At 72.6% G+C, this 57671-nt stretch carries 47 protein-coding genes and 2 tRNA genes (1 of these 49 running past the window's edge); 15 read left to right on the forward strand and 34 right to left on the reverse strand.

The genetic code is table 11. The features are described 5' to 3' along the window. Together ACIGZJ_RS34850 and ACIGZJ_RS34855 are read right to left on the reverse strand one after the other, a co-directional pair. Positions 1-641: hypothetical protein (locus ACIGZJ_RS34850; protein ID WP_396461048.1), on the reverse strand; the 641-nt coding region annotated here is incomplete at its 3' end. A 273-nt stretch (positions 642-914) separates the two neighbouring features. Next, positions 915-3554 carry a valine--tRNA ligase gene (locus ACIGZJ_RS34855; RefSeq protein ID WP_396461049.1) on the reverse strand — a complete coding sequence of 880 codons (2640 nt, stop codon included), beginning with the start codon at positions 3552-3554 and terminating at the stop codon, positions 915-917. 190 nt (positions 3555-3744) lie between these two features. Here ACIGZJ_RS34855 and ACIGZJ_RS34860 point away from each other — a divergent pair, with 190 nt between their 5' ends. Beyond that, positions 3745-4629 (forward strand): hypothetical protein, encoded by an 885-nt coding sequence (locus ACIGZJ_RS34860; protein ID WP_392926960.1) that lies wholly within the window; start codon positions 3745-3747, stop codon positions 4627-4629. Between the two features lie 84 nt (positions 4630-4713). Then, entirely contained in the window at positions 4714-5526 is an 813-nt protein-coding gene (locus tag ACIGZJ_RS34865; RefSeq protein ID WP_396461050.1) for a hypothetical protein, read from the forward strand. 105 nt (positions 5527-5631) lie between these two features. Here ACIGZJ_RS34865 and clpX read toward each other — a convergent pair whose 3' ends face one another. From clpX to ACIGZJ_RS34895, 6 genes are all read right to left on the reverse strand, one after another. Continuing rightward, on the reverse strand, positions 5632-6921 hold the full coding sequence (clpX, locus tag ACIGZJ_RS34870; protein ID WP_063347569.1) for an ATP-dependent Clp protease ATP-binding subunit ClpX: 1290 nt from the start codon (positions 6919-6921) through the stop codon (positions 5632-5634). A gap of 252 nt (positions 6922-7173) precedes the next feature. Further along, positions 7174-7836 carry an ATP-dependent Clp protease proteolytic subunit gene (locus ACIGZJ_RS34875; RefSeq protein ID WP_396461051.1) on the reverse strand — a complete coding sequence of 221 codons (663 nt, stop codon included), beginning with the start codon at positions 7834-7836 and terminating at the stop codon, positions 7174-7176. Positions 7837-7893: 57 nt separating this feature from the next. Next, complete coding sequence (locus ACIGZJ_RS34880; RefSeq protein ID WP_329931219.1) at positions 7894-8508, reverse strand: ATP-dependent Clp protease proteolytic subunit; 615 nt, start codon at positions 8506-8508, stop codon at positions 7894-7896. A gap of 268 nt (positions 8509-8776) precedes the next feature. After that, positions 8777-10177 (reverse strand): trigger factor, encoded by a 1401-nt coding sequence (tig, locus tag ACIGZJ_RS34885; protein ID WP_392926958.1) that lies wholly within the window; start codon positions 10175-10177, stop codon positions 8777-8779. Positions 10178-10428: 251 nt separating this feature from the next. Further along, on the reverse strand, positions 10429-11898 hold the full coding sequence (locus tag ACIGZJ_RS34890; RefSeq protein WP_396461052.1) for an MDR family MFS transporter: 1470 nt from the start codon (positions 11896-11898) through the stop codon (positions 10429-10431). A 120-nt stretch (positions 11899-12018) separates the two neighbouring features. Continuing rightward, positions 12019-12092 (reverse strand) — tRNA-Pro (locus ACIGZJ_RS34895). 146 nt (positions 12093-12238) lie between these two features. On the opposite strand from ACIGZJ_RS34895, the gene ACIGZJ_RS34900 reads away from it, so the two are divergent. Then, positions 12239-12309: transfer RNA gene (locus ACIGZJ_RS34900), tRNA-Gly, on the forward strand. A 97-nt stretch (positions 12310-12406) separates the two neighbouring features. On the opposite strand, the gene ACIGZJ_RS34905 is transcribed toward ACIGZJ_RS34900, so the two are convergent. Next, positions 12407-12961: a hypothetical protein gene (locus ACIGZJ_RS34905; RefSeq protein WP_396461053.1), complete on the reverse strand. Its 555-nt coding sequence runs from the start codon at positions 12959-12961 to the stop codon at positions 12407-12409. 199 nt (positions 12962-13160) lie between these two features. Between ACIGZJ_RS34905 and ACIGZJ_RS34910 the strand changes: the two genes are divergently transcribed. Continuing rightward, positions 13161-13946, forward strand: a complete 786-nt coding sequence (locus ACIGZJ_RS34910) for a DUF6348 family protein (protein WP_396461054.1) — start codon at positions 13161-13163, stop codon at positions 13944-13946. Positions 13947-14006: 60 nt separating this feature from the next. Here ACIGZJ_RS34910 and ACIGZJ_RS34915 read toward each other — a convergent pair whose 3' ends face one another. The 4 genes from ACIGZJ_RS34915 to ACIGZJ_RS34930 all read right to left on the reverse strand — a co-directional run bounded on the left by ACIGZJ_RS34915 (position 14007) and on the right by ACIGZJ_RS34930 (position 17388). Further along, positions 14007-14201 (reverse strand): hypothetical protein, encoded by a 195-nt coding sequence (locus ACIGZJ_RS34915; RefSeq protein WP_329487645.1) that lies wholly within the window; start codon positions 14199-14201, stop codon positions 14007-14009. 468 nt (positions 14202-14669) lie between these two features. Beyond that, on the reverse strand, positions 14670-15899 hold the full coding sequence (locus tag ACIGZJ_RS34920) for a PP2C family protein-serine/threonine phosphatase (RefSeq protein WP_396461055.1): 1230 nt from the start codon (positions 15897-15899) through the stop codon (positions 14670-14672). 343 nt (positions 15900-16242) lie between these two features. Continuing rightward, positions 16243-16728 (reverse strand): ribose-5-phosphate isomerase, encoded by a 486-nt coding sequence (locus ACIGZJ_RS34925; protein ID WP_392926953.1) that lies wholly within the window; start codon positions 16726-16728, stop codon positions 16243-16245. Positions 16729-16782: 54 nt separating this feature from the next. Next, positions 16783-17388, reverse strand: coding sequence for a biotin transporter BioY (locus ACIGZJ_RS34930; protein WP_396461056.1), 606 nt, complete (start codon positions 17386-17388; stop codon positions 16783-16785). 299 nt (positions 17389-17687) lie between these two features. Here ACIGZJ_RS34930 and ACIGZJ_RS34935 point away from each other — a divergent pair, with 299 nt between their 5' ends. Beyond that, positions 17688-19103, forward strand: coding sequence for an amino acid permease (locus tag ACIGZJ_RS34935; RefSeq protein WP_396461057.1), 1416 nt, complete (start codon positions 17688-17690; stop codon positions 19101-19103). A gap of 115 nt (positions 19104-19218) precedes the next feature. On the opposite strand, the gene ACIGZJ_RS34940 is transcribed toward ACIGZJ_RS34935, so the two are convergent. Next, positions 19219-19851, reverse strand: a complete 633-nt coding sequence (locus tag ACIGZJ_RS34940) for a DsbA family protein (RefSeq protein ID WP_387939656.1) — start codon at positions 19849-19851, stop codon at positions 19219-19221. Positions 19852-20090: 239 nt separating this feature from the next. Between ACIGZJ_RS34940 and pepN the strand changes: the two genes are divergently transcribed. Beyond that, positions 20091-22655 (forward strand): aminopeptidase N, encoded by a 2565-nt coding sequence (gene pepN / locus ACIGZJ_RS34945; RefSeq protein ID WP_396461058.1) that lies wholly within the window; start codon positions 20091-20093, stop codon positions 22653-22655. Positions 22656-22743: 88 nt separating this feature from the next. Here the strand turns inward: pepN and ACIGZJ_RS34950 are convergent, their stop codons facing one another. Next, entirely contained in the window at positions 22744-24051 is a 1308-nt protein-coding gene (locus ACIGZJ_RS34950) for a glycoside hydrolase family 18 protein (RefSeq protein WP_396461059.1), read from the reverse strand. A gap of 165 nt (positions 24052-24216) precedes the next feature. Then, on the reverse strand, positions 24217-26862 hold the full coding sequence (gene acnA, locus ACIGZJ_RS34955) for an aconitate hydratase AcnA (protein WP_396461060.1): 2646 nt from the start codon (positions 26860-26862) through the stop codon (positions 24217-24219). Between the two features lie 370 nt (positions 26863-27232). On the opposite strand from acnA, the gene ACIGZJ_RS34960 reads away from it, so the two are divergent. Both ACIGZJ_RS34960 and ACIGZJ_RS34965 read left to right on the forward strand, forming a co-directional pair. Further along, positions 27233-27640, forward strand: coding sequence for a type II toxin-antitoxin system VapC family toxin (locus tag ACIGZJ_RS34960; RefSeq protein ID WP_396461061.1), 408 nt, complete (start codon positions 27233-27235; stop codon positions 27638-27640). A gap of 121 nt (positions 27641-27761) precedes the next feature. Next, positions 27762-28295 carry a superoxide dismutase family protein gene (locus ACIGZJ_RS34965; RefSeq protein WP_396461062.1) on the forward strand — a complete coding sequence of 178 codons (534 nt, stop codon included), beginning with the start codon at positions 27762-27764 and terminating at the stop codon, positions 28293-28295. A 63-nt stretch (positions 28296-28358) separates the two neighbouring features. On the opposite strand, the gene argF is transcribed toward ACIGZJ_RS34965, so the two are convergent. The 3 genes from argF to ACIGZJ_RS34980 all read right to left on the reverse strand — a co-directional run bounded on the left by argF (position 28359) and on the right by ACIGZJ_RS34980 (position 33954). Further along, a complete protein-coding gene (gene argF, locus ACIGZJ_RS34970) occupies positions 28359-29360 on the reverse strand; it encodes an ornithine carbamoyltransferase (protein WP_396461063.1) in 1002 nt (333 codons plus the stop codon). A gap of 182 nt (positions 29361-29542) precedes the next feature. Next, the gene (locus ACIGZJ_RS34975; protein ID WP_396461064.1) at positions 29543-32278 is read right to left on the reverse strand and encodes a polynucleotide kinase-phosphatase; all 2736 of its coding nucleotides are present in this window, start codon (positions 32276-32278) and stop codon (positions 29543-29545) included. Beyond that, positions 32275-33954: a 3' terminal RNA ribose 2'-O-methyltransferase Hen1 gene (locus tag ACIGZJ_RS34980; protein WP_396461065.1), complete on the reverse strand. Its 1680-nt coding sequence runs from the start codon at positions 33952-33954 to the stop codon at positions 32275-32277. The genes ACIGZJ_RS34975 and ACIGZJ_RS34980 overlap by 4 nt, the downstream gene beginning before the upstream one ends. A gap of 186 nt (positions 33955-34140) precedes the next feature. Here ACIGZJ_RS34980 and dapD point away from each other — a divergent pair, with 186 nt between their 5' ends. Next, positions 34141-35130, forward strand: coding sequence for a 2,3,4,5-tetrahydropyridine-2,6-dicarboxylate N-succinyltransferase (gene dapD, locus ACIGZJ_RS34985; protein ID WP_396461066.1), 990 nt, complete (start codon positions 34141-34143; stop codon positions 35128-35130). A gap of 649 nt (positions 35131-35779) precedes the next feature. Here dapD and ACIGZJ_RS34990 read toward each other — a convergent pair. From ACIGZJ_RS34990 to ACIGZJ_RS35015, 6 genes are all read right to left on the reverse strand, one after another. Then, positions 35780-36583 carry a DUF6099 family protein gene (locus tag ACIGZJ_RS34990; RefSeq protein ID WP_396461067.1) on the reverse strand — a complete coding sequence of 268 codons (804 nt, stop codon included), beginning with the start codon at positions 36581-36583 and terminating at the stop codon, positions 35780-35782. Between the two features lie 165 nt (positions 36584-36748). Then, positions 36749-37207, reverse strand: a complete 459-nt coding sequence (locus tag ACIGZJ_RS34995; protein WP_396461068.1) for a nucleotide pyrophosphohydrolase — start codon at positions 37205-37207, stop codon at positions 36749-36751. Then, positions 37204-38523, reverse strand: coding sequence for an AAA family ATPase (locus ACIGZJ_RS35000; protein ID WP_396461069.1), 1320 nt, complete (start codon positions 38521-38523; stop codon positions 37204-37206). The genes ACIGZJ_RS34995 and ACIGZJ_RS35000 overlap by 4 nt, the downstream gene beginning before the upstream one ends. A gap of 332 nt (positions 38524-38855) precedes the next feature. Then, positions 38856-39686 (reverse strand): putative RNA methyltransferase, encoded by an 831-nt coding sequence (locus tag ACIGZJ_RS35005; protein WP_396461070.1) that lies wholly within the window; start codon positions 39684-39686, stop codon positions 38856-38858. Between the two features lie 52 nt (positions 39687-39738). After that, positions 39739-40623, reverse strand: coding sequence for a RimK family alpha-L-glutamate ligase (locus ACIGZJ_RS35010; protein ID WP_396461071.1), 885 nt, complete (start codon positions 40621-40623; stop codon positions 39739-39741). Next, positions 40620-41630, reverse strand: coding sequence for a RimK family alpha-L-glutamate ligase (locus tag ACIGZJ_RS35015; protein WP_396461072.1), 1011 nt, complete (start codon positions 41628-41630; stop codon positions 40620-40622). The genes ACIGZJ_RS35010 and ACIGZJ_RS35015 overlap by 4 nt, the downstream gene beginning before the upstream one ends. Positions 41631-41892: 262 nt before the next feature. On the opposite strand from ACIGZJ_RS35015, the gene ACIGZJ_RS35020 reads away from it, so the two are divergent. Further along, the gene (locus ACIGZJ_RS35020; protein ID WP_396461073.1) at positions 41893-42747 is read left to right on the forward strand and encodes a GNAT family N-acetyltransferase; all 855 of its coding nucleotides are present in this window, start codon (positions 41893-41895) and stop codon (positions 42745-42747) included. Between the two features lie 77 nt (positions 42748-42824). Here ACIGZJ_RS35020 and ACIGZJ_RS35025 read toward each other — a convergent pair whose 3' ends face one another. Then, entirely contained in the window at positions 42825-43247 is a 423-nt protein-coding gene (locus ACIGZJ_RS35025) for a fic family toxin-antitoxin system, toxin component (RefSeq protein ID WP_392926934.1), read from the reverse strand. Beyond that, positions 43244-43480: a toxin-antitoxin system HicB family antitoxin gene (locus tag ACIGZJ_RS35030; protein ID WP_387939622.1), complete on the reverse strand. Its 237-nt coding sequence runs from the start codon at positions 43478-43480 to the stop codon at positions 43244-43246. The genes ACIGZJ_RS35025 and ACIGZJ_RS35030 overlap by 4 nt, the downstream gene beginning before the upstream one ends. 386 nt (positions 43481-43866) lie before the next feature. Here ACIGZJ_RS35030 and ACIGZJ_RS35035 point away from each other — a divergent pair, with 386 nt between their 5' ends. Beyond that, on the forward strand, positions 43867-44061 hold the full coding sequence (locus ACIGZJ_RS35035; protein WP_396461074.1) for a hypothetical protein: 195 nt from the start codon (positions 43867-43869) through the stop codon (positions 44059-44061). Positions 44062-44196: 135 nt separating this feature from the next. On the opposite strand, the gene ACIGZJ_RS35040 is transcribed toward ACIGZJ_RS35035, so the two are convergent. Continuing rightward, on the reverse strand, positions 44197-45552 hold the full coding sequence (locus ACIGZJ_RS35040) for a class I SAM-dependent RNA methyltransferase (RefSeq protein WP_396461081.1): 1356 nt from the start codon (positions 45550-45552) through the stop codon (positions 44197-44199). Between the two features lie 311 nt (positions 45553-45863). Continuing rightward, a complete protein-coding gene (locus ACIGZJ_RS35045) occupies positions 45864-47933 on the reverse strand; it encodes an APC family permease (RefSeq protein ID WP_396461075.1) in 2070 nt (689 codons plus the stop codon). A gap of 229 nt (positions 47934-48162) precedes the next feature. Here ACIGZJ_RS35045 and ACIGZJ_RS35050 point away from each other — a divergent pair, with 229 nt between their 5' ends. After that, a complete protein-coding gene (locus ACIGZJ_RS35050; RefSeq protein WP_392926931.1) occupies positions 48163-48831 on the forward strand; it encodes a potassium channel family protein in 669 nt (222 codons plus the stop codon). After that, positions 48831-49502, forward strand: a complete 672-nt coding sequence (locus tag ACIGZJ_RS35055) for a potassium channel family protein (protein ID WP_387939614.1) — start codon at positions 48831-48833, stop codon at positions 49500-49502. Before ACIGZJ_RS35050 ends, ACIGZJ_RS35055 begins: the two co-directional genes overlap by 1 nt. A gap of 84 nt (positions 49503-49586) precedes the next feature. On the opposite strand, the gene ACIGZJ_RS35060 is transcribed toward ACIGZJ_RS35055, so the two are convergent. From ACIGZJ_RS35060 to ACIGZJ_RS35075, 4 genes are all read right to left on the reverse strand, one after another. Then, the gene (locus ACIGZJ_RS35060) at positions 49587-50336 is read right to left on the reverse strand and encodes a DUF3159 domain-containing protein (protein WP_392926930.1); all 750 of its coding nucleotides are present in this window, start codon (positions 50334-50336) and stop codon (positions 49587-49589) included. 2 nt (positions 50337-50338) lie between these two features. Then, the gene (locus tag ACIGZJ_RS35065; RefSeq protein WP_387939610.1) at positions 50339-50746 is read right to left on the reverse strand and encodes an OB-fold nucleic acid binding domain-containing protein; all 408 of its coding nucleotides are present in this window, start codon (positions 50744-50746) and stop codon (positions 50339-50341) included. Between the two features lie 92 nt (positions 50747-50838). Then, positions 50839-51519 carry a response regulator gene (locus ACIGZJ_RS35070; RefSeq protein ID WP_387939608.1) on the reverse strand — a complete coding sequence of 227 codons (681 nt, stop codon included), beginning with the start codon at positions 51517-51519 and terminating at the stop codon, positions 50839-50841. A 14-nt stretch (positions 51520-51533) separates the two neighbouring features. Continuing rightward, positions 51534-54152: an ATP-binding protein gene (locus ACIGZJ_RS35075; RefSeq protein ID WP_396461076.1), complete on the reverse strand. Its 2619-nt coding sequence runs from the start codon at positions 54150-54152 to the stop codon at positions 51534-51536. Positions 54153-54371: 219 nt separating this feature from the next. On the opposite strand from ACIGZJ_RS35075, the gene ACIGZJ_RS35080 reads away from it, so the two are divergent. After that, positions 54372-55577 (forward strand): ROK family transcriptional regulator, encoded by a 1206-nt coding sequence (locus ACIGZJ_RS35080; RefSeq protein WP_396461077.1) that lies wholly within the window; start codon positions 54372-54374, stop codon positions 55575-55577. A gap of 145 nt (positions 55578-55722) precedes the next feature. Next, positions 55723-57048 carry an LLM class flavin-dependent oxidoreductase gene (locus ACIGZJ_RS35085; protein ID WP_396461078.1) on the forward strand — a complete coding sequence of 442 codons (1326 nt, stop codon included), beginning with the start codon at positions 55723-55725 and terminating at the stop codon, positions 57046-57048. A gap of 89 nt (positions 57049-57137) precedes the next feature. Here ACIGZJ_RS35085 and ACIGZJ_RS35090 read toward each other — a convergent pair whose 3' ends face one another. Then, on the reverse strand, positions 57138-57671 hold the 3' portion of the coding sequence (locus tag ACIGZJ_RS35090) for an ABC transporter permease (RefSeq protein WP_396461079.1). Its footprint extends 414 nt past the window's final position; only the last 534 of its 948 coding nucleotides appear in the window; its start codon lies beyond the right edge, outside the window — the gene reads right to left on this strand; the stop codon is at positions 57138-57140.

The following is a 57671-nucleotide window of genomic DNA, read 5'->3' on the forward strand; positions in this document are numbered from 1 at the left end:
GGGGAGGCCGGGGCGCCCACCCCTCGCGCCCCCGGCGCGGGCCGGGCCCGCGCGCCCGGGCGGCCCGCCCCGGCCCGCCCGGCGGGGGGGGCCGGGGGGCCCCGGGCGGGGGCCCCCCCCCCGCCCCGGGCCTCCGGGATCTCCGGGCACGGGCCGCAGTGCCGGCGGCGCAGCTCGGCGACGATCTCGGCCACCTCGCCCTCCGGCAGCAGCGGCAGCATCATGGCGACGCCCTGCAGCAGGCCGCCGAGCAGGAAGGTGGTGTCGGCGGTGGCCGCGACCAGGCCGCGCACCTCGCCGACCCGGCCGGCCGCGACGGCCTCGATCAGCCGGGCCGCGTCCGCGGTCTCCTCGTCCACGTCGACCGCGCCGGTGTCGGCCGGCGCGCGCCGGGCCATCGACCGCAGCACCCGGTCGCCGACCTCGGGCGCGTACGCCTTGCGCACCGCCTCGGCCGCGATCCAGGTGAGCAGGGTGGCCACCTCGCGTTCCGCCTGCTCCTCGAAAAGGCGGTCCAGCGTGTCGTCGAACGCCAGCTGGTTTCCGTGCCGGAACGCGAGCAGCAGGGTCGCCGCCCTGGCTTTGGCCTCCTCGACCGCCTCAGCAGGCAGTTCGTCGGCCAACTCCTTGGTCACCACCACGCCATGCCCTCCCGTCGGTCGCCGGCTCAGCGAAACTCCTGCACACCGTACACATCCGACCTGCGAACGTACGCGAACCCGCGCGGGCAAGACCGGAATGAATTCGGGCGGAATAGGACCTCACCCGGTCCAGGATGAATATTCGCCGGAACAGAGCAATGCCTCTGCGCTATTCGGGGGTGGAAAACCTCCGAGGTGGAACGCCGTCGGAAAATGCGGCGGGGCCGCACCCCGCGCGTGCGGGATGCGGCCCCTGGGGAGCCACAGGCTTCGTCAGGCCTGCGGCAGCGACGCCAGCTGGGCGGTGATCCGGGCGATGTCGGCCTCCGCGGCCTCCTGGCGGGCGCGGATCTTGGCGACCACGTCGTCCGGCGCCTTGGCGAGGAACGCCTCGTTGCCGAGCTTCCCGGTGGTCTGGGCCTTCTCCTTCTCGGCGGCCGCGAGGTCCTTGGCGAGGCGCTTGCGCTCCGCCGCGACGTCGATGGTGCCGGAGAGGTCCAGTGCCACGGTGGCACCGGCGACCGGGAGCGAGGCGGTGGCGGCGAAGCCGTCGTCGGGCCGGGTCAGGCGCAGCAGCGCGCGGATCGCGTCCTCGTGGTCGGCCAGCACGGTACCGGCCAGGTCCAGTCGGGCCGGGACGCGCTGACCCGGCTTCAGGCCCTGGTCCGAGCGGAAGCGCCGGACCTCGGTGACGACCTGCTGCAGCGTGGCGATCTCGGCCTCGGCCTCGGCGTCGCGGTAGCCGCTGTCCGTCGGCCAGTCGGCGATGACCACCGACTCGGCGCCGGTGAGCGTCGTCCACAGGGTCTCGGTGACGAACGGGACGGCCGGGTGGAGCAGCCGCAGGGTGACGTCCAGGACCTCGCCGAGCACCCGGCGGACGGCGTCGGCCTGCGGGCCGCCCGCGGCCAGGGTGGTCTTGGAGAGCTCGACGTACCAGTCGAAGACCTCGTCCCAGGCGAAGTGGTAGAGGGCCTCGGACAGCTTCGAGAACTGGTAATCCTCGTAGAAGGCGTCCACCTCGGCGACCGTGGAGTTGAGCCGCGAGAGGATCCAGCGGTCGGTCGCGGTCAGCTCCTGCGGCGCGGGCAGCGGGCCCTCGACGGTGGCGCCGTTCATCAGCGCGAAGCGGGTGGCGTTCCAGATCTTGTTGGCGAAGTTGCGGGCCGCCTGGACCCAGTCCTCGCCGATCGGGACGTCGACGCCCGGGTTGGCACCGCGCGCCAGCGTGAACCGGAGCGCGTCGGAGCCGTACTTGTCCATCCAGTCCAGCGGGTTGACGACGTTGCCGAAGGACTTCGACATCTTCTTGCCGTTCTGGTCACGGACCATGCCGTGCAGGGCGATGGTGTGGAACGGCGGGGTGCCGTCCATCGCGTACAGGCCGAACATCATCATCCGGGCGACCCAGAAGAAGAGGATGTCGTAGCCGGTCACCAGGACGGAGTTCGGGTAGAACTTCGCCAGGCTGTCGGTCTGCTCGGGCCAGCCCAGCGTGGAGAACGGCCACAGGCCGGAGGAGAACCAGGTGTCCAGGACGTCGGTGTCCTGGGTCCAGCCCTCGCCGGTGGGCGGCTGCTCGTCCGGTCCGACGCAGACGACCTCGCCGTTCGGGCCGTACCAGACCGGGATCCGGTGGCCCCACCAGAGCTGGCGGGAGATGCACCAGTCGTGCAGGTTGTCGACCCAGTCGAAGTAGCGCTTCTCCATCTCCTGCGGGTGGATCTTGACCCGGCCGTCGCGGACCGCGTCGCCGGCGGCCTGCGCGAGCGGGCCGACCTTGACCCACCACTGCATGGACAGCCGCGGCTCGATCGTGGTCTTGCAGCGCGAGCAGTGGCCGACCGAGTGGACGTAGGGCCGCTTCTCCGCGACGATCCGGCCCTCGGCGCGCAGCGCGCCGACGATCGCCGAACGGGCCTCCAGCCGGTCCAGGCCCTGGAAGGGGCCGTGCACGGTGATGACCGCGTGCTCGTCCATGACCGCGATGGAGGGCAGGCCGTGGCGCTGGCCGATCTCGAAGTCGTTCGGGTCGTGGGCCGGCGTCACCTTGACGGCGCCGGTGCCGAACTCGGGGTCGACGTGCTCGTCGGCGACGACCGGGATCCGACGGCCGGTCAGCGGCAGCTCGATCTCGGTGCCGACGAGGTGGCGGTAGCGCTCGTCCTCCGGGTGGACGGCGACGGCGGTGTCACCGAGCATCGTCTCGGCCCGGGTGGTGGCGACGACGATCGAGGCGTCGCCCTCGCCGTAGCGGATGGAGACCAGCTCGCCGTCGTCGTCCTGGTACTCGACCTCGATGTCCGAGATCGCGGTGAGGCAGCGCGGGCACCAGTTGATGATGCGCTCGGCGCGGTAGATCAGCTCGTCGTCGAAGAGCTTCTTGAAGATGGTCTGGACGGCCTGGGAGAGGCCCTCGTCCATGGTGAAGCGCTCGCGCGACCAGTCCACGCCGTCGCCGAGGCGGCGCATCTGGCCGGAGATCTGGCCGCCGGACTCGGCCTTCCACTGCCAGACCCGGTCGACGAACGCCTCGCGGCCCAGGTCGTGGCGGGACTTGCCCTCCTTGGCGAGCTCGCGCTCGACGACGTTCTGGGTGGCGATGCCGGCGTGGTCCATACCGGGCTGCCAGAGCGCCTCGTAGCCCTGCATCCGCTTGCGGCGCACGAGGGCGTCGATCAGCGTGTGCTCGAAGGCGTGGCCCAGGTGGAGGCTGCCCGTGACGTTCGGCGGCGGGATGACGATGGTGTACGGGGGCTTGTCGCTCTTGGCGTCGGCGGTGAAGTAACCGCGCTCCACCCAGCGCTCGTACAGCTCGCCCTCTACGTCCGCCGGAGCGTAGGTCGTCGGGAGGGTGGCTGCGTCGTCCCCGGCAGGCGTGCTCGCGGGGCGCTGGTTCGTGGTGTCGGTCACGACGCACAGTTTACGTAACCGGGGGGGCTGGTTACGAACCGCTTTCGGTCCGGGGGCTCCCTGCGCCCGCCCGGGTCGGCCGTCGGCCCCGTGCGGTACCGTGCCCGGACACTCGTCCGGTTTCCGGTTCGGGCACGGACAACTCCACACGACGACAGGCCGCGGGTGCGGCGGGGGAGCACAGAGGCAGATGTACGGCCAGGGTCAGCAGTATCCGCAGGGTCAGCCGCAGCCATACGGGGGACAGCCGCAGCCGCAACCGCCGTACGGCGCCCCGCAGCCGCAGCCGCCGTACGGGGGCCAGCCTCCGCAGTACGGTGCGCCGCAGCCCCAGTACGGCTACCCGCAGCAGGGTGCGCCGGCCCCGCAGTACGGCGCCCCCCAACCGCAGTACGGCGCCCCGCAGCAGCCGTACGGCGTGCCCCCGCAGGCCCCCTACGGCGCCCCCGGCTACCCGATGGCGCCGCCGCCGAAGAAGGGCAAGGCCGGGCTGGTGATCGGCCTGGTGATCGGCGCCCTGGTGCTGGGCGGCGGCGGGTTCGGCCTGTACAAGCTGCTCGGCGGCGACCAGGGCGGGACGTACAAGGTCACCGCCCCGCAGTCGCTGCCGGACGGCTACACGCAGAAGTCGGCCAAGGAGCAGGCGGCCGACCCCTCCAAGAGCGAGACGTCCAAGCTCGGCAAGGACCTGCACGTGCTGGTCGCCAGCTACGCCAAGGGCGCGGACGTGCTGGACAGCATCAGCGTGATCGCCGTCTACGGCACGCTCAACGACCCGGACAAGATCATCGAGGACTCCAAGAAGTCCGACGGCGCCGCCACCTGGACCACCCCGATGACCGACTTCCCCGCCCAGGACAGCCGCAACTCCTCGGGAAAGCTCTCCTGCGGTGTGTTCAGCGTCGTCGCTGGGAAGAGTCAGTCCGCCGTCTGTGTCTGGGCGGACAAGTCGACCACCGCCCGGGTCTCGTTCCAGAAGTCCAGCCTCACCGGCGCATCCCCGGCGCCGCTCACGCCGAGCGAGGCCGCCGCGAAGACCCGGGCGATCCGCGACGCGATGGTCTCCGCCAAGTAGCCGTTCCCACCGTGGTGGCAGCGCGTCACACCGGCCTCCCGGGCCGGGCGTCAGCGTGCCCCGTCCGTCCAAGAAAGGGCCACCGTGACCGACCAGAACCCCTACGGCACTCCGCAGCCGCCGGCCGGCCAGCCGTACGGCGCACCGCCGCCCCCGCAGCCGGGCTACGGCGCGGTGCCCCCGCAGCCGGGCGGCCCGGCCTACGGCGCCGTCCCGCCGCAGGCCCCGCCGCCCGGGTACCCCGCGCCGGGCGGGGGCCAGCCCGGCTACCCGGGGTACGGCGCGTACGCCCCGGCGCCGCCGCCGCGCAAGTCCCGCAAGACGCTCTGGATCCTGATCGGCGTCCTGGTCGGCGTGCTGGCCCTGATCGGCGGCCTGCTGGCGTACTTCGTCTTCGACGTGACCTCCAACGCCGGCACCCAGAAGATCGTGCTCCCGGCCCAGTTCAAGGACCTCAGCAGGGACGAGAACAGCGAGATCGCCAAGAAGCTGGAAGAGGACATCACCAGCGAGTTCGGCAAGGGCGACGGCGCCTGGAACCCGACCGGGGTCAGCGCGGTCTACCAGGACCGCGACAGCGAGCCGCAGTTGATCGTGGTCGGCGGCTACGGCAAGGTGCTGCTCCCCAAGCAGGAGATGGACGCCATGTTCAAGGGCGTCTCCAGCAGCGGGCCGAGCATCACCGACCGGCACTCGGTCGACGCCGGTTCCAAGGGCGGCACGATGGAGTGCGCCAAGGCCACCGAGGACGGCTCCGAGATCGGCCTGTGCGCCTGGGCGGACAACAGCAGCCTGGTCATGCTGATGCGGGCGCCCCAGGAGGGCAAGTCCCCCGACCTCGCCGCGCTCGCCGCCGAGGCGCGCGACCTGCGGGCGGTCTCCGAGGTCCCCAAGTAACCACCCGCACAACCCGTCCGCACCCCCTCCGGCCCCGGCCGGAACACGAAAGCGGCCCCGCACCGGAGAGGATCCGGTGCGGGGCCGCCGCCGTAGGGCTGCGGGTCAGGCGCTCTTCTCGCGCCGCTCGCGCTTGATCATGTCGCGCGGGACCAGGGTCGGGATGGCGTGCTTGGAGACGACGTCCCCGGTGACCACCACGCGGGCGACGTCCTGGCGCGAGGGCACCTCGTACATCACGGACATCAGCACCTCCTCCATGATGGCCCGCAGGCCGCGCGCCCCGGTGCCGCGCAGGATCGCCTGGTCGGCGATGGCCTCCAGCGCGTCACGGGAGAACTCAAGCTCCACGCCGTCCAGTTCGAAGAGCTTGCGGTACTGCTTGACCAGCGCGTTCTTCGGCTCGGTGAGGATCTGCAGCAGCGCCTCGCGGTCCAGGTTGTGCACGCTGGTGATCACCGGCAGGCGGCCGATGAACTCCGGGATCATGCCGAACTTGACCAGGTCCTCCGGCATCACCTGACGGAAGTGGTCGCTGGCGTCCGACTCCCGCTTGGAGCGGATGTTGGCGCCGAAGCCGATGCCCTTGGCACCCGCGCGGCCCTCGATGATCCGCTCCAGGCCGGCGAACGCGCCACCCACGATGAACAGCACGTTGGTGGTGTCGATCTGGATGAACTCCTGGTGCGGGTGCTTGCGCCCGCCCTGCGGCGGCACCGAGGCGGTGGTGCCCTCCAGGATCTTCAGCAGCGCCTGCTGGACGCCCTCACCGGAGACATCGCGGGTGATCGACGGGTTCTCGCTCTTGCGGGCGACCTTGTCGATCTCGTCGATGTAGATGATCCCGGTCTCGGCCTTCTTGACGTCGTAGTCGGCCGCCTGGATCAGCTTGAGCAGGATGTTCTCGACGTCCTCGCCGACGTACCCGGCCTCGGTCAGCGCGGTGGCGTCGGCGATCGCGAACGGCACGTTCAGCATCCGGGCCAGGGTCTGCGCCAGCAGCGTCTTGCCGGAGCCGGTCGGCCCGAGCAGCAGGATGTTGGACTTCGCCAGCTCGATGGCGTCCTCACGGCCGTTGCCACCGCTACGTCCGGCCTCGCCCGCCTGCACGCGCTTGTAGTGGTTGTAGACGGCCACCGACAGCGCCTTCTTGGCGAGGTCCTGGCCGACCACGTACTGGTCCAGGAACTCGTAGATCTCGCGGGGCTTCGGGAGCTCCTCGAAGCGCACCTCGGAGGTCTCGGCGAGCTCCTCCTCGATGATCTCGTTGCACAGGTCGATGCACTCGTCGCAGATGTACACGCCTGGGCCGGCGATCAGCTTCTTCACCTGCTTCTGCGACTTGCCGCAGAACGAGCACTTGAGCAGGTCGCCACCGTCTCCGATGCGTGCCACGAGGTGCTTCCCCTTCGCCAGGGGCCCCGCGGGGGTTCCGGGGCCTGGTGCTGTGGACCGTCCGCGCCGTCGGCGCTCGGTCTCGCTATCCGACGGTACTCTGCCGGGCCCGGGATTCCGTCCTCTTCGCCAGGTCTGCCCTACGCCCTGGGCGAATTGATACCGAACAGATGCCGGAGCCGCCGCCGTCGGCGGGCCGGGGGCCGCGCGCGCACAACCGCTGCGCGCGCCGGCCCCCGGCGGGTGCCGGCCTCAGGAGGTCAGCGAGGACTTGCGGGTGGAGATGATCTGGTCGATCAGGCCGTACTCCAGGGCCTCCTCGGCGGTGAGGATCTTGTCGCGCTCGATGTCGTCGCGCACCTGCTCCACCGGCTTGTTGGAGTGCTTGGAGAGCATCTCCTCCAGCTGCTCGCGCATCCGGAAGATCTCCTTGGCCTGGATCTCCAGGTCCGAGACCTGGCCGCGACCGGTCTCGGTGTACGGCTGGTGGATCAGGATACGGGCGTTCGGCAGCGCCATCCGCTTGCCGGGGGTGCCCGCCGCGAGCAGCACGGCCGCCGCCGAGGCCGCCTGGCCCATGCAGACGGTGGTGATGTCCGGCTTCACGTACTGCATGGTGTCGTAGATGGCCGTCAGGGCCGTGAACGAGCCGCCGGGCGAGTTGATGTACATCTGGATCTCGCGGTCCGGGTCCATCGACTCCAGGCACAGCAGCTGCGCCATGATGTCGTTCGCCGAGACGTCGTCGACCTGCGAGCCGAGGAAGATGATGCGCTCCTCGAACAGCTTGGCGTACGGGTCGTACTCGCGGACGCCCTGCGAGGTGCGCTCGACGAAGCGCGGGACGATGTAGCGGCCCTCGGCGCGCATGTCCTCGACGCGTGCCTTGGCGCTGGACAGGCTGGGGATGTTCATGGGGTTCTTGTCCTCCGGAGCGTTGTGGCTGTGGTCTCGTGGGAGCCGGGCCGAGGCTCAGGCGCCCGTGCCGCCGCCGCCCGGAACGTCCGCGGCGCTGTGCATGATCGCGTCGATCAGGCCGTACTCCAGGGCCTCCTCGGGCGTGAACCAGCGGTCGCGGTCGGAGTCCCGGGTGATCTGCTCGAAGGACTGGCCACTGTGGAAGGCGATCAGCTCGGACATCCGCTTCTTGGTGCGGAGCAGCTGCTCCGCCTGGATGCGGATGTCGGTGGCCGAACCGCCCAGACCGGCGGAGGGCTGGTGCATCAGGATGTTGGCGTTCGGCAGCGAGAAGCGCTTGCCCTTGGCGCCGGCGGTCAGCAGGAACTGACCCATCGAGGCGGCCATGCCCATCGCGATGGTGACGACGTCGTTCTTGATGTACTGCATGGTGTCGTAGATCGCCATGCCAGCCGAGATCGAGCCGCCCGGGGAGTTGATGTAAAGGAAGATGTCCTTTTCCGGGTCCGCGGCCAGCAGCAGCAGCTGGGCGGTGATCTTGTTGGCGATGTCGTCGTCGACCTGCTGGCCGAGGAAGATGATCCGCTCGTTCAGGAGCCGGTTGTAGACCTGGTCGCCCAGGCCGCCGAGCACGTCACCAGAGGCGGCGTGCGGCGCCATCGGGCCCATCTGCATCTGCGGGAACGTCACTTAGCCACCTGCTCAGTCGATTTGGACGGTCGCTCCACGGCCGTCACGTGTCGCACAGCTTCCGGGTATCACGGTGTGATTGTTGCTGTCCAAGGACCCTAACGCGCAGGCCGGGCCGCAGAATCCCCCACGCAGAACTGTTCGCTGTGAGCGCAGGGTGGACAGGGGGCGGAAGACGGAACAACAGCGGGCCCGGACACCGCGTACGGCGTCCGGGCCCGCTGCTCTGTCAGCGCGACCGGGGCGATCAGGCCTCGGTCTTCTCCTCGGCCTCGGCCTCGACGGCGGCCGGGGCGTCGACGGTCTCGCCCGACTCGTCGGTCTCGTCGTCGTCGAAGTTGATCTCGTTGCCCTCGGTGTCGACGACCTTGGCGGCCTCGACCACGGTGGCCAGCGCCTTGCCGCGGGCGACCTCGCCGACCAGCAGCGGCACCTGGCCACCCTGGACGACCTGCTGCGCGAACTGGTCCGGGGTCAGGCCCGAGCCGGCGGCGCGGCGGATGAGGTGCTCGGTGAGCTCCTCCTGGTTAACACCCAGCTCCTCGTCGGCGACGATCTGGTCCAGGACGAACTGGGTCTTGATGCCCTTCTTCGCCTGCTCCTCGGTCTCCGCCAGGAACTCCTCCTCGGTCTTGCCCTGGGTCTCCAGGTACGCGGCGAGGTTGAGGCCCATGGGCTCCAGCTGGTGGTGCTCCAGGTTGTGCTTGCGGGTCTCGATCTCGTCCTTGAGGAGCTTCTCCGGGAACTCGATCTCGACCAGCGCCAGCAGCGCGTCGAGCACCTTCTCCTGGGCCTGGGTGGCCTGGTCGTACTCCTTCATGCGCTCGAGGCGCTTGCGGGAGTCGGCGCGCAGGTCCTCCAGGGTGTCGAACTCGCTGGCCAGCTGGGCGAACTCGTCGTCCAGCTCGGGCAGCTCCTTCTCCTGGACGGCGGTGACGGTGACGGTGACCTCGGAGGTCTTGCCCGCCTGGGTGCCGCCCTTGAGCTCGGTGTCGAAGGTGGCGGTGCCACCGGCCTCCAGGCCGATGACGGCGTCGTCGATGCCGTCGATCAGGCGGCCGGAGCCGATCTCGTAGCTGACGCCGGCGGCGGTGCCGTCCTCCGGCACCTCGCCGTCGACCTTGGCCTCGAGGTCCACGACCACGATGTCGCCGGCGGCCGCGGCGCGCTCGACGTCCTTGACCGAGGAGAAGCGCTCGCGCAGCTGCTCCAGCGACTTGTCGATGTCCTCGTCGGCGACCACGATCGGGTCGACGACGACCTCGATGGTCGAGAAGTCCGGGAGGGTGATCTCCGGGCGGATGTCCACCTCGGCGGTGAACTTCAGGTCGCCACCATCGGCGATCTTCTCGACACCCTCGATGTTGGTGATGTCGGGCTGTCCGAGAACCTCGATCTTGCCCTCGTCGACTGCCTGCGTGTAGAAGCGCGGGAGGGCGTCGTTGACGGCCTCCTCCAGCACGGCGCCACGACCGAAACGCTGGTCGATGACACGGTTCGGGATCTTGCCCTTGCGGAAGCCCGGGACCGAGACCTGCTGGTTGATCTTCTTGTACGCCGCGTCGAGGCTGGGCTTGAGCTCCTCGAAGGGCACCTCGACGGTGAGTCGAACCCGGGTCGGGTTCAGAGTCTCGACGGCGCTCTTCACGGTTTGGTCTCCTATGGGCTTGCGGTCAGGTTGCCTGCACCCTCCCTGCCGCCGGCCGGGGCCGTACGGGCGGGTCGGGCGAGACGGGCGATGGGCGGTTGGAGCTGCATCTCCCGTGGGGGGTGGACGGTGAGCGTGACTCCTCGCCCTCGTGCGGTTGACCTGGGTGGACGCCACAGGGACTACCGCCAGCGCCCCATCCTACCGGTACCACGAAAGGCGGACGCCAGGACGCTGCCGTCCAGGGCCGGTCAGGCCTTGCCCACGGGCTCCGGGGCGGCCTCCGCGGCCGGGCCGCCGGTACCCCCCGCCGGTACCGGGCGCATGGTCGCGGCGGCGTCCGAATCCCGTACCAGCACAGCGATCCCGGCCGCCACGAGGGCCAGCGCGGAGGCCGTCAGGAAGGCCGCGCGGTAGGCGGCGAGGTTCGCCACGGGCGTACCCGAAGCGTCCGCGGTGAAGGCGCCGACGGCGGTCAGAACCGTGCCGAGCACCGCGACGCCGAGCGCGGAGCCGAGCTGGCGCTGCGCGTTGTAGAGCGTGGAGGCGGCGCCGGTCGAGGCCGCGGAGACGGTGGCGAAGGCGGCCGTCTGGGAGGGCATGAAGACGTGCGACATCGCGTAGCCGGTGACGAACATCAGGGCCCGCACCGCCCAGAGGTTGCTCTCCGGGCCGATCGTGGCCATCAGGGCGAGGCAGCAGGACACCACGGTGGCGCCCGCGACCAGGATCCGGCGAGGACCGATCCGCGGGTAGAGCCGGGCCGCCACCTGGGAGGCGAGCATCACGCCGAGCGCCTCGGGGAAGACCATCAGGCCGCTGTGCAGGGCGTCCATGCCGAGCCCGTCCTGCATCAGCAGCGGGAAGAGGTAGAGCATCCCGAGGAAGGCCGCGCCGGAGAACAGCGAGAGCAGGTTGGTGGTGCGGAAGATGCGGTCCCGGAAGAGCCGCAGGTCGAGCATCGGCTCGGGGCGGCGCAGCTCGACCGGCACCAGCACGACCAGCGCGAGCACGCCGACGAGCGCCGCGGCGACGATCCGCGCGCTCCCCCAGCCCTGGGACGCGCCCTCGGAGAGCGCGTACATCGCCGCGCCGAAGCCGACGGCGGAGAGCAGGAAGCCGGCCGTGTCGAAGCGCCCGGCCCGCTCGGCCCGGTAGTCGGGGAGGAAGAGCAGGGCGAAGACCAGGGCCGCGATGCCGACCGGCACGTTGACGATGAAGACCCAGTGCCAGGACCAGCCGTCCACCAGCCAGCCGCCGAGCACCGGGCCGGCGGCGGGCGCCACGGCGGTGGGCAGCATCAGGATGCGGGTGGCCCGCATCCGCTCCTCCTGCGGGTAGGCCCGGAAGAGCATGGTCATCCCGACCGGGGTGAGCAGGCCGCCGGCCGCCCCCTGGAAGATCCGGTAGAGGGTGAGCCGGGTCATCGAGTCGGCCGCGCCGCAGAGCAGCGAGGCGACGGTGAACAGGGTCAGCGAGACGAGGAAGACCCGGCGGGTGCCGTAGCGGTCCCCCAGCCAGCCGGAGAGCGGGACGAACACGGCCAGGCTCACCAGGTAGCCGACGTTGATCACGCCGACGCCGGCCGGATCCGTGTCGAACTGCCGACCGATCGCGGGCAGGGCGACGTTGACGATCGTGGTGTCCATGATCGTCATGAACAGCGAGGCGACGAAGACGACTCCGACCGCGATCTTGGGGTTCATCCTCATCGGGCTCATCCGGGGCTCCAGCACATGGGTGAAAAATCAACCACCCACCATGCCCGAACCGGCCCGAAAACGACAACAACACCGAAAACGCCAACAGGGCCCCGCCGACGACGAGACCCTGCCGCACTGTCGGGGTGACCGGATTCGAACCGACGGCCTTCCGCTCCCAAAGCGGACGCGCTACCAAACTGCGCCACACCCCGTGGTGCCGAGAGGAAGCGTACACGCCGGGCCCTCCCGGTTCCCCGACATATCCGGGGCCCTCGGAGCGAATCCGGTGTGCACGAGGCCGACCGGACCAGGTACGCTGTTCCCCGACCTTCCGTCCGGCGACGGCCGGAGGATCAGTGCGGGTGTAGCTCAATGGTAGAGCCCTAGTCTTCCAAACTAGTCACGCGAGTTCGATTCTCGTCACCCGCTCCGAACGTCCGGCCCCGCAGAGACGCCCAGCGCCTCTCCGGGGCCGTTCGCGTTCCCGAGGGTCCGTCAGCAGCCCTCTTCGACTGGAGGCCCGGCCCTAGAGGCCCAGCCGCAGGGCCCGGGCCGCGGCGCGGTCGAGCAGCTGGTGGACGTCGGCCTGGCGGGTCGTCGGGCGGTCGTTGTACTCGTCGGGGGAGGCCGCCGGCCGGCCGGTGGCGTGCAGCACCTCCATCAGCTGCACCCGCGCGGTGCGGACCGTCGCCGGCGTCCCGTAGCCGTGGGCGAGCACGGCGGCCTGGGCCCCGAGCAGGCAGACCCGGCCGGCACCGTCCCACATCGCCCCCTGCACCCAGCCGAAGGCCCCGAGGTAGCGGGAGGCGAGCCGCAGGTGCTCGGCGGCCGTCACCGGCACCGGGCGGGCCGGGCGGCGCAGCGCCCGGTCCAGCAGGGTGGCCCGGGGCGAGGGGTGGCCGGCGTGCCACGGCTGGAGCGCGGAGCCCAGCGGGCAGACGGCCGGCCGGCCGACGTAGGGCGCCGGGGTGCGCGCCGGGGCGGGCAGTGAGGCCAGGTACGCCTCGATCTCGGCGACCAGCCCGGAGCCGTCCGGGGTGAGCAGGGTCGGCGAAGGGGGCGTCAGTTCGGTGCGGGGCATGCGGGTTCTCCAGGCGGGTGCCTACGGTTGCCGCTACCCAAAATGGTACATATGGGGCATTCCCGCGACCGGAGAGCCGCCCGCCCGGCGCCGGGGCCGGGCCGGCGGCGGTTTCCCGGCGGGGCTCCGGGCCGATAGCCTCGGCGGGCGTTCGAGAGCAGTTCGAGAACGTGCCGAGCCCGAGGGTGGAGGAGTTCCCGTGCGTCCCCAGGACCGACTGGACGTCATACAGCGCTGTGTGGTCCGGGAGATGGCGCGACTCGGCCAGGTGTTCGTCATCGACGGCGAGGTGGTCCGCGGTCCGGGCACCACGGCGGTGGCCGTCCGGGAGCACCCCGGTGACGACGGCCATGTCGACCTGGGCTTCGTCCTGCACCTGGGGCGCGCCGACGCGCCGGTGGTCTGGGACTGCACCGCCGGCCTCGGCAAGACCGAGGAGGAGAAGCTCGCCAACGCGGTGCGGATGTGGGCGACCACCACCGCCTCGGCGCTGGTCGAGCTGACGGAGCGGCGCGGCGCGCACGGCGACCACTACGACCACCCCGAACTGCCCGGCTGGCACGCCGTGCAGGGGCCGGCCGCGGTGTTCGGCTTCGGCAACGAGACGCTGGCGGGCTGGCTCGCGGAGCACCGGGTGCTGCCCGCGCTGGCGCCCGCGCTGCTGCCGGAGCTGGCCGGCCGGCCGCTGAACGGGGTGAAGCTGTTCCTGGGCGGCAAGGCGGGGGACGACGTCGCCGAGGTCCGGGTCAACGGCGAGGTCTGCGAGGCCGCCTCGACGGCGCTGCGCGCGCTGGACTGGCCGCGCGGCGAACGGCTCTACTGGGCACGGCTGTTCGTCCTGCTGGCGGCTCCGGACGCGCCGCACCGGCCGGCGGCGCCCGCGGGCGCGCCGGCACCTGCGCCGGCCCGCGCGACCGTCCCGGCGGCGGCCCGCCCCCGGGGTCTGTTCAGCCGCTGGCGGCAGGCCAGACGGGCCGACCGGTAACGCGGGCGGCCGGCCCCTCCCCCGCTCGGCCCCGCGGGGCCCCGCAGAACCCCGTGGGGGTCAGCTGGCGATGTTGGAGATGCTCTTGGCGATCTGGCTCAGGAAATCCTGGATCGGCTTGGCCGCGGTGCTCTGGTTCAGCATGAAGCCGAACAGGGCGGCCAGGATGGCGTGTCCGACCTTCAGCTGCTTGTTGCGGATGAAGATGAAGCAGATGACGCCGAACAGGACCAGCGCGGAGACGGAGAGTGCCACCCGGACTCACTTCCTCGTTTCATAGCGGGGCGCCCTCGACTGGTAGCCCCTGCGAAGCCGGACCCCGGTCTGTCCGACGGTCCCGAGGCGGAATTGCCGATCGTCCGGTACGTCGCACCGGAGAGGAGTTCCGTGCCGCACAGATCCCGTCGTGCCGCACGCGACGCCCCCCATCCCCCGAATCCTGACCAGTCCCGCCCGGACTCAGTGTGGTCGACCGTGCCGATTGCGTAAAGGTCTGACTGTCAGCCGAACGCCGATATCCTGCGATGTGAGACGAGTTTCCGCCGACCGAGACGATAGCGGAGGCGTTCTGACGAATCGTCGGCGGGGCACGCTGAGCGGCCGGGAAGCGCCCGGCGGCCCGGACCGGAACCGCCTGGTCCGTTCAGCCGACGGCGGGTCGGAAATGGCCGAAGATCAGCTGCCGGCCTTGACAGCAGCTGCCCGCGGCATATCCACGGCGGGTCAGTCCCGCCAGAGCAGCAGCACCGCGCGGTCGTCGTTGATGTCCCGGGCGACCGTCTCGATCAGCCGGGACGCCGCGCCGCTCCCCGCGCCCGGGCCGCTGCCGGGGACCAGCCGGTCGGCCTCGCCCATCAGCCGGTCCATACCCTCGGAGAGATCGCGGCCGGGCGCCTCGACCATGCCGTCGGTGCAGAGCAGCAGGACGTCGCCGCGGTTCAGCCGACCGCGCACGCCTTCGAACTTGGCGCCGTCGTAGATCCCGAGCAGCGGGCCCTCGGTGGTCTCCTTGATCTCCCAGCGCCCGGCGCCCGCCAGCCGCTGCATGCCCGGCAGGTGGCCGGCCGAGAGCAGCTCGTACTCGCCGGTGTCCAGGTCCAGCACCAGTTGGACGGCGGTGGCGAAGCCCTCCTCCCAGGACTGCCGGAGCAGGTAGCCGTTGGCGGCGGGCAGGAACTCGTGCGCGGGCAGCGAGCCGAGCAGGCCGCCGAACGCGCCGGAGAGCAGCAGCGCCCGGGAGCCGGCGTCCATGCCCTTGCCGGAGACGTCCGCGAGGACCACCTCCAGCACCCGCTGGCCCGGTCCGGTCCGGGCCGCCACCACGAAGTCCCCGGAGAAGGACTGCCCGCCGGCCGGGCGCAGCGCCATGTCGGCGTGCCAGCCCTCCGGCAGCTTCGGGACGCGGCTCTGCACCCGCAGCCGCTCGCGCAGGTCGAAGAGCATGGTGGAGCCGCCCCACCAGGGCACGCCGACCCGGCTGCGGAACTGGGCCAGCAGCAGGCCGCCGACCCCGGCCGCGCCGACCACCAGGGCGGCGCCGGGGGTGACCCCGTAGGTGTAGGCGTCCGGATCCGCGCTGGCGACCCGCTGGCCGGTGTGGATCACGGACTCGGCGGAGAGGCCGAGGGCGGTCAGCGCGTACAGCACCACCAGGCTGCCGGGGCGCAGCAGCAGGGCGGCGGCCAGGATCGGCAGGACCAGGGCGGTGGGCGGGGCCCAGGCGGGGATCCAGATGTTGAGCATGATCAGCAGCGGGACGAGCAGCGCGAGCACGCAGAGCACCGGCCAGTCGGCCGGGCCGCCGCGGAAGTAGTCGACCCCGGCGGTGCGCAGCCTTCGGCGGACCCGGCGGAGCCACTTGCGCAACCGGGCCGTCACGGGGTCCTTCACCGGGGCGGTGTCGGGCCTCGTCGCAGTCGTCTGGGGCGGTGCGCCCTGCGGTCTGCCAGCCATGGGGACCGACCATATCCAGCGGTACGGGTCCGCGTCGACGGCTTGTGCGCGGGCGGCGCCGCCGTGGCGCGGGCGCGTCAGCGGGTTTCGGCCGATCGGGGCGGCCGCAGCCGCTGCGTCAGGAGGCGTGCGCCGGTTGGGCGTACGAACCGGGTGAGCGACGTGCGCCCCGCGTGCGGGCGCCGAAGGGCGCCGTCCGGGCCGGGTGGGCGCTGTGGCCGACGACACAGCGGCGGCACAGCGACGACACCGCGGGGCGGCGGGGCGGCGCGGGCGGAAAGCACGACGGCCGGCCGCGGCATGGTGCGCGGCCGGCCGTTCGGGGCCGGAGGGAAGGGGTGGGTCAGCCCTGCGGGTGGTGGGCCGGGATCGGCGGGAGCTCGCCGGTGGTCTCGTACTCGCTCAGCATGTCGATCCGGCGGGTGTGCCGCTCGTCGCCGCTGTACGGGGTCTTGAGGAAGACCTCGACGAACTTGGTGGCCTCCGCCTCGGTGTGCATCCGGCCGCCGATGGAGATCACGTTGGCGTTGTTGTGCTCGCGGCCGAGTGAGGCGGTCTGCTCGCTCCAGGCCAGTGCGGCCCGCACGCCCTTGACCTTGTTGGCGGCGATCGCCTCGCCGTTGCCCGAGCCGCCGATCACGACGCCCAGTGCCTCCGGGTCGGCCGCGGTGCGCTCGGCGGCGCGCAGGCAGAACGGCGGATAGTCGTCGAGGGCGTCGTAGATGTGCGGCCCGCAGTCGACCGGCTCGTGGCCGGCCTCCTTGAGCCACTCGACGAGGTGGTTCTTCAGTTCGTAGCCGGCATGGTCGGAGCCCAGGTACACGCGCATGGCAGCAGTGTGGCATGCGGGTGCGCCCGGGCTCCGCAGCGGGGCTGGCGGCGGTCAGCCGCGCTTGCCGAGGAGCTTCCAGGCGAGCGGCAGGGCGCCGGCCGCCAGGACGGCCTTCAGGGCGTCGCCGACCAGGTACGGGTAGAGGCCCAGCTCGGCGGCGCGGGCGAGCGGGACGTCCAGCGAGAAGGCCAGGTAGGGCACGCCGACGGCGTAGATGGCGAGGGTGCCGAGGACCATCGCGACGGCGGTGTTCAGCGGGGTGCGGTCGGCGCCGCGGCGGGCCAGCGCGCCGACCAGGCCGGCCGCGAGGACGAAGCCCAGTACGTAGCCGAGCGTGGGCATGGTCCAGCCGGAGGTGCCCTCGGCGAACCACGGCAGGCCGGCCATGCCGGCGAGCAGGTAGAGGCCCAGCGAGGCGATGCCCCGACGGGTGCCGAGCGCGGTGCCGACCAGCAGTGCGGCGAAGGTCTGGCCGGTGACGGGCACCGGCGAGCCCACGACGTTCACCGAGAACTGGGCGGCCAGGCCGGTGAGGGCGGCGCCGCCCGCCACCAGGGCGAGGTCGCGGGCCTGCGTGCCGAGCCGGGTGGTCGCGGCGGGCAGCAGGTCGGCGAGGACGGCGGCACGGGTCGGTATCGGGGTGCTGGCAGTGGCCATCGGGGTTCTCCGCACGGTCGGGACGGTCAGGCGGTCGGGTGCTCGGCGAGCAGATGAGTGAACAACTGTGAACCTACGCGCTGATCGCCCGAGCCACCGTCTGGGAACCTGACAAACCCCCGGGGGCCGTGGTTGTCGGGTCCGACCCAGGGACGATTCCGGAGCGTACAATGTCGACTACCGCCCGCCATCGACCGTTCCGGATGGTGAGCCCCGCTCCCCCGTTCTTGGCATGGACAACTTGTTCACCGGATATTGGGCGACTCACCCCGCTGTCCGAACAGTCTGGATCCACCCTCATGGCCCGCACCTCCGCGCCCCCGGCGCCCGGGACGACCTCCACCGGCGCTCCCCCGTCCGACGGCCAGCAGCTCTCGCGAGGGCTCAAGCAGCGCCACCTCTCGATGATCGCGCTCGGCGGCGTGATCGGTGCCGGCCTGTTCGTCGGCTCCGGCGCGGGCATCGCGGCGGCCGGACCGGCGATCATCCTCGCGTTCACGCTCTCCGGACTGCTGGTCATGATGATCATGCGGATGCTGGGCGAGATGTCCGCGGCCCGTCCGGCGTCCGGCTCGTTCTCGGTGCACGCCGAGAAGGAGATCGGCCCGTGGGCCGGGGTCACCGCCGGCTGGATGTACTGGGTGATGCTCTGCTGCGGCGTCGCGGCCGAGGCCACCGCCGCCGGCAAGATCATGAACGGCTGGATCCCCGGCGTCTCCGCCTGGGTCTGGGTCGGCCTCTTCATGGTCTTCTTCTGCGCCAGCAACCTGACCGCGGTGAAGAACTTCGGCGAGTTCGAGTTCTGGTTCGCCGCGGTGAAGGTCGCCGCGATCCTGGCCTTCCTGGTGCTCGGCACGCTCGGGGTCGCCGGCGTGCTCGGTGACGGCGCCCCCGGCGCCGCCAACCTCACCGGCCAGGGCGGCTTCCTGCCCAACGGCACGAGCGGCCTGGTCGTCGGCCTGCTCGCCTCGGTGTTCGCCTACGGCGGCCTGGAGACCGTGACCATCGCCGCCGCCGAGTCGGACGACCCCCAGAAGAACGTGGCCAACGCGGTACGCACGGCGGTCTGGCGGATCGCGATCTTCTACATCGGCTCGATGGCGCTGGTCGTCACCCTGGTCTCCTGGAAGGACCCGTCGATCGTCGCCAACGGTCCGTACGTGACCGTGCTCCAGCACCTGGGCGTGCCCGGCGCGGGCACCATCATGGAGGTCGTGGTGCTGATCGCCCTGCTCTCCGCGATGAACGCCAACATCTACGGCTCCTCCCGGATGGCGTACTCGCTGGTCTCCCGCGGCCAGGGGCCGAAGGCGCTGGCGAAGGTCGGCGGCGGCGTGCCCCGGGCGGCCGTGCTGGCCTCCTGCCTGTTCGGCTTCGGCGCGGTGCTGGCCGGCAAGTTCTGGCCGGACACCGTCTTCACCTGGCTGATGAACACCACCGGCGTCGCCATCCTGGTGGTCTGGCTCTTCATCTGCATCGTCCAGCTGCGGATGCGCCGCCGCCTGGAGCGCGAGGCGCCCGAGCTGCTCACCGTCAAGATGTGGGGCTTCCCCTACCTGACCTGGGTCTCGATGGCCGCCGTGGTCGGCATCCTCGGCCTGATGACCACCACCGAGGGCAACCGGGAGCAGCTGTACGCGGCCGCGGTCCTGGTCGCCCTGCTGGCGGGCGCGGGCCTGCTCAAGCAGCGCCGGGACGCCGCGGCGGTCCGCTAGGGGCCCGTCCGGGCCGGGCAAGGCCGGACGGACAGGCGGAGGGGCCCGGTACCGCGAACGCGGTACCGGGCCCCTGTGCGCTGTGCTGTACCCAGTGCAGTGCCGTGCGGGGGTGCTACTCGAAGGACGGGCCCGCCGTACGGGTGCGCTTGATCTCGTAGAAGCCCGGAGTGGAGGCGACCAGCAGGGTGCCGTCCCACAGCCGGGCGGCGGCCTCGCCGCGCGGGGTCGGGGTGACGACCGGGCCGAAGAAGGCCACCCGCTCGCCGTCCGCGCCCTCGACCGCGATCACCGGGGTGCCGACGTCCTCGCCGACCAGGGTGATGCCCTCCTTGTGCGAGGCGCGCAGCGCCTCGTCGTAGGCGTCGGTGTCGGCCGCGTCGGCCAGCTCGACCGGCAGGCCGGCCGCGACCAGGGCCGCCTCGATCGTCTCGCGGTTCTGCGGCAGGCCCTGGTTGTGGAACCGGGTGCCCAGCTCGGTGTAGAGGCGGCCGAGCACCTCGTCCCCGTGCTTCTCGGCGGCCGCGATGGCGACCCGGACGGCGCCCCAGGCGTTGTCCAGCAGGGTGCGGTACTCCTGCGGCAGGTCACGGTGCTCGTTCAGCACGGACAGGCTCATCACGTGCCAGTTCACGTCCACCGGGCGCAGCTGCTGGACCTCGATGAGCCAGCGGGACGTCATCCAGGCCCACGGGCAGGCCGGGTCGAACCAGAAGTCGGCGGTCTTGCGCTCAGCGGCAGTCGTCACGGCTGTCGTCCTTCGTCAGAGAGGGGCGGGCCCCCGCACGGGGCTTCCCCGGGCCCAACGCCCGCCCGCCGCCGCTGATTCCGCCTCCGGGGGCCGGATTGTGCAATGGTACCGGCGCGGGTGCCGTGAAAGGATGCCCCAGTGCACCGAACAGCACGTGCACAGGACCGCAGCAGCACCCCGACCGCACCACCCCGCAGACCGCACCACCGTGCGGGACCGGACAAAGGAGTACCGCCGTGCCGGGCAAGAACCTGAGCCGCGACGAAGCCCAGCAGCGGGCCAGCATCCTGGCCGTGGACGGCTACCAGGTCCAGCTGGACGTGACCTCCGCCCCCGACCCGGCGGCCGCCACCTTCCGCTCCACCACCACCCTGACGTTCCGCTGCTCCGAGCCGGGCTCCTCCACCTTCCTGGACCTGCTCGCCTCCGCCGTGCGCACCGTCACCCTGAACGGCCGCGAGCTGGACCCGGCCACCGCCTTCGACGGCGCCCGCGTCCACGTCGACGGCCTGGCCGCGGAGAACGTCCTGGTGGTCGACGCCGACTGTGCGTACAGCCGCACCGGCGAGGGCCTGCACCGCTTCACCGACCCGGTCGACCACGAGACGTACCTCTACACCCACTACGAGCCGGCCGACGCCCGCCGGGTGTTCGCCACCCTCGAGCAGCCCGACCTGAAGGCGCCCTTCACCTTCACCGTCACCGCGCCCGCCGCCTGGGACGTCTGGTCCAACGCCGTGCACGAGCGCGTCACCGCCGAGGGCGACGCCCGCACCTGGGAGTTCGCGCCGACGCAGCCGATCTCCACGTACCTCACCGCCGTGGTGGCCGGCCCGTACCACGTGGTCCGCGACCACTACAGCCGCACCCTGGCCGACGGCTCCACCCTGGAGATCCCGCTCTCCGCGATGTGCCGCCGCTCGCTCGCCCCCTACTTCGACGCGGACGAGATCCTCGGCGTCACCAAGCTCGGACTCGACTTCTTCCACGAGGAGTTCGACTACCCGTACCCCTTCGGCAAGTACGACCAGGCCTTCGTGCCCGAGTACAACATCGGCGCGATGGAGAACCCCGGCTGCGTCACCTTCCGCGAGGAGTTCGTCTTCCGCTCGAAGGTCACCGACGCCGCCTACGAGGGCCGGGCCAACGTCATCCTGCACGAGATGGCGCACATGTGGTTCGGCGACCTGGTCACCATGCGCTGGTGGGACGACCTGTGGCTGAAGGAGTCCTTCGCCGACTTCATGGGCTCCTACGCGCTGATCGGCGCCCGCACCCGCTACTCCTCGGCCTGGATCACCTTCGCCAACCAGCGCAAGGCGTGGGCCTACCGGCAGGACCAGTTCCCGACCACCCACCCGATCACCGCGGACATCCGGGACCTCGAGGACGCCAAGCTCAACTTCGACGGCATCACCTACGCCAAGGGCGCCGCGGTCCTCAAGCAGCTGGTGGCGTACGTCGGTTCGGACGCCTTCTTCGAGGGCGCCCGCCGCTACTTCAAGGCGCACGCCTTCGGCAACACCGAACTCGCCGACCTGCTGGACATCCTGGAGGAGACCAGCGGCCGCGACCTCAAGTCCTGGGCGGCGGCCTGGCTGCAGACCGCCGGGGTCGACTCGCTCACCCCGCAGGTCACCGTGGACTCCGAGGGGCGGATCACCGAACTCGCCGTCCTCCAGGACGGGGACGTGCTGCGCCCGCACCGGATCGCCGTCGGCCTCTACGACCGGGACGCCGACGGCGCCCTGGTCCGCACCGCCCGGATCGAGCTGGACGTCACCGGCGCCCGGACCGTGGTCGCCGAGGCCGTCGGCCGCCCCCGGCCCGCGCTGGTCCTGCTCAACGACGACGACCTGACCTACTGCAAGATCCGCTTCGACGCCGAGTCGCTGGAGACCCTGCGGGCCGGACTCGGCGACATCCAGGACGACCTGGCCCGGGCGCTGTCCTGGTCCGCGGTGTGGAACCTGACCCGCGACGGCCTGATGCCGGCCCGCGACTACGTCGCGCTGGTGCTGCGCTTCGCCGGGCAGGAGTCCAACATCGGCGTGCTGCAGTCGCTGCACCAGCAGGCCAAGGGCGCCGTCGACCTGTACGCCGACCCGGCCTGGCGCGGCGAGGGCGGCCGGCTGCTGGCCGACGGCGCGCTGCGCGAACTGCGCGCCGCCGCCCCGGGCAGCGACCACCAGCTGGCCTGGGCGCGGTTCCTGGCGCAGACCGCCAACGGCTCCGAGCACCTCGGGCTGGTCCGCGGCCTGCTGGCCGGCACCGCCCGGATCGACGGCCTGGACGTCGACCAGGAGCTGCGCTGGTCGCTCTGGCTGACGCTGGCCGCGGCCGGCCAGGCCTCCGACGAGGAGCTGGCCGGGGAGCTGGCGGCCGACAACACCGCCAGCGGCAAGCGCCAGTACACCCAGGCGCTGGCCGCCCGGCCGACCCCCGAGGCCAAGGCCGCCGCCTGGTCCGCGGTGATCGACTCGGAGGAGCTGCCCAACGCCCTGGTCGAGGCGAACATCGCCGGCTTCGCGCTGCCCGGCCACCGCGATCTGACCGCGCTGTACGCCGCTCCCTACTTCAAGCTGCTGGAGCGGGTCTGGGCCGATCGGACCATCGAGATCGCGATGCGGATCGTCGGCGGCTTCTTCCCCCGGGCCCAGACCAGCGAGCAGACCCTGGCCGAGGCGGACGCCTGGCTGGACGGCAACCCGGGCGCCGCGCCCGCGCTGCGCCGGCTGGTGCTGGAGTGCCGCGACGACCTGGCCCGGGCGCTGCGGGCACAGGCCTGCGACCGCGCCTGAGCACGGCACACCGCCCGAAGGGCCCGCCGCGAGCGATCGCGGCGGGCCCTCCGGCGTTCCGGGCAGCCGTTGCGGGCAGCTGTTTCGGTCAGCCGTGCTGGAGGCCGCGGTCCAGGGCGGCGAGCGCGCTGCCCTTGGCGTCGTCGCCGTCCAGCGACCAGACCATCACACCGGCCAGGTCGTTCCAGCGGGTGTAGCGGGCCTTCTGGGTGAGCACCTCGGCGTTGTCGAAGCTGTAGAAGCTGGTGCCGTCGTACTTCCAGGACGCGCCGTGGTCGCGGTCGGTGTAGACCTTGCCGGGCAGCTGGGAGATCTCGTTGTAGGTGAAGTCCGCGGTGGACTTGGCGGCCGGCTGGTACAGGCCGTTGCTGCCGCCGGCCGACACCCCGGTCCAGCCGTGGGCGTAGAACGGCACGCCGAGGACGGTCTTGGAGCCCGGCAGGCCGTGCTGGGCGTAGAAGTCCACCGCCCGGTCGGCGCTGCGCTGCAGCGGCGACGGGTCCTTCGGGTCGGAGTAGAGATTGGCGTGGTGGGCGGTCGGGCCGGTGCCCTCCCACGGGCCGTGCAGGTCGTAGGTCATCAGGTTGAGCCAGTCGATCGAGCGCGAGAGCGTCGGGAGCTCCAGCCGGGCTGCGACGGTCTCGTTGGCGGCGACGGCCGCGGTCAGCAGGTAGTGCGGGCCCTTGCGGCCGCTGAGCTGGTCCAGCTGGCGGCGGAACTCCTGCACGAGCAGGGTGAAGTTGTGGCCGTCCTCGGGGCGCACGACGTTGCCGCCGTCACCGCCGCCGCCCGGGTACTCCCAGTCGAGGTCGATGCCGTCGAAGACGCCGGCGGCAGCGCCCTTGCCGCCCTCGGCGGTGCCCAGCTGGGGCAGGTTGCCCTTGATGTACAGGTCGATGCAGGAGGAGACGAACCGCTTGCGGGACTCCTCGGTCGCGGCGGCGTCCGAGAAGTACTTGGACCAGCTCCACCCGCCGAGCGAGATCACGGTCTTCAGCTGCGGGTTCTCGGCCTTGAGCTTGCGCAGCTGGTTGAAGTGGCCCTTGAGCCTCTGGCCGGGGCGGTCGGCGACGCCGTCCACCGACTCGGCGGCGCTGAACGGGCGCTGGTAGTCGTTCAGGGCGTCGCCCTGCCCGGCGTCGTTGGTCTCGAAGCAGGTGCCCTCGGCGGAGACGTTGCCGAAGGCGTAGTTGATGACGGTGAGCTTCCCGGCCTGGCCGGACTCCTGCACCCGCTTCGCGGAGCTGTCGGCGCCCCACTGGGTGAAGTAGCCGACCCGCTGCCCCTTCAGCTTCGGGCCGTGGTCGCGGTCGTGGGCCTGGGCCGTGGGAGCGGCGAGGGCGGCGGCCACCGTGGCGGCGGCGATGAGGGCGGCGGTACGACTGAGCATGCGCATGGGAGAAGACCTGCGGCTTTCTCTGATTCAGCGTCAAATGGTCTGGACCAAGCTGAGACAGAGGTTTAGTCCATTTGCTCCGGGCACACAAGAGGCCGGACCGCGTGAACGCGATCCGGCCTCTTGTTGACCTGGTGTTTGCAGCGGCTTGACCAGCCGCTGCGGTCAGCCGATCAGGCTGCGCAGCACGTACTGCAGGATGCCGCCGTTGCGGTAGTAGTCCGCCTCACCCGGGGTGTCGATGCGGACGACCGCGTCGAACTCCTTGTCCCCGGCCTTGACCTTGACGGTCTTCGGGGTGCGGCCCTCGTTGAGCTCGGTCACGCCGGTGAAGGAGAAGGTCTCCTCGCCGGTGAGGCCGAGGGACTCGGCGTTCTCGCCCTCCGGGAACTGCAGCGGCAGGACGCCCATGCCGATCAGGTTCGAGCGGTGGATGCGCTCGTAGGACTCGGCGATGACGGCCTTGACGCCCAGCAGCGCGGTGCCCTTGGCGGCCCAGTCGCGGGACGAGCCGGAGCCGTACTCCTTGCCCGCCAGGACGACCAGCGGGGTGCCGGCGGCCTGGTAGTTCTGCGAGGCGTCGTAGATGAACGACACCGGCGCGTCGGCCTGGGTGAAGTCGCGGGTGTAGCCGCCCTCGGTGCCCGGCGCGATCTGGTTGCGCAGGCGGATGTTGGCGAAGGTGCCGCGGATCATCACCTCGTGGTTGCCACGGCGCGAGCCGTACGAGTTGAAGTCGCGCTTCTCCACACCGTTGGCGGTCAGGTACTGCGCCGCCGGGGTGCCCGGCTTGATGTTGCCGGCCGGGGAGATGTGGTCGGTGGTGACCGAGTCGCCCAGCTTGGCCAGGACGCGGGCGCCGGCGATGTCGTTCACCGGGCTCGGGGTCTTGGCCATGCCCTCGAAGTACGGGGGCTTGCGGACGTAGGTGGACTCGGCGTCCCACTCGAAGGTGTTGCCGGTCGGGACCGGGAGCGACTGCCAGCGGTGGTCGCCGGCGAAGACGTCCTGGTAGCCCTTGTCGAACATGGCCTCGTCGATGGAGCCGGCGACGGTGTCGGCGACCTCCCGCTCGGACGGCCAGATGTCGGCGAGGAACACGTCGTTGCCGTCGGCGTCCTGGCCCAGGGCGTCACGGGTGATGTCGATGTTCATGTTGCCGGCGAGGGCGTAGGCGACCACCAGCGGCGGGGAGGCCAGGTAGTTCATCTTGACGTCCGGGTTGATCCGGCCCTCGAAGTTGCGGTTGCCGGAGAGCACCGAGACGACCGCCAGGTCGGACTCGTTGACGGCGGCCGAGACCTCCTCGGGCAGCGGGCCCGAGTTGCCGATGCAGGTGACGCAGCCGTAGCCGACCAGGTTGAAGCCCAGCTTCTCCATGTACGGGAGCAGGCCGGCCTTCTCGTAGTAGTCCATGACGACCTTGGACCCGGGGGCCAGGGTGGTCTTGACCCAGGGCTTGACGGTCAGGCCCTTCTCCACGGCCTTCTTCGCCAGCAGGGCGGCGCCCAGCATGACGGAGGGGTTGGAGGTGTTGGTGCAGGAGGTGATCGAGGCGATCACGACCGCGCCGTTGTCGATCTCGTAGGTCGAGCCGTCGGGGGCGGTCACCGCGGTCGGCTTCGAGGCCTCGGCCGAGTAGGTCGGCAGCGCCTCGGCGAACCTGGCGGCGGCCTCGGCCAGGATCACGCGGTCCTGCGGGCGCTTCGGGCCGGAGATCGACGGGACGACGGTGGAGACGTCCAGCTCGAGGTACTCGGAGTAGACCGGCTCAACCGACGGGTCGTGCCAGAGGCCCTGCTCCTTGGCGTACGCCTCGACCAGCGCGAGCTGCTGGGCGTCGCGGCCGGTGAGCTTCAGGTAGTTGATGGTCTCGGCGTCGATCGGGAAGATCGCACAGGTCGAGCCGAACTCCGGCGACATGTTGCCGATGGTGGCGCGGTTCGCCAGCGGGATCGCGGTGACGCCCTCGCCGTAGAACTCGACGAACTTGCCGACCACACCGTGCTTGCGCAGCATCTCGGTGATGGTGAGCACCAGGTCGGTGGCGGTGGTGCCGGCCGGCAGCTGGCCGTTGAGCTTGAAGCCGACCACGCGCGGGATCAGCATGGAGACCGGCTGGCCGAGCATCGCGGCCTCGGCCTCGATGCCGCCGACGCCCCAGCCCAGCACGCCCAGGCCGTTGACCATGGTGGTGTGCGAGTCGGTGCCGACGCAGGTGTCGGGGTACGCCTGGCCGCCGCGGACCATGACGGTGCGGGCCAGGTGCTCGATGTTCACCTGGTGAACGATGCCGGTGCCCGGCGGGACGACCTTGAACTCGTCGAACGCGGTCTGGCCCCAGCGCAGGAACTGGTAGCGCTCCTTGTTGCGGCCGTACTCGATCTCGACGTTCTGGACGAAGGCGTCCGGGGTGCCGAACTTGTCGGCGATGACGGAGTGGTCGATGACCAGCTCGGCCGGGGCCAGCGGGTTGATCTTGGCCGGGTCGCCGCCCAGCTCCTTGACGGCCTCGCGCATGGTGGCGAGGTCGACCACGCACGGCACACCGGTGAAGTCCTGCATGATCACGCGGGCCGGCGTGAACTGGATCTCCTGGCTCGGCTGGGCGTCGGCGTCCCAGTTGCCGAGGGCCCGGATGTGGTCGGCGGTGATGTTCGCGCCGTCCTCCGTGCGGAGCAGGTTCTCCAGCAGCACCTTGAGGCTGTACGGCAGCCGCTCGGAACCCTCGACGGCGGAGAGCTTGAAGATCTCGTACGACTCGTCGCCCACCTGCAGCGAGCTGCGGGCGTCGAAGCTGTTCGCGGACACGACTGACTCCTTCTAGGTGCTTCGTGCGGTATGCCGGCCGCCACGGTGGTAAGGTCAGCCTTACTTAGGCTGACCTTGCCCGCATCGCCGGGGAGCGCCTCTCGGCAAGTATCTTGATGTCGAGATATATAGTAAGGGGCAGTTATCTCGATGTCGAGATAAACCATAGTGCATGCCCACGCGTTCACCACCGCAGGCATGCCCCGGGCCGATCCTTCCCCGTTGACCCACCTCCTGCCTACTGCCTTCCTACCGCGCGCGCGACCCGCGCACCGGCCGCCGGGGCCGTTGGGGGCGGCCGGGTACGGTGACCGGGGAGTTCGACACCGCTCGACACCGATCGAGACTGGAAGGGTCCGGGGGCCGACTGATGATCGTGGTGGACGCGTCCGCGCTGGTACTGGCACTGGCGGACGAAGGCGAGCGCGGGGTCGCCGCCCGGGCCGAGCTCGCGGCGGGCGGCGAGTGGGTGGCCCCCGAGCACGTCGTGATCGAGGTGATGCAGTCGCTGCGCGGCCTCTACCTGGCGAAGGAGCTCACCGCCGAGCGGGTCGGCGAGCTCGCGGCCCTGCTCCCCGGACTGGCCATCCGGAAGGTCGAGGTCACTTCGCTGCTCGGCCGGATCTGGGAGCTGAAGGACAACCTGACCCCGGACGACGCCGCGTACGTCGCCGTGGCCGAGCAGTACGGGGTGCCGCTGGTGACGGCGGACCTGCGGCTGATGCGGGCCAGCGGACCGCGCTGCGAGATCCGGGGGATCCGCCGCTCCGCCGACTGAGGCCTGTGGCGGCGATTGCGGGCCTGTGCCGCGCCGGGTGCCCGCGGAGGCCGTCGTGTCCGTTCGGCCCGGGCGGCCGTTGAGCAGGGCGTCCGTCCCATCCGTTTCCGGAAGGCCTCCGATGCCCGCTCCGTTCGCCGCCGCCCTGCTTCCGCTCGCCCTGCTGGCACCCGCCGCCTCCCCGGTGTCCGTCGTCGAGGCGGACTTCGACCCGGCGACGGCCTTCGTCCCGCCGACCGCCATCAGCTACGCGACCGACCTCGTCCCCTACGGCTCGCACGCCCGCGTGGTGGTCGACCGCTCGGCCGCCGGGCGGACGGTGGTGACGCTGTCCGTGGCCGGCCTGGCGCCCGGGCACGAGTTCCCCGCCCACCTGCACACCGGCCGCTGCGGGGCCGACCCCGCCGCCTCCGGGCCGCACTACCAGGACGCCGTGGACCCGGTCCGGCCGTCCACCGACCCGGCGTACGCCAACGACCGCAACGAGCTGCGGCTGACGCTGCGGACGGACGAGCGGGGCGACGGCACGACCGGGGCCTCGGTGGACTGGCAGCCCCGGCCGGGCGAGGCCCGTTCGCTCGTCCTGCACGCGGGCACCCCGGCCGGCCCGCACGCCGCGGGCGACCGGGCGGCCTGCGTGAACCTCCCCGAGTAGGCCCGCGGCCGCGACCCAGGCCGGACCAGCTTCTGCGGCCGCCGCCGTAGGCCTGGGCGCGTCCTAGGACCCGAGGGTGGCGACCAGGACGGCCTTGATGGTGTGCAGGCGGTTCTCCGCCTGGTCGAACACGATGGAGTGCTCCGACTCGAAGAGCTCGTCGGTGCACTCCAGCTCGGTCATCCCGGTCAGCTCGTGCATCTGCCGGCCGACCACCGTGCCGAGGTCGTGGAAGGCCGGCAGGCAGTGCAGGAACCTCACGGCCGGGTTGCCGGTGGCCCGGACGGTGTCCATCGACACCTGGTACGGCTTGAGCAGCGCGATCCGCTCGGCCCAGACCTCCTTGGGCTCGCCCATCGAGACCCAGACGTCGGTGTAGAGGAAGTCCGCGCCCGCCACGCCCGCGTCGACGTCCTCGGTGAGGGTGATCCGGGCGCCGGAGGACTCGGCGAGCGCCTCGGCGGCCTTGCGGACCTCCTCGGCCGGCCAGAGCGAGCGGGGCGCGACGATCCGGACGTCCATCCCGAGCAGCGCGCCGGTGACGAGCAGGGAGTTGCCCATGTTGTAGCGGGCGTCGCCGAGGTAGACGAGGGTCACCTCGTCGAGCGGCTTGGCGGTGTGCTCCTTGATCGTCAGCACGTCGGCGAGCAGCTGGGTCGGGTGCCACTCCTCGGTGAGGCCGTTCCAGACCGGGACGCCCGCGTACGCGGCCAGCTCCTCGACCACCTCCTGACCGTGGCCCCGGTACTCGATACCGTCGAACATCCGGCCCAGCACCCGGGCGGTGTCCTTGATCGACTCCTTGTGGCCGATCTGCGAGCCCGACGGGTCGAGGTAGGTGGTGGTGGCGCCCTGGTCGTGGGCGGCGACCTCGAAGGCGCAGCGCGTCCGGGTGGAGGTCTTCTCGAAGATCAGCGCGATGTTCTTGCCCCGCAGCCGGGGCTGCTCGGTGCCCGCGTACTTCGCCGCCTTGAGCTCGGCGGCGAGGTCCACCAGGAAACGGAACTCCTGGGGCGTGAAGTCGAGCTCCTTGAGGAAGTGCCTGTTCCGGAGGTTGAAAGCCATGCCGGGCTCCTGAGTGGTGACGCGGGTCGAGAACTGAAGCGGCAATTGTATACGATACTTGGAATTTCTATGCAGTCGCGGGGGAAACGGAAACGGAACAGGCCCCGCAGAGCGACTGCGGGGCCTGTCCATCCGGGGCCCGGCCGGGCCGCCCACCGCGTGCGGGGCGGGCGGCCGGAGCGCTACAGCCGGGGGTCGACCGGCTCGGACTCCAGCGCGAGCACCGCGAACACCGGCTCGTGCACCCGCCACAGCGGCTCGCCGGCCGCCAGGCGGTCCAGTGCCTCCAGGCCGAGCGCGTACTCGCGCAGCGCCAGCGAGCGCTTGTGCCCGAGGAAGCGCTGGCGCAGCTGGTCCAGGTACTCGGTGTAGTCCGGGCCGTAGACGATCCGCAGGTACTCCCGGCCGCGGACCTTCACCCCGGGCTGGACCAGCCCGCCGGGCCGCCCCTCCCCGGCCTTGCCCCGGACCAGCGAGGCGAGCGGCTTGACCACCATGCCCTCGCCGCCGGCCGCCGTCAGCTCCTCCCACCAGGCGACGCCCGCCGCGATGGACGCCTCGTCGGCGGTGTCGACCAGCAGCCGGCCGGTGCCGTGCAGGATCGGGGCCTGCGGATCGTCCGCCGCGACCAGCCGGTCGATCCACCCCAGGTGCACGTCGTGCGGGCGCACCGCGAGGTTCGCGCCCTCGGCGGCCAGCACCTGGAACGGCGCCAGGCGGATGCCGGACAGCCCCTCGGTCGGCCAGCAGTAGCGCCGGTACGCCTCGGTGAAGGCCTGCGCGTCGGCGGCGCGCTGCCGCTGGCGGGCGGTCAGGCCCGCGAGGTCCAGCCCGCGGCCGGCCGCCTGCTCCAGCGCCGACAGCACCGCGGGCAGCGCGGCGCCCGCCGCCGCGCCGACCGCCGCGTACTGGCGGCGCAGCAGCTCGGCGGCCTTCAGCGACCACGGCATCAGCTCGGCGTCCAGCAGCAGCCAGCCGGTGCCCAGCTCCTCGAACAGCCCGGAGCGCTCGGCGGCGGCCCGCAGCCGGTCCAGGACGGCGGCGGTGAGGGCGTCGTCGCCGAGGAACGCCCGTCCGGTCCTGGTCCAGATCGCGCCCGGCCCGGCGATGCCGAACCGCTTCTCCAGCGCCCCCTCGCCCCGGGCGACCAGCACCACCGCGCGGGAGCCCATGTGCTTCTCCTCGCAGAGGACCTGCCGCACGCCGTCCTGGCGGTAGGCGAAGAAGGCCTCCTCGGGGTGTTCGAGGTAGCCCGGACGGCGCGAGGTCGCGCTCGGCGCCATCGTCGGCGGCAGATAGGCGAGCAGTCGCGGGTCGATCGCGAACCGGCTCATCACCTCCAGCGCGGCGGCGGCGTTCTCCTCCCGGACGGCCACCCGGCCGTGCAGCGCCGTCTCGACCACCCGGCGGCCGGCCACGTCGGCGAGGTCCAGCGGGCGCCCCTCGCGGGAGCCCGGTGCGTCCGTCGCCATCGGGCGAACCGGCGCGTACCACTCCTGCTCCGCCTCGACGCTCACCAGCTCGCGCTCCGGGTAGCGCAGCGCGGTCAGGCTGCCGCCGAAGACGCAGCCGGTGTCCAGGCAGATGGTGTTGTTGAGGAAGCTCGCCACCGGCACCGGCGTGTGGCCGTAGACCACCAGGGCCCTGCCCCGGTACTCCTCCGCCCACGGGTAGCGCACCGGCAGGCCGTACTCGTCGGTCTCACCGGTGGTGTCGCCGTACAGCGCGTGCGAGCGGACCCGGCCGGAGGCCCGGCCGTGGTACTTCTCCGGGAGGCCGGCGTGGCAGACCACCAGGGCGCCGCCGTCCAACAGGTAGTGGCTGACCAGGCCCTGCATGAACGCCCGGACCTCGGCGCGGAACTCCTCGGACTCGCCCGCCAGCTGGTCCAGCGACTCCTGGAGGCCGTGCGAGACGGTGACCTTCTTGCCGTCCATCGCCCGGCCGAGCTTGTTCTCGTGGTTGCCGGGCACGCAGACGGCGTGGCCGGCCGCGACCATGCCCATCACCAGGCGCAGCACACCGGGCGTGTCCGGGCCGCGGTCGACCAGGTCGCCGACGAAGACGGCCGTCCGGCCCTGCGGGTGCGCGGCGTCGACCGCCCGCCCCTCGGCGTCCCGGGTCAGGGCGTAGCCGAGGCGGGTGAGCAGGGTCTCCAGCTCGGAGCGGCAGCCGTGGATGTCACCGACGATGTCGAACGGGCCGGTCAGGTGGCGCAGGTCGTTGAACCGCTTCTCCGGGAGGATCTCGGCGGCCGTCACCTCCGCCTCGCCGCGCAGGATGTGCACCTTTCGGAAGCCCTCGCGCTCCAGGCCGCGCAGCGAGCGGCGCAGCTCCCGGTGCTGGCGCGGGATCACGTGCGCCGGCAGCTGGCGGTCGGGGCGGGTCCGGTTGCGCTCGGCGCAGACGCCCGGCGGGACGTCCAGCACGATCGCGATCGGCAGCACGTCGTGGTCGCGGGCGATCCGGACCAGCTGCTTGCGGGCCTCCGGCTGGACGTTGGTGGCGTCCACCACGGTCAGCCGGCCGGCGGCCAGGCGCATGCCGACGATGTGGTGCAGCAGCGCGAAGGCCTCGGTGGAGGCCGACTGGTCGTTCTCGTCGTCGGCCACCAGGCCGCGGCAGAAGTCGGAGGAGATCACCTGGGTGGGCAGGAAGTGCTTGCGGGCGAAGCTGGACTTGCCCGCGCCGCTGGTGCCGATCAGGACGACGAGGGAGACGTCGGTGACCGGGAGGCGGCGGGGTTTGCCGGGGGCGGGCTCGGGCTCTGCTGGTACGGGCTCGGACTGTGCGGGCTCTGCCTGTACGGGTGTCGTCGCAGGCTCGGCGGGTGCGGGCTCGATGGGCGCGGACTCGGTCGGCACGGGCTCGGTCGGCACGGGCTCGGTCGGCTGCAGGGGCTGTGCGTCGTCGGTCATCGGGTCTCGCCCCCTTCGGGCATGGTGGTGGCGGCGGTGGTCATGGTGGCGGTGGCGGCGGCCGTGGTCGTCGGCTCGGGCGGTGTCCCGATCCGGAACAGCGCGAGCTGGGTCGGTGCGCCCACCTCCGGGTCCTCCGGCCCGACCGGGCGCAGGACGACGGTGTAGCCGTAGGCCGCCGCCACCCGCTCGGCCCAGGCGCGGAACTGCGCGCGGTCCCACTCGAACCGGTGGTCGGCGTGCCGGACATGACCGGCCGGCAGGCTCTCCCAGCGGACGTTGTACTCGACGTTCGGCGTGGTCACGACGACCGCCGCCGGGCGCGCGACGCCGAGGACGGCGTACTCCAGGGCCGGCAGCCGGGGCAGGTCGACGTGCTCGATGACCTCGGAGAGCACCGCCGCGTCGAAGCCCTTCAGCCGTGTGTCGGTGTACGTCAGCGCACCCTGGACCAGCTCGACCCGGGCCGCCTGACGCTCGGACATCCGCTCCAGTCGCAGTCTGCGGGCGGCCGCCGACAGCGCCCGCGCCGACACGTCCACGCCCAGCACCTCGGTGAACCGGGGGTCCTTGAGAAGTGCTCCGATCAGCTCGCCCTGCCCGCAGCCGAGGTCGGCCACCCGGGCCGCCCCGACCTCGCGCAGGGCGTCGAGGATCGCCGCCCTGCGCTGCTCCGCGAGCGGGACCTTCTTCTCCTCGCGGCTCTCCGCGGCTGCTTCTGCTGCGGCTGCTTCTGTTGTGGCTGCTTCTGTTGTGGCTGCTTCTGTTGTGGCTGCTTCTGTTGTGGCCGCCTCGGCAGCGACCGCCGGCACCGGCTGCCCGGCGCCGGCGGCCTCGGCCTCGGCCGTGTCGTCGACCGCGTTGTCGATCTCCTCGACCTCGCGGTCGTCGGCCTCCGCCAGCCGGGCCAGCTCCAGGCGCTCCATCGCGCGCCGGGTGAGCGTCCAGCGCCGGGACAGGTAGCGGCGCGCGATCAGCGCCTGCTCGGGGTGGTCGGCGAGCCAGCCCTGCCCGGCCGCGAGCAGCTTGTCCACCTCGTCCGGGGCGACCCAGTAGTGCTTGGCACCGTCGAGCACCGGCAGCAGCACATACAGCTGCTGGAGCGCGTCGGACAGGCGCAGCGTCGCCGCGGCCAGCTCGATCCGGACGTAGCGCGACTCGCCCCACTCGGGGAACGCCTCGTCCAGCGGGATCGCCGTCGCCTCGACCTGCCAGCCCATCGGCTCGAAGAGCCGGCGGACCATCGCGGCGCCGCCGTCCTCGCCTGCACCGTTCGCGGGCACGGCGGGCAGCGTGATCCGCAGCGGCCGGGCCTGCTCAGCCAGACCGGGCCGACCCTCGCAGACGCCCTTCATCGCCGACCGGAACACCGTCCGCAGCGCCACCGCGAGCAGCGAGGACGCGGCGTAGGGGCGGTCGTTGACGTACTGGGCGAGCGCGAAGTCCGGCGAACCGCCGCGGCCCTTGCCCCGGCCGCGGCGGACCAGCGCGATCGGGTCGACGTCCAGGAGCAGGGCCGCCGTGCAGAGCTCGTCGCCCGCCTCGGGGTAGAAGACGTGGGCCTCGCCGTGCGACGTCCCGAACCGTTGGACCTTGTCCGGGTGCTTGTGCAGCAGGAAACCGAGGTCGGTGGCAGGGCTCTCGGCCGTGCCCGTGGTGGAGATCGAGATGAACACCCGTCCGAGTATTGCCGAGTATCCGCCCCCTGAGCACCGGGTTTTACCCCCGCGCGGGCACCGCCCCGGCGGCCGTCGGGGCGCCGCCCGAGGCACCGGCCGTCGCCCCGCGCCACCGCGGCCCGGCCGTGTCCGCACGGTGAGCGTGTTCGGCACCGGCCGCCCGTATTCGTTAACGTGCACGATGTGACTGCTGAATCCACCTCCCTCGCAAGCGGCGCCGTCGCCGCCGGTCTGGCCACCATCGCCAGCGACGGCACCGTCCTCGACACCTGGTACCCCGCCCCCGCGCTGACCGCCGAGCCCGGCCCGGCCGGCACCGTCCGCCTGACCCCCGAGCAGGCCGAGGCCGAACTGGGCGCCGGCGCGGCCGAGGCGCTGCGCGCCGACGCCCGCCGCGGCGTCGAGGTGGTCGCCGTGCGCACCACCATCGCCTCGCTGGACGAGAAGCCGCTCGACGCGCACGACGCCTACCTGCGGCTGCACCTGCTGAGCCACCGCCTGGTGAAGCCGCACGGCCAGAACCTGGACGGCCTCTTCGGCCTGCTCGCCAACGTGGCGTGGACCAGCATCGGCCCGGTTCAGGTGGACAAGGTCGAGCAGGCCCGTCTCGCCGTCCGCGTCCAGGGCGGCCAGCTCGCCGTCTACGGGATCGACAAGTTCCCGCGGATGACCGACTACGTCGCGCCGTCGGGCGTGCGGATCGCCCACGCGGACCGCGTCCGCCTCGGCGCCCACCTCGCCGTCGGCACCACCGTGATGCACGAGGGCTTCGTCAACTTCAACGCCGGCACGCTGGGCACCTCCATGGTCGAGGGCCGGATCAGCGCGGGCGTCGTGGTCGGCGACCACAGCGACATCGGCGGCGGCGCCTCGATCATGGGCACCCTGTCCGGCGGCGGCAAGCAGGTCGTCGCGGTCGGCGAGCGCTGCCTGCTCGGCGCCAACGCGGGTATCGGCATCTCGCTGGGCAGCGACTGCGTGGTCGAGGCCGGCCTCTACGTCACCGCCGGCACCCGGGTGACCACCCCGGACGGCAAGGTGGCCAAGGCGGTCGAGCTGTCCGGCCAGGACAACCTGCTGTTCCGTCGCAACTCCCAGACCGGCGCCGTCGAGGTCATCGCCCGCTCCGGCTCCTGGGGCGGCCTGAACGCCGAGCTGCACGCCCACAACTGACCTCCTTCCTCGTCCGGGGTCTCGGGCCCCCGGCGCCGCTGCTGCGGCGCCGGGGGCCTTTGGTTTGCTCGTGGCGGTTGCCTTGTCTGCGGTTGCCTTCCTCTGGGGCCCTCCCCCCACCCCTCCCCGCCCGCCCCCGCCCCTGAACTCCGGAATCCTTCCCCGGGGTGGCTGCCCGGTGCCGGGGCAGCCCGGCACCGGGCAGCCCTGCCAACACCCGCCACTCGCGGGACCACCTGCCAACGCCGACCACTCGCGCAACCGCCCGCGACCGCCCCCGGTTGGCGTCCTCAGCGGTGAGCGCTCAGCGCTGAGGACACCAACCGGCAGATCGCGCACTGCCCTGGGCGCACCTCCCCACCGGGCCACCCGGGAGCTGTCCGGCTGGCCGCCCGCCAACCAGCGACCGGCGACCGCCGACCAGCGACCGGCGACCAGCGACCAGCGGCCAGGGCCAGCGACCGGACACGCCCTAACCGAGGCGGCCCGCGAGCGGCAAGCCCGGGTCACCCGGGAGGCTTACCTCCCACCGGAGTTGGACCGCATCGGGTGGTGGCCGGTGACCCGGTATCGGGCGGTTCGTTGGTTGCAACGGCGGTGGCTCCCGCCCCGGCGTCGACGTCCGCGCGCCGAGCCGCCACCAGCCGTTTCACACCGCACCACCGATCCGAAGAGGTTCTCTCATGTCCGAAGCCTGGTCCGCGGAATCCCCCGCGCCACAGCATCCGGCCGCCGACGCGTCGGCGGCGCCGGCCATTCCGAAGAGCCTGCTGGAGCAGATGCAGGAACTGCTCGCCTCGGTGACCGCGGACCTCGCGGAGCTGCAGTCCTCCGGCGTCCGGGGCTCCGGCGGCGCGGACGCCTGGGCGGACGGCGGGTCAAGCCTGAGCACCAGTAACGGCGCCTCGCGCTCCGACGGCTGAGGCACCAGCGGCGGCACCGGCGGCGGAGGGTCGACCGCCACGGGCTCCGCCGGAGTCTGGTCGTACTCCTCCGCCTCGCCCCGCACGACCTGGTGCAGCCGGGCGACCAGGGCCTGGCACTCGGCGCCCGCGTCGACCCCGTCGATGCACGTCCAGTACAGGCTCTCCGTCTCCGCCCCGCAGGCCAGCACCACCAGCGTCTCGGCGACGTCCCGCAGCAGCCCGCCGAGCTCCGTCAGCATCGGGTCGAGCGCGCCGAGTTCGCCGAGCCGGTCGGCCCGCCGACCGCCGAGGCCCAGCACGGCGCCCGGCTCGCCCGACGGCTGGTCCAGGCAGCCGGCCGCGTGGCCGGCCGCCTCGGACAACTGCTGACCGAGCCCCGCCGGCTCCCCGTCGTCCAGCTCGGCCAGCCGGGCGCCCACCGCCTCGGTGAGCAGCGCGGCCTGCCGCGCCTCGGCCACCACGTCGGGGACGTTCCTGGCCTCGGCCAGGGCGTGCCGGGCCGTCTTGATCAGTCGCAGCGCCTCCATGGCAGCCACCCCTCTCGCTCGCGAACACTCCGACCGCGACCACCGCACGACCGCGGGTGCCGCGGTCGGGTGGTCACGGCGAAAGCGTGCACGGAGCGGAGGATCGGCGCAGCGACCTCATCAGAAGCTGTGGACAACCCCCGGGATGTGGATAACTTCCGTCCCTCACACGGGTTGGTCGCCCACGTCAGGGTTGACATCGCGCGCGGCTTCGGGCACCGGGAAGCGCAGTTCGTTCCGCTCGATCTTGGCCGCCAGCGCCGTCAGCGGATCCACTCCCACCGCCGTGCAGAACTGCAGCAGGTACGCGAGCACGTCGGCCACCTCGTCGCGCACCCGGTGCGCGCTGTCCGGATCGGACATCACCGAGGCGGCCTGCTCGGGCGTGAGCCACTGGAAGATCTCCAGCAGCTCCCCGGCCTCCACGCTCAGCGCCGCGGCCAGGTTCTTCGACGTGTGGAAGGGCCCCCAGTCGCGGGCCGCGGCGAACTGCGCCAACCGCTCCCGCAGGCTCTCCAACGTCGGTCCCGCCGCCCCCGACTCCGACACCGCAGGGTCCCCCGACCCCGACTCCGGCCCTGACCGCGCCCCCGCGGCCGACGGCTCCGTCACTCGTTCGCTCATCCGTCCAGGTCTACCCCATCCGCACCCGGGCCCGCGCCCTCGCCCTCCCCCGCGCCACCCTCCCCCGCGCCGCCCGCCCCGCGCACCGCCTGCACGGGCACGCGCGCCGTCTCCGTCCGCAGCACGGTATGCCCGGACCCGGGATCGCGTCGGCACTCGACCAGCGCCACCCCCGGCGGCAGCTCCCCCGGCCCGCCGAGCGCCTCCCGAGCCGCGGCCGGTTCCTGGAGCGCCGCCAGCACCCGCAGCTGGTTGCGCCCGGACATCTCGCGGGCCAGCCGCAACAGCGAGGCGGCCTGCTCGGTACCGAGCCCGGCGCCGAGGTCCTCGGCGAGCACGGTGAGCTGCCGGTGCGCCCAGGGCACCTCGGCCGCCGCGTCCACGTCGAGCACCCCGGCGCCGGTGAGCAGCACCGCGGCGAACGCGAGGTGGCGCAGCATGCCGTCGGAGGCCTGGTCGGCGCCGGTGCGGCCGAGGACGCCCTCGTCGAACACGGCCAGCACCCGCTCCCGGTCGCCCTCGCCGCGGCGGGCGAGGTCGAGCCCGAGCAGCGGGTGCGGCGCGGCCGACTGGACGACCCGCAGGAGTTGGCCGTAGCGGCGGGCGCATTCGCCGGCGAGCCGGGCGATCACGGCGGAGATGTTGGCGGCGCTGCTGACCAGTCTGGCCTGCGGGTCGGGCCGGGCCCAGTCCCGCATCAGGGCGGGCACGGGGTGGACGGGGAAGACCTCGCGCAGGGCGGTGAGCAGCTGTTCGGCGGCGGCAAGCACCTTGCGTTCGCCGGTCGAGGATCCGGCCACCCGCAGCGGGATCTGCGCGGTGACGAGGCCGCCGCTGGGGAATGGGGCCCGGATGTCGCCCTGGCGGGTGTCGTTGTGCCAGGTGACGTTGATCCGGCGGTGCCGGACGTCCTGTTCGCCGGTCTCGACCAGGGTCCGGCCGTCGAGGGTGAGCCACTCGCGGGCGATCCGGACCGGGCCGTCCGTGCGGATCACCAGTTCCAGCCGGATCGGGCCCTCGCCCGAGCGGACGGTGCAGCCGAGGATGATCGCGTTGCGGCCGTGCGGGACGCAGCCGGCCAGGCCGCCGCGGACGGGGGTGGCCAGTGGGCCGGTCAGGGCGGGCCCTCCGTCGAGGGAGTCGGTGATCTCCTCGCCGAGGGCGAGGCGGGAGAGGACGGCCAGCGCGTCGAGGGCGTTGGACTTGCCGACCCCGGCGGGGCCGTGCAGCACGGTGAGGGGCGCGAGCGGCAGGACCGCGCGCCGGTAGGACTTGAACGAGGTGAGCCGGATCTCCTCGACGGTGGGGCGCTTCACGGCCTCCCCGCGCTTCACGGCCTCCCCGCGCTGCCCGGGCCCGCCACCCGGCACCGGCCGCCCCCCAGGCCCCGGCACCGGCTGCTCCGGAGCCCCCCGCACCGGCTGCTCACCCGGCCTCCGTTCGGGCTGCTCGCCCCGCCCCGGAGGACGCGGATCGGGCTGGGCCGGGAGGGTGGGCCGGGCGGCTTCTCGGTTCACCCGTCGGACGTTAGCCGCAGCTCAGGAGGCAGAAACGTGCCTGCTCGGCAGATTCATCCCAACGGGGTCCGCGGTCCGGACCACCCGTCACAGTCACTCGAACCCCACCCGTCACACCTGCCTCGCCACCCTCAGCGGCGGTACTCGGCGACCGTCACCGAGGCAGTCACCCCCACCGGGTCGGGCAGCGCGCCGAGCCGTTCCTCCAGCCGGTCCGGGTCGGTGTGCCAGGCGCTCGGCCCCATCCCCACCACGGTCCGGACGTCGGCCGCCGACAGCCGCAGCGGGAACTCGACCTCCCGCCGCCCGACCGGCGTCAGGTACGGGCCGAGCTTCTCGTCGATCCGCCGCTGTTTGTCCTCGTCGACCGAGAGCAGGCCCAGGGCGTCGACCAGTTCCCGCAGGTGGCGGGGGGTCGGCGAGACCAGCAGCAAGGTCCCGCCGGGGCGCAGCACCCGGCGGATCTCCGGGCCGTTGCGCGGTGCGAAGACGTTGAGCATCAGCCCGGCGGAGGCGTCCCGCAGCGGCAGCGGGCGCCAGGCGTCGCAGACCACGGCGCCGATCCGGGGGTGCGCCCGGGCGGCGCGGCGCAGCGCGAACTTTGAGATGTCCAGGGCGGCGCCGGGCCGGCCGGGCAGGGCCTCGAGGACGTGCGCCAGGTAGTGGCCGGTGCCGGCGCCGAGGTCGGCGACCAGGCCTTCGGGGTCGGCGGCCGCGGCGGCTTCGGCGAGGGCCTCGGCGATCGGACGGTAGTGCCCGGCGGCGAGGAAGTCGCCGCGGGCGGCCACCATCTCGGCGGTGTCGCCGGTGCCGGTGTGCGCGTCACCGGCGAGCAGGCTGACGTAGCCCTGTTTGGCGATGTCGAAGCTGTGGCCGGACGGGCAGCGCAGGGTGCGTCCGTCGGGGGTGAGGGCCTGCGCGCAGTGCGGGCACGCCAGGTAGGGCTCGATGTCCTGCAGCACGGTCCGTCCCTCTCGCGATCCCGGCCGGGAGGCGGCGGCCGGAAGGGCAAGCCTAACGACCGGCGCCGCGCTGACCTGGCACCCGGGGAGCGCCGGGCACCTGGGGGACGCCGGGCACCCGGGGAGTGGGCCCGTGGTCGGCCGCGTGCAGGGCGAGCGCGGCCAGCGCCTCGGGCGCTCCCGCCTGTCCGCGGACCCCGGGGAAGGCGTTGACGTCGACGATCACCGGGTCGGCGGGCCCGTCCAGCAGGTCGACGCCGTACACGTCGAGGCCGAACACCTCGCCCACCCGCCGGGCCAGGTCGGCCCGCTCGGCGGGCAGCTCCCGGGGGCCGAACGTGCCGGAGCCCGGGGTGGAGGCGCCGACGGCCTCGGCGAGTTCGGAGCGGCGGCGGGCGCAGAACACCTGCCCGGCGATCACCCACAGCTTCTGGTCCCAGCCGGTGTTGGCGAGGTAGGGCTGTGCGATCACCGGCTCGTCCGGCCACTGTTCGGCGAGGGCGTGCAGCTGCGCGGCGTCGTCGACCCGGGCGACCAGGTCGTGGCGCCGGCTGTAGCGACTCTTGACGACCAACGGGAAGTCCGGGTCGGGCAGTTGGGCGAGGGTGGGCGCGGTGCGCGTGTCGGCGAACGGCAGTCCGGCGGCCCGGGCCAGGTCGGCCATCCCGGTGCGGTCCTGGCAGAACCCGGTCGCGGCGGCGGAGTTGATCACGGGTGCGCCGCGCTCCTCCAGGTGGCGGGCGAGCGCCAGGGCGCGCGGGGTGCGGGCCTTGAGGAGGTAGACGTCGGCGAGCGGGCCGGGGCCGAGCAGTTCGGCGGGCGGGGTGTGGCCGGCCGTGGGGTCGAGGCTCTCCACCCGGTGGCCCGGCGCCAGCAGTTCGGCGGTGGCGGCCAGCAGCGGATGCCCGGGGTCGGGGGTGAGGAGGCAGATCCTCATATCGGGCCGCCGACGCCCATGCCGCCGACGCCCAGACCGCCGTACGCCGGGCCGCCGACCCCGGCCGCATCGCCGTACCCGGGAGCGCCCAACGGAGCGCCCAGCGGGGCGGCCAGTCCGACGACCGACCCCTGGGCCGGCAGCCGGACGGCCTCCGCGGCGGAGGCCGGCACGGACGCCGGCGCCGAGACCGCCGTCCCGGTCCGGGCCAGCCGCAGCACCGCCCGGGAGACCCTGGCCACCGCGTCCGGCACCTTCCGGAAGCTCGGGAAGTCGTTGATGTCGACCACCACCGGCCCGTCCGGGCCGAGCAGTACGTCCACGCCGTACAGGTCGAGGCCGAACACCTCCCCCACCTGGCCGGCGATCCGCGCCACCTCGGCGGGCAGCGGGACCTGCCGCTCGCGCACTCCCTGGCCGGGGTGCAGCGGCGAGCAGCGCTCGGTCGCGTACAGCTCGCCGTCGACGCAGTACACCTTGAGGTCGGTACCGGAGTTGGGCACGTACGGCTGGGCGATGAGCAGGCCCTCGCCGGCCAGTTCGGGACCGAGTTCGACGAGGTGCTCGGGGGTCGGCACCAGCCGTACCGCCCGGCCGGAGCTGCCGTCGGCGGGCTTGACCACCAGCGGGTACTCGGACTGGGGGATCTCCGCCAGCCGCTCCCAGCGGGCGGCCGCGTAGGTCACCGGGACGGGCAGGCCGCGGGTGCGGGCGATGACCGAGGCGAGCGCCTTGTCCCGGACGCCGCGGATCGAGCGGACGTCGTTGACGGTGGTGAGGCCGACGGCGGCGGCGGCCTCCAGCAGGGTCAGGCCCGGTCCGCCGGATACGGTCTTGAGCACCCAGGCGTCGTGGCTGCCCGCCCGGACCGCCTCGGAGATCGCCATCAGCGAGTTGCCGGGGCGCAGTACGTCCACCCGGTGCCCCCACGCGGTGAGCTGGCGTACGACGTCGAGCGGCATGCCGTCGTGCCGGTAGTGCTCCTCGACCAGAAAGCAGAGCCTCATGAGCCTGTCATCCCCCTCGCCTCGCCCAGCGCGGACGTCCGCCGTTCCCGTCCGGCAGAGCTGTAAAGGCCCCAGGATGCCACGCGGCCTGCGCGCAAGATCGCCCGGCCTGTAAGCATTCGGCAACAATCGGTCCGAAATGCCCGGGCCCCGGGCCCGCGAACTCCGCGGACCGGTCCGCCCAACGCCCGCCCGCCTGCCCGCCACCGGCCCGCGCACAAACCGGTGGCAGGACCGCGCCCGCCCTGCTTGGATGCACCGCGTGACTTCTGTCGATCTTGATCCCGCCCTCCGCCCGCTGCTCGACGAGATCGAGCGCTACTACGACGCCGTGCCGCGCTCCGCGGCCCGCGTCGAGGACTTCGGTCCGCTCAGCCTGTTCGTCCGGGACGGCGAGGGCTGGCCGTACTACGCCCGGCCCGCCCTCGGCCACGACGGCCCGGCCGCCACCGCCGAGGACGTCCGCCGGGTGCTGGCCCGTCAGCGCGAGCTGGGGGCGCCGGAGGCCTTCGAGTGGGTGGCCGAGCACGATCCGCTGCTGCGCGCGGCGGTGGAGGAGGCCGGACTGGTGGTGCACGAGCACCCGCTGCTGGTGCTCGGCCCGGACGACGCTCCGGACACCCCTGCGCCGGCCGTGCCCGAGGGCGTTTCGGTGCGGGTCCTGGCCGCCGACGACCCGGACCTGGCGAGCGCCGTGACCGTCCCGCACCTGGCGTTCGCCGAGCGGGGCACCGGCCTGGGCGCCGCCGGCACCGGGGAACTGGCCGTGGCCGCCGAGAAGTCGGTGGCGGACGGCACGGTCGCCCGGATCGCCGGACGGATCACCGCCGGGTCCACCGTGCTCGCCGCGGCCCTCCAGGACGGCGCGGCGCTGTGCGCGGGCCAGCACAACCCGGTCGGCGCGGTCACCGAGGTGGCCGGGGTCGGCACCCTGCCGTCGGCCCGTCGCCGCGGCCTCGGCCTCGCGGTGACGGCGGCACTCGTCGCGCACGCGCGGGCGAACGGCGTGCGGACGGTGTTCCTGTCCGCCGCCGACGAGGACGTCGCCCGGATCTACCGCCGGGTGGGCTTCCGGCCGTTCGCGACGGCCCTGATCGCCGAACCCGCCGGAGCCTGACCGGCCCCGGCCTCGGGCCGCGATCCGAACCGCCCCGACCCACCGACCTGACCTGACCCGCCGGTCGGGCGAACGGGTCAGTCCGTGTCCTCGTCCTCCTCGCCGCTGACGCCCTCGCCCTCCGCCTCGTCCACGACCCAGGCGGACAGCCGTTCGGCGACCCCGGCCACCCCGAGCCGGCCCTCGCGGATGGCCCGGGCGAGGCTGCGCACCTCGCGGGCGGTGGTCGCCACCGTGCAGCCGCTGGCCACCAGATAGGCGTAGGCGACGGCGGTGGCGAACAGTTCGTTGGTCTTCTCCAGGGCCGGCACCCGGATCAGTTGGTGCATCAGGGCGGCGGCACGGTCCTGCGGTTCGGGGTAGACGGCGATGTCGAAGATCTCGGCCTGATGGCGGGAGACCGCGGCGAGCAGCGATCCGTAGTCGGTGACCTGCGGGTCACCGGGGGTGTACTGCTCGGCCGTCATGAGCAGCCACGAGAGGTCGACCTCCAGGTTCAACGGCGCACGTCCTGGAGGTCGGCCCCGCCGCCGAACTCGGCCAGGAAGGCCGTCTCGTACTCCTTCATGAACTGGGCGGCGGCGTCGACGAACGCCCGCCCGGCCTCGCCCATGTCCTGCTGGACCAGGCGCTCGATGTACTGGTTCATGCTGATCCCCTGCTGCTCCGCCCGCTCCCGGGCCATCTCCGCGGTGGTGGCGTCCACCCGGACGTTCAGCTGCTTCTTACCCATGAACCTCAAGCTAGCGCTGAAGTGCTAGCACAACAAGGGCGCATCCACGCCCCTGCGCGCCCCCGCTCCCACCACCCCGACGGTTCCACTACCCCCGGCCATGCCCCGGCGCCGGGGGCGCGAACCCCCGCGAGCCAGCCGGGTCGGCGGGTCGACCGGGTCGACCGGGTCGACCATCCCAGGGCAGCAGCAGGACGGCGCCGGGGCACGGCCCGCGCAGCCACCCGCAGACCCCCGGGCCGTACAGGACCACCCGTCCGACCGGCCTGCCCAAACCCCTCCGCGCCGCCGCAGGGAGCGAGACTTGAAGAGTTCTTCACATTCGTAGAGTCTGAACCCCCCTGAGCATTCCCTGGAGCGGCACCGACCGGTGTGGAGGCCGGCACATGACAGCCATCTTCGACCAGGAGCTGCGCGAGCAGCTCGCACAGGCCCGCAAGGAACTCGCGGCCGCCCGGGCCGACGGGGACGCCGACGGCGTCCAGGCCTACGAGGGCCGGATCGCCGGACTGCTCCGACTCGCCGCCCAACACGGCATCACCCTGCCGCACACCGCCGACGAGGCGCTCGGCGAGAGCTGACGGCCCGCGCACCCGACCGCCCCTACCACCCCCCGACCGCACGACGGCATGACCGCACAGCCGCGCGACGGACACCCCGCACAACGCACGGAGGCGGCACCCGGACCCCCGGGTGCCGCCTCCGTCACGTCACGGCTACTCGCCGACCGGCTCCAGGATCGCCACGCACTCGAAGTGGTGGGTCATCGGGAACAGGTCGAAGGCGCGCAGCGAGACCGGCCGGTAGCCGCCCTCGCGGAAGAACGCCAGGTCACGGGAGAGCGCGGCCGGGTCGCACGCGACGTACGCGATCCGGCGGGCGCCCAGCCCGACCAGGTGCGCGACGGTCTCGCGCCCGGCACCGGCCCGCGGCGGGTCGAGGACGATCAGGTCGGTGGCGGTGATGCCGGTGCGCGGCAGCAGCGTCTCGACCCGGTCGCACTCGATCCGGACGTTGTCCAGCACGGCCAGGTTGTGCCGGGCGTCGACGACGGCCTGCTTGGACGACTCGATGGCGAGCACCGCGCCCTCCTCGCCGACCCGGTCGGCCAGCGCGCCCGCGAACAGGCCGACACCGCAGTACAGGTCGAGCGCGTTCTCGCCCCACTGCGGGTCCAGCCCGTCCAGGACCGCGTCGACCAGGGTGTCCGGGGCCTCGGGGTGGATCTGCCAGAAGCCGCCGTTGCTGACCCGCCAGGTCCGACCGGCCGCGCGCTCGCGCACGAAGGAGCGGCCGTGCACCTTGTGGATGTTGTCGTGGTCGTCGATCCGGGCGATCGACACCGGCTTGTCCAGCTCCACCAGCGGCAGCTGCGCGCCCGGCGCCGGGGTCAGCACCACCTGGCGGTCCGAGGAGCCGGAGGCCGCGATCACCTCGACCGAGGCGACGCCCGGCCAGTCGCGCGCCTCGATGCCCAGCTCGGTGACGCCCTCGGAGGCGATCAGGCAGCGGTCGATCGGCTGGATGTCGTGCGAGCGGTGCTTGCGCAGGCCTACCTTGCCGGTCGACTGGTCGACCGTGTACTGCACCCGGCTGCGCCAGGCCGGCACCTGCCCGGCCGGCAGCTTGTCGCCGACCGGCTCGACGCTGCCGTCCCAGCCGGCCTCGGCCGGGGTGAGGCCGGCCAGCTTGGCCAGCTGCTCGGTGAGCACCTGCACCTTGAGCTTGCGCTGCCCGCCGGGCGTGACGTGCTGCCAGTCGCAGCCGCCGCACTTGCCGGGCCCGGAGAACTGGCACGGCGGCGCGATCCGGTCCTTCGCGGGGGTGAGGACCTCCACCGCGTCGGCGCGCAGGAAGCGGGACTTCGTGGTCCCCTCGGTGACCTGTGCGATCACCGTCTCGCCGGGCAGGGCGTGCCGGACGAAGAGCACCCGGCCCTCGTGCCGGGCCACGCAGTGCCCGCCGCCGTGCGCGACCGGGCCGACCTCGACCTCGTAGCGCTCGCCGACCAGCGGATCGCCGCCGGGGCCCCGGGGGGCCGCCTCGGCGCGCGGCGCGCGAACGGCGCGCAGCGCCTTGGGCGGGCGGACGGCCTGCTTGCGCGGCCGCTCCCCGCCCTTGGGCTGCTCCTTGGCGCCCTGCTTGGGGCCCTGCTTGGCGGCCTGCTTGGGCTTCTCCTTGCGCTGCTCGGCGGGCGCCGGGCGCTCGGGGGCGCTCTCACCCGGCGCGAGCGGCGCGGTCTGCGCGGTGAAGCCGTCGCGGTCGGTGGCGGCCGGGCGCACGGGCTTGCCCCAGCGCGGCCGGGCGACCTGGCCTGGCTTGGCGGCGCCCTTGCGGGCGCCCTTGCCCGAGGAGCCGTTGGAGCGGGGCGGGGTGTTGCGGGTCACTGGGAGGAGTCCTTGCTGCTGTCAGCGGTGCCTTCGGGCGGAGCGGAGACCTTCGACTTTACGGCCTTCGGCGCCCGGGGCTCGCCACGCCGGACGGAGCCGGGGGCCGACCAGGCCTTCTGCGGCTTGCGCCGCTCGGAGGACTCCAACTGCCAGGGTACGGAGGTCACCATCACTCCGGGCTTGAACAGCAGGCGCCCCTTGAGCCGCAGCGCGCTCTGGTTGTGCAGCAGGTGCTCGTACCAGTGGCCGACCACGTACTCGGGGATGTAGACCGACACCACGTCGCGCGGGCTGCTGCGGCGCAGGTTCTTCACGTAGTCCAGGACCGGGCCGGTGATCTCGCGGAACGGCGAGTCCAGCACCTTGAGCGGCACCTCGATGCCGCGCTCGTCCCACTCCTTGCGCAGCGCCGCGGTGTCCGCCGGGTCCACGTTGACGGTGACGGCCTCCAGCGTGTGGGCGCGCGCCAGCCGGGCGTAGGCCAGCGCCCGCAGGGCCGGCTTGTGCAGCTTGGAGACCAGCACGATGGCGTGCACCCGGGTGGGCAGCACCACGTCGTCCGGCTCCTCGGCGGCGACCAGCTCGTGGGAGACCCGGTCGTAGTGCTTGCGGATGGCCTTCATCATCACGAACAGCACGACCATCGCGGCGATCGCGATCCAGGCGTGGCTGATCTTGGTGGCGAGCACGACGATCAGGACGGCCATGGTCATCACCAGGCCGAAGCTGTTGATCGCCCGGCTGCGCTGCATGTGGCGGCGCTTGGCCGGGTCGGTCTCGGTGCGCAGCAGCCTGGTCCAGTGCCGGATCATGCCGGACTGGCTCATGTTGAAGGAGACGAAGACGCCGACGATGTAGAGCTGGATCAGCCGGGTCGGGTCGGCGTCGAAGGCGATGATGAACAGGATCGCGGCCAGCGCCAGCAGGATGATGCCGTTGGAGAAGGCCAGCCGGTCGCCGCGGGTGTGCAGCTGGCGCGGCAGGTAGCGGTCCTGGGCGAGGATCGAGCCGAGCACCGGGAACCCGTTGAACGCGGTGTTGGCGGCGAGCACCAGGATCAGGCCGGTGACGGCCGCGACGAAGTAGAAGCCGGGCGTGAAGTTGGAGAAGACGGCCTCGCTGATCTGGGCGAGCGCGGTCTTCTGGTGGTAGTCCCCGGGGGCGCCGCCCAGCTGCACGGCGGGCTCCTCGGCCATCTGGACGCCGGTGAGGCGGGCCAGCCAGATGATGCCCATGAACATCACGACGGCGATGGACGCCATCATCAGCAGGGTGGTCGCCGCGTTCTTGCTCTTCGGCTTGCGGAAGGCCGGCACGCCGTTGGAGATGGCCTCCACGCCGGTCAGCGCGGCGCAGCCCGAGGAGAACGCCTTGAGCAGCAGGAACACCATGGCGAAGCCGGCCAGCGACTCGTTGCCCGCGGTCGGCTGCAGGTGGAACCCGGCGCTCTCGGCGGGCATGTCCTGCCCGAGGCCGAAGTGCCGGACCACTCCGTAGACCACCATGCCGAGCACGCCGACCATGAAGGCGTAGGTCGGGACGGCGAAGGCGGAGCCGGACTCGCGGACCCCGCGCAGGTTCATGCCCATCAGCACGATGACCACGACCACGGACAGGGTCAGCTCGTGGCCGCGCAGCGCGGGCACCGCGGAGACGACGTTCGCGACACCGGAGGTGGTGGAGACCGCCACGGTGAGGATGTAGTCGACCATCAGCGCGCTGGCGACCACCAGGCCCGAGTTGGGCCCGTGGTTCACGGTGGCGACCTCGTAGTCGCCGCCACCGCTGGGGTACGCGTGCACGTTCTGCCGGTACGAGGCCACCACCGCGAGCATGACGATCGCGACGACGACGCCGATCTGCCAGGAGAAGTGGATGGCCGAGGCACCCGCCAGGGAGAGCGTCAGCAGGATCTCCTCGGGCGCGTACGCGACCGAGGAGAGCGCGTCCGAGGCGAACACGGGCAGCGCAATGCGCTTGGGGAGCAGCGTCTCCCCGAGTTTGTCGCTGCGCAACGCACGCCCGATCAGGATGCGTTTCGGAAGGTCAGTCGGCATAGGCACGTTAAGGAATCGTAGGGGCTGTTCGGCGTGCGGTCCGACTTACGGCCCCCCCTTCGTCGCGACTGTGTTCGGTGGACCGGCTAGCGTGTCGGATACGAGCAGGCGGGCAACACTCAAGTTGTCGCGTCAGGCCACACGAGAACGCTCGCCCCGCACGGTGGGGCGGGGAAGGATGATGAACGGTGTTTGCGCAGGTCAAGACCCCAACGGGACGGGTGAGGTAGCGCCGGTGCACATCGTCATCATGGGCTGCGGCCGCGTGGGCTCCGCCCTCGCCAGAGCGCTGGAGAAACAGGGCCACTCGGTCGCCGTCGTCGATCAGGACCCGACGGCGTTCCGCCGCCTCGGTGCCGGGTTCAACGGGCGCCGGGTGACGGGTGTCGGTTTCGACCAGGACACCCTGCGGGAGGCGGGCATCGAGGAGGCCGGCGCCTTCGCGGCCGTCTCCAGCGGCGACAACTCCAACATCATCGCCGCCCGGGTCGCCCGGGAGAACTTCGGTGTGGAGAACGTCGCCGCCCGGATCTACGACCCCCGTCGCGCCGAGGTCTACCAGCGCCTGGGCATCCCGACCGTGGCCACCGTCCGCTGGACGGCCGACCAGATGCTGCGCCGGCTGCTGCCCAGCGGCGCCGAGCCGCTCTGGCAGGACCCGAGCGGGACCGTCCAGCTCGCCGAGGTCGCGTACGACCCGCGCTGGGTCGGTCACCGGATCAGCGCGCTGGAGGAGGCCTCCGGCGCCCGCGTGTCGTTCGTCACCCGGCTCGGGGAGGGCGTGCTCCCCTCGTCCCAGATGGTGGTGCAGGAGGGTGACCTGGTGCACGTGATGCTGCGCCGGGCCGACCTGACGGCGGTCGAGGCCGCGTTCGCGCAGGGACCGGAAGAGGAGGGTCACTGATGCGGGTCGCCATTGCCGGAGCCGGTGCCGTCGGCCGCTCGATCGCGGGCGAGCTGTTGGAGAACGGCCACGAGGTCCTGCTGATCGACAAGAACCCGAACTCCATCTCGGTGGAGCGGGTCCCCATGGCGGAGTGGCTGCTGGCCGACGCCTGTGAGATCACCTCGCTGGACGAGGCCGCACTGCAGCGCTGCCACGTGGTGATCGCCGCGACCGGCGACGACAAGGTCAACCTGGTCGTCTCGCTGCTCGCGAAGACCGAGTACGGGGTGCCGCGGGTGGTCGCCCGGGTGAACAACCCCAAGAACGAGTGGCTCTTCAACGAGTCCTGGGGCGTGGACGTGGCCGTCTCCACCCCGCGCCTGATGTCCGCCCTGGTCGAGGAGGCGGTCAGCGTCGGCGACCTGGTCCGGCTGATGCGCTTCAGCCAGGGCAACGCCAACCTGGTCGAGCTGACCCTGGCCGCCGACACCGAGCTGGTCGGGACGCGGGTGGGCGACGTGCCGTGGCCGCCGGACACCGCGCTGGTGACCATCATCCGCGAGGGCCGGGTGCTCACACCGGGCAAGGACGACACCCTGGAGGGCGGCGACGAGCTGCTCTTCGTGGCCGCGCAGGAGCGCGAGGAGGAGCTGGAGGACCTGCTCTCGGCGTCCTCCGGCGCCCAGTAGGCCCGGGAAAACCGGCGAGAGGGCCCGCACTAGGTGAGTGCGGGCCCTCTCGCGTGGCGGTTGCGGGTCGCGTCCGGCCGCGGGTCACTTCCGGAGGGCGCCGTCCGGCTCCTCGTCGTCCACCTGCGCCTTGATCGGCGGCGGCGCCTTCAGCAGGATCTGCCAGGTCACGTACATCGCCAGCAGCATCGGCGGGATGCCGAGGGCCACCTTCAGCCAGCCGAGCAGGTTGACGTTGTGGGTGAAGTACAGCGGGAAGAGGATCAGCGGCTTGATGCCCATGATCACCACCCAGGCCCAGGTGGCCTTGGTGTAGGCCGCCAGGCGGCCCGGGTTCTGCTTGCGCCAGGTGAACATCTCACCGGTGATCGGGCCGAGCATCAGACCGATCATCGGCCAGCGGACCAGGGCCGACACGGCCAGGCCGACGGCGTAGCCGACGTTCCAGAGCAGGCCGGGCAGGTAGAAGTTCTCCGCCTTGCCGGTCTTCATCGAGATCCAGGCACCGATGGCGACGCCGAACACTCCGCTGAAGGCGTGCTGGACGGTCTCCCGCCGGGCCAGCCGGGCCACCACGAACAGGGCGCTGAGGCCGAGCGCGGCCCACGCGGCCGCGGGCACCTGGTGGGTGATGTTGTACGTGATGATGAAGACCAGGCCGGGCAGCGTCATGTCGACCATGCCCCGGACACCGCCGAACGCCTTCATCACGGTGTCGGCGGCCTCCCGGGAGGCGGCCTCGCGGGCCGCCGCCTCACGGGCCGCGGCCTCACCGGAGGCGGCCTCGACCGCGTCGAGCTGGGCGGCGGTCTCGCCGCCGGGGTGGTTGCTCACGCTCATTCGCTCCCGTGTCCGACCGGACGCAGCTCGTAGCGGGGGTTGAACAGCACGCGGCGCCCGCGTGCGTGGCTGATCCGGCCGCTGGCCACCAGGCGGCGGCCGGGCTCTATGCCCGCGATGGACCGGCGGCCGAGCCAGACCACGTCCAGCGCCTCGGTGCCGTCGAAGAGCTCCGCCTCCAGCGCGGGCACCCCGGCCCGGGGCCGGAGGGTCACGGTTCGCAGGGTGCCGGCGACGGTGACCAGTGCACGGTCCCCGCAGCTGGCGATCGGAGTGCAGCCCGACTCCGCCGCGCTCTCCTGGCGCAGTTCCTCGGCCTGCAGCTCCTCCGCGGAGGAGGTCAGCCGGCTGAGCATGCGGCGGAAGCGGCCCTGCGGCTGGTCGCTGCTGATGTCACCACTCATGCCCGAAGGGTACCGGTTTCCGGGCCCCCGGGGGCAGGCCGCGAAGTCACCGGGGGTCCGGTACCCGGCCCGTCCGGCCGGCCCCCGCCGGCTCACCCCTCGAAGCGGTAGCCCATGCCCGGCTCGGTGATGAAGTGGCGCGGGTGCGAGGGGTCGCGCTCCAGCTTGCGGCGCAGCTGGGCGAGGTAGACCCGCAGGTAGTTGGTCTCGGTGCGGTAGGCCGGGCCCCAGACCTCCTGGAGCAGCTGGGTCTGGCTGACCAGCCGTCCGGCGTTGCGGACCAGGACCTCCAGCAGGTGCCACTCGGTCGGGGTGAGGCGGACGTCGGTGCCGTCCCGGTTGACCTTCTTCGCCGCCAGGTCGACGGTGAAGGTGTCGGTGACCACCAGCGAGTCGTCCTCGCCGGCCACCGGTTCGGCCCGGCGCAGGGCGGCGCGCATCCGGGCGAGCAGCTCGTCCATGCCGAACGGCTTGGTGACGTAGTCGTCCGCGCCCGCGTCCAGGGCCTCGACCTTCTCGTCGGAGGCGTGCCGGGCGGAGAGCACGATGATCGGCACCCTGGTCCAGCCGCGCAGGCCCCTGATCACCTCGACGCCGTCCATGTCGGGCAGGCCCAGGTCGAGGACCACCACGTCGGGGTGGCGGGCGGCGGCCAGCTCCAGGGCGGCGGCGCCGTCATGGGCCGCGTCGACCTCGTACTTGCGGGCCTTGAGGTTGATCACCAGCGCGCGGACGATCTGCGGTTCGTCGTCCACGACGAGGACCCGGGTCATACGGGCTCCGCCTTTCACAGCTGTCGGTAGGGGTGGGTGTTGCGCGGTCCCGCGGGGGCCGGGCCGTCCGCGGCCGGCGGCGCCTCGGCGGGCTCCGGCGGGCGGTCGACGGCGGGCAGGCTGACGACCATGGTGAGTCCGCCGCCGGGGGTGTCCTCGGCGGTGACGGTGCCGTCCATCGCCTCGACGAAGCCGCGCGCCACCGCGAGCCCGAGTCCGACGCCGGCGCCGCGCGGGGCGTCCCCGTAGCGCTGGAACGGCGCGAAGATCCGCTCCTTGGCGTCCTCGGGTACGCCGGGCCCGCGGTCGACGATCCGCAGCTCCACCCGGCCGCGGCCGCCCGCCGGGTGCAGGGCGTCGGCCTTGACCAGCACCTTGACGCCTGCCGGGCTGTACTTGACGGCGTTCTCGACCAGGTTGGCGAGCGAGCGCTCCAGCAGCCCGCCGTCGGCCCGGATCATCGGCAGCGTCTCCGGGACGTCGAGGCGCACGGACTCCGGCGGCACCCCGCCGAGGGCGAACGGCACCACCTCGTCCAGGTCGGTCTCCTGGATCAGCGGTGTGACCGTCCCGGTCTGCAGCCGGCTCATGTCGAGCAGGTTGTTGATCAGGTGGTCGAGCCGGTCCGCGCCGGCCTCGATGCCGGCCAGCAGCTCGGCCTCGTCCGCCTCGTCCCACTCGACGTCGGCGGAGCGCAGCGAGGTCACCGAGGCCTTGATGCCGGCCAGCGGGGTGCGCAGGTCGTGCGAGACGGCGGCCAGCAGGGCGGTGCGGATCCGGTTGCCCTCGGCCTCCCGGCGGGCGGCGGCGGCCTCCCCGGCCAGTCGGCGGCGCTCCAGCAGCACCGCGGCCTGCGCGGCGAACGCGCCGAGCAGCCGGCGGTCCTCGGCGGGCAGCACCCGCCCGCGCAGCACCAGTGCCAGGGTGTCGCCGACCGGGACGTCCACGTCGGCGGCCTCGGGGCGCTGCGGCGGGTGCGGTCCGGCCGCCGCCACCTCCTGCCAGGGCATGAGCGGGTCGGGCCGTTCCAGCAGCGCGGCGGACTCCTGCTGGAAGGTCTCCCGGACCTGCTCCAGCAGCGCGGTCAGCACGCCCTCCCCGCTCGGCGCCCTGCGCAGGACGGTGCCGGCCAGCGCGCTGAGCGTCTGCGCCTCGGTCTGGCTGCGGGCCGCCTGGTGGGTGCGCCGGGCGGCGAGGTCCACCACGGAGGCGACCGCGATGCCGACGGCGGTGAAGATCGCCACCGCCATGATGTTCTGCGGCTCGTCGATGGTGAAGGTGTGGATCGGCGGTGCGAAGTAGTAGTTCAGCGCCGAGGAGCCGACCAGTGCCGAGGCGATCGCCGGGAACAGGCCGCCGACCAGCGCCGCGCACACCGTCAGCGACAGGAACAGCAGCATGTCGGTGGAGAGCCCGAGGCCCTCGACGTGGGTCAGCAGCAGCGCCAGCAGCGGCGGCCCGCCGAGGCCGATCAGCCAGCCCGCGACGGCCCTGGTCCGGCCGAGGTCGGTGACCTTGCGGATCGGGATCCGGCCGAGGCCCTTGGCGGCGTGCTCGTGGGTGACGATGTGCACGTCGATGTCGCCGGACGCCCGGGTCACCGTGGTGCCCACGCCCGGGCCGTAGAGGTACTGCCAGGCCGGCCGGCGGCTGGTGCCCAGCACGATCTGGGTGGCGTTGACGCCGCGCGCGAAGTCCAGCAGCCCGGCGGCGGGGTCGTCGCCGAGCACGGCGTGGTAGCTGCCGCCGAGGCCCTCCACCAGCGCCCGCTGCTCGATCAGCGCCTGGGAGGAGCCCGAGCCGGAGCCGGCCAGGCCGTCGGAGCGGGAGATGTGGACGGCCAGCAGTTCGCCGCCGGAGCCGCGGGCGGCGATCCGGGCCGCCCGGCGGATCAGCGTCGCACCCTCCGGCCCGCCGGTCAGGCCGACCACGATCCGCTCGCGGGCCTGCCAGGTGCCCTGGATGCCCTGCTCGGCGCGGTAGCGCTGCAGGTACTCGTCGACCCGGTCGGCCGTCCAGAGCAGCGCAAGTTCGCGCAGCGCGGTGAGGTTGCCCGGGCGGAAGTAGTGGGCGAGGGCGGCGTCGATCTTCTCCGGCGCGTACACGTTGCCGTGCGCCAGCCGGCGCCGCAGGGCCTGCGGGTCCATGTCGACCAGCTCGATCTGGTCGGCCCGCCGGACCACCTCGTCCGGGACGGTCTCGCGCTGCCGCACCCCGGTGATGCCCTCGACCACGTCGCCCAGCGACTCCAGGTGCTGGATGTTGACGGTCGAGACCACGTCGACGCCGGCCGCCAGCAGCTCCTCGACGTCCTGCCACCGCTTGGCGTTGCGGCTGCCGGGGACGTTGGTGTGCGCGAGCTCGTCCACCAGCACCGTCTGCGGGCGGCGGGCCAGCACGGCGTCCAGGTCCATCTCGGTGAACACGGCGTCCCGGTGGGTCATCTCCCGGCGCGGGACGACCGCCAGGCCGCGGACCAGCTCGGCGGTGTTCCGCCGCCCGTGGTCCTCGACGAACCCGACGACGACGTCCGTACCGCGCTCCAGCCGGCGGTGCGCCTCGGCCAGCATGGCGTACGTCTTGCCGACCCCGGGCGCCGCCCCGAGGAAGATCCGCAGCCTGCCGCGTCCCATGTGCACCATTCTTGATCCGGCCTGCCCGCGGAACCACCCCGGACATCTGTTCCCCTCACCTTGGAGACTACGGCGTGGCGGGCGATTCTCCAGCGATCGGGGCACTGATCAGGCAGTTTTAGCGGCATATTGACAGCCGTTAAGGCCTATGGGGTGCGCAGTCCGGCCCTTCATGCCGCCGCCACGCCTGCGCAACACGCCGCTGGAAGCATCAACCGCATGCTCTCCCTGGTCGCACCGCCCTCCCTCGACAGGGCCCGACCGCCCGCGGAGGGCGGCGGGACCGGATCCGTCCTGCGCGCCGTCCTGGCCGGCGGCCCGCTCACCCGGACCGCGCTCGGCCGGGCCACCGCGCTCAGCCCGGCCGCCGTCTCCCGGCACACCGCGGACCTCACCGGCCTCGGACTGCTGCGCGAACTCCCGCCCGCCGACGGCCCGCCCCGGGCCGGCCGCCCCCGGCTGCCGCTGGACATCGACACCCGCCACCACCTGGCCTGCGGCGTCCACATCGGCGTGCCCTGGATCACCTTCGCCCTGCTGGACCTGCGCGGCCGGGTCGTCGCCCGCGAACGCCTGCCCCGGCGCGGCGACGCCAACGCCGTCCTCACCGCGATCCGCACCCACCTCCCCGGCTTCCTGGCCCGCCGCGCCGCCGGCCACTCACTGCTCGGCCTCGGCGTGGTCACCGGCGGCTGGGTCGACTCCGAACGCGGCAGCGTCGTCGAGCACGGCCCGCTCGGCTGGCGCGACGTCCCCGTCCGCGAGGTCCTGGTCGGCGCCACCCGGCTGCCGGTCCACGTCGACGGCCACGCCCGCGCCCTCGCCCGGGCCGAACTGCTCTTCGGAGCCGGCCGCGGCGCCACCGAACTCGTCCAGCTGTTCATCGGCAACGTCGTCGACGCCGCCATCGCCACCGGCGGCACCGTGCTGCTCGGCCGCCGCTCCCGCGCCGGGGACATCGGCCACCTCCCCGTACCCGGCTCCACCGAACCCTGCCTCTGCGGCCGCACCGGCTGCCTCCAGGCCGCCGTCTCCGAACACACCCTGGCCCGCCGTGCCCACGCCCAGGGCCTCATCCCCACACCGGACTTCGACCGGCTGCTCGCCCTGGCCGGCGCCGGGGAGCACGCCGCACTGCGCCTCTTCGAGGAGCGGCTGCGACTGGCCGCCCCCACGGCCGCACTGCTGCTCGACGTGCTCAACCCCGAGGTGCTGGTGGTCACCGAGGCCGGCCTGACGGTCGCGCCCTCGCTGCGCCCCTACCTGTACGAGCAGATCCGCCGCCACTCGCACGCCGGGCCCGAGCAGCTGGTCACCGCGACCGGCTTCGGCGGCGAGGTGCTCGCGGTCGCGGCCTGCGCCCCGGTGCTGGACAGCGTCTACCAGCGGCCGATGGAGCTGCGCACCGCGCGCGCCGTCCGGTGACCGACCGCCACACGTACCCGACGTGTATGACCGCCCGTCAACGCCGGATTAATTCCACGGCCTGGCGAATGGTTGTCGCCCCCGGACCCGGCCGGAAGGATTTCGGGTATCCCTTTTCCCTCCCCCCTCCCGGAGTGATTCCGCCGTGCCCGAAAACCGCCAGCTGCATTTCAACCTGTTCCTGATGGGCGTCGGCCACCACGAGGCCGCCTGGCGCCATCCGCGCACCGATCCGGCCGAAGCCGGTTCCATCGCGCATTTCCAGCGACTGGCACAGCAGGCCGAGGCCGCGTCCTTCGACTCGGTGTTCCTCGCCGACGGAGTCGAGGCCCGCTCCGACGGCGGGTGGGGGCTGATCAGCCACTTCGAACCGTTCACCCTGCTCACCGCGCTCGCCGTGGTGACCGAGCGGATCGGCCTGATCGGGACGGTCTCCACCGGCTTCTCCGAGCCCTACAACCTGGCCCGGCAGTTCGCCTCGCTCGACCACATCAGCCACGGCCGGGCCGGTTGGAACATCGTCACCTCGGCCGGCGAGCGCTCCGCCCAGAACTTCAGCCGCACCGCCAACCAGGAGCACGCCGTCCGCTACGAGCGGGCCGCCGAGTTCCTGGACGTGGTCACCGCGCTCTGGGACAGCTGGGAGGACGGCGCACTGGTCCTCGACCGCGCCGGCGGCCGGTTCGCCGACGCCGCCCGGGTCCACGACATCGACCACGTCGGCAAGCACTTCCAGGTCCGCGGCCCGCTCAACATCCCGCGCAGCCCGCAGGGCCACCCGCTGCTCGTCCAGGCCGGCTCCTCGGCCAGCGGCAAGGCCTTCGCCGCCCGCTGGGCCGAGGCGGTCTTCACCGCCCAGCAGACCCTGGAGGAGGGCCAGGCCTTCTACGCCGACCTCAAGCGGCAGGCCGCCGCCGCGGGCCGCGACCCCGGGCACGTCAAGATCCTGCCCGGCATCGTGCCCGTCATCGGCTCCACCGAGGCCGAGGCCCGGCGGCTGGACCAGGAGCTGGACGAGCTGATCAACCCGGACCGCGCGGTCGGCGTGCTCTCCACCGTCCTCGGCGTCGACCTCACCGACCACCCGCTGGACGAACCGCTGCCCCCGCTGCCCCCGGTCACCGAGATCAACGGCGCCAAGAGCCGCTTCGAGCTGATCCGCGACCTGGCCGAACGCGACCGGCTGACCCTGCGTCAGCTCGTCGGCCGGCTCGGCGGCGGCCGCGGCCACCAGGTCGTCACCGGCACCCCCGAGCAGATCGCCGACCACATCGAGCGCTGGTTCGGCCAGGGCGCGGCCGACGGCTTCAACATCATGCCGCCCGTCCTGCCCGGCGGGCTCACCGACTTCACCGAGCAGGTGCTGCCGATCCTGCGCCACCGCGGCCTCTTCCGCGACGGCTACACCGGCCGCACCCTGCGCGAGCACTACGGCCTGCCCCGCCCGGCCGGCCGCTACGCCGCCGCCTAGAGAGGCCAGCTACGGCCGGACGACGTGAGCCCCGAGGCCCTCCCGGCCCCGGGGCTCACCTCGTACCGCGTCGCTCTGCCGCCGCGCTCTCAACCACCCAGCGGCGCACGCCAGGCGGTGAACCGGCGTTCCAGGGCGACCAGCAGCTGGTTGAAGACCACCCCGATCAGCGAGATGGTCACGATCCCCGCGTACATCTGCGGAATCGCGAAGTTGTACTGCGAGGCGTTGATCAGATAGCCGAGCCCGGCCTTCGCCCCGACCATCTCGGCGGCGACCAGCACCAGGATCGAGACCGCCCCGGCCAGCCGGATGCCGGTGAAGACGATCGGCACCGACGCCGGCAGGATCACCTTCTGGAACAGCCGGGGCGCCGACAGGTCGAGCGAACGCGCCAGCCGGATCAGCGTCGGATCCACACTGCGCACCGCACTGATGGTGTTCAACAGGATCGGCCAGAGGCAGGCGTACAGCACGATGGAGATCTTGGACGTCTCCCCGATCCCCAGGATCAGCACGAAGACCGGCAGCAGCGCGAGCGCGGCCGTGTTCCGGAACAGCTCCAGCAGCGGGCTCAGCAGACTCGCCACCGGCCGGTACCAGCCGATCAGCAGCCCCAGCGG

It is taken from the genome of Kitasatospora sp. NPDC052868 (assembly GCF_044547105.1).
GTDB lineage: Bacteria > Actinomycetota > Actinomycetes > Streptomycetales > Streptomycetaceae > Kitasatospora.

Excerpts from the sequence above, each read along its gene's own strand:
- ACIGZJ_RS34860 (WP_392926960.1), top strand. The coding sequence starts at position 3,745 with ATGTACGGCCAGGGTCAGCAGTATCCGCAGGGTCAGCCGCAGCCATAC.
- ACIGZJ_RS34875 (WP_396461051.1), bottom strand. The coding sequence starts at position 7,836 with ATGAACATCCCCAGCCTGTCCAGCGCCAAGGCACGCGTCGAGGACATG.
- ACIGZJ_RS34880 (WP_329931219.1), bottom strand. The coding sequence starts at position 8,508 with ATGGGCCCGATGGCGCCGCACGCCGCCTCTGGTGACGTGCTCGGCGGC.
- ACIGZJ_RS34890 (WP_396461052.1), bottom strand. The coding sequence starts at position 11,898 with ATGAGCCCGATGAGGATGAACCCCAAGATCGCGGTCGGAGTCGTCTTC.
- ACIGZJ_RS34905 (WP_396461053.1), bottom strand. The coding sequence starts at position 12,961 with ATGCCCCGCACCGAACTGACGCCCCCTTCGCCGACCCTGCTCACCCCG.
- ACIGZJ_RS34920 (WP_396461055.1), bottom strand. The coding sequence starts at position 15,899 with ATGGCTGGCAGACCGCAGGGCGCACCGCCCCAGACGACTGCGACGAGG.
- ACIGZJ_RS34925 (WP_392926953.1), bottom strand. The coding sequence starts at position 16,728 with ATGCGCGTGTACCTGGGCTCCGACCATGCCGGCTACGAACTGAAGAAC.
- ACIGZJ_RS34930 (WP_396461056.1), bottom strand. The coding sequence starts at position 17,388 with ATGGCCACTGCCAGCACCCCGATACCGACCCGTGCCGCCGTCCTCGCC.
- ACIGZJ_RS34935 (WP_396461057.1), top strand. The coding sequence starts at position 17,688 with ATGGCCCGCACCTCCGCGCCCCCGGCGCCCGGGACGACCTCCACCGGC.
- ACIGZJ_RS34950 (WP_396461059.1), bottom strand. The coding sequence starts at position 24,051 with ATGCGCATGCTCAGTCGTACCGCCGCCCTCATCGCCGCCGCCACGGTG.
- ACIGZJ_RS34960 (WP_396461061.1), top strand. The coding sequence starts at position 27,233 with ATGATCGTGGTGGACGCGTCCGCGCTGGTACTGGCACTGGCGGACGAA.
- ACIGZJ_RS34965 (WP_396461062.1), top strand. The coding sequence starts at position 27,762 with ATGCCCGCTCCGTTCGCCGCCGCCCTGCTTCCGCTCGCCCTGCTGGCA.
- argF (WP_396461063.1), bottom strand. The coding sequence starts at position 29,360 with ATGGCTTTCAACCTCCGGAACAGGCACTTCCTCAAGGAGCTCGACTTC.
- ACIGZJ_RS34975 (WP_396461064.1), bottom strand. The coding sequence starts at position 32,278 with ATGACCGACGACGCACAGCCCCTGCAGCCGACCGAGCCCGTGCCGACC.
- ACIGZJ_RS34990 (WP_396461067.1), bottom strand. The coding sequence starts at position 36,583 with ATGGAGGCGCTGCGACTGATCAAGACGGCCCGGCACGCCCTGGCCGAG.
- ACIGZJ_RS34995 (WP_396461068.1), bottom strand. The coding sequence starts at position 37,207 with ATGAGCGAACGAGTGACGGAGCCGTCGGCCGCGGGGGCGCGGTCAGGG.
- ACIGZJ_RS35010 (WP_396461071.1), bottom strand. The coding sequence starts at position 40,623 with ATGAGGATCTGCCTCCTCACCCCCGACCCCGGGCATCCGCTGCTGGCC.
- ACIGZJ_RS35015 (WP_396461072.1), bottom strand. The coding sequence starts at position 41,630 with ATGAGGCTCTGCTTTCTGGTCGAGGAGCACTACCGGCACGACGGCATG.
- ACIGZJ_RS35030 (WP_387939622.1), bottom strand. The coding sequence starts at position 43,480 with ATGGGTAAGAAGCAGCTGAACGTCCGGGTGGACGCCACCACCGCGGAG.
- ACIGZJ_RS35035 (WP_396461074.1), top strand. The coding sequence starts at position 43,867 with ATGACAGCCATCTTCGACCAGGAGCTGCGCGAGCAGCTCGCACAGGCC.
- ACIGZJ_RS35055 (WP_387939614.1), top strand. The coding sequence starts at position 48,831 with ATGCGGGTCGCCATTGCCGGAGCCGGTGCCGTCGGCCGCTCGATCGCG.
- ACIGZJ_RS35065 (WP_387939610.1), bottom strand. The coding sequence starts at position 50,746 with ATGAGTGGTGACATCAGCAGCGACCAGCCGCAGGGCCGCTTCCGCCGC.
- ACIGZJ_RS35070 (WP_387939608.1), bottom strand. The coding sequence starts at position 51,519 with ATGACCCGGGTCCTCGTCGTGGACGACGAACCGCAGATCGTCCGCGCG.
- ACIGZJ_RS35075 (WP_396461076.1), bottom strand. The coding sequence starts at position 54,152 with ATGGGACGCGGCAGGCTGCGGATCTTCCTCGGGGCGGCGCCCGGGGTC.
- ACIGZJ_RS35080 (WP_396461077.1), top strand. The coding sequence starts at position 54,372 with ATGCTCTCCCTGGTCGCACCGCCCTCCCTCGACAGGGCCCGACCGCCC.